This window comes from Staphylococcus cornubiensis (genome assembly GCF_900183575.1).
Taxonomy (GTDB): domain Bacteria; phylum Bacillota; class Bacilli; order Staphylococcales; family Staphylococcaceae; genus Staphylococcus; species Staphylococcus cornubiensis.
Genome location: NZ_FXUZ01000006.1, coordinates 1 through 57,671, shown reverse-complemented (window position 1 = coordinate 57,671; position 57,671 = coordinate 1). Strand labels below are relative to the sequence as shown.

The 57,671-nt window shown below is 36.7% G+C and carries 46 protein-coding genes, 1 pseudogene and 1 riboswitch (1 of these 48 running past the window's edge); of the genes and pseudogenes, 13 read left to right on the top strand and 34 right to left on the bottom strand.

Going from position 1 to position 57,671, the window contains the following annotated elements; genetic code table 11:
• Together thiC and cls are read right to left on the bottom strand one after the other, a co-directional pair.
• Window positions 1-56: the start of a phosphomethylpyrimidine synthase ThiC gene (thiC, locus tag CCE82_RS08155; RefSeq protein ID WP_086428909.1), read on the bottom strand. 1,681 nt of this gene lie to the left of the window's left edge; 56 of the gene's 1,737 nt are visible here — the first part of the coding sequence; its start codon is at window positions 54-56; its stop codon lies off the left edge, out of view.
• A gap of 196 nt (window positions 57-252) precedes the next feature.
• Window positions 253-356: riboswitch (TPP riboswitch) on the bottom strand.
• A 194-nt stretch (window positions 357-550) separates the two neighbouring features.
• Complete coding sequence (gene cls, locus CCE82_RS08150) at window positions 551-2,041, bottom strand: cardiolipin synthase (protein ID WP_086428908.1); 1,491 nt, start codon at window positions 2,039-2,041, stop codon at window positions 551-553.
• A gap of 171 nt (window positions 2,042-2,212) precedes the next feature.
• Between cls and CCE82_RS08145 the strand changes: the two genes are divergently transcribed.
• Both CCE82_RS08145 and CCE82_RS08140 read left to right on the top strand, forming a co-directional pair.
• Complete coding sequence (locus CCE82_RS08145; protein ID WP_086428907.1) at window positions 2,213-3,061, top strand: alpha/beta hydrolase; 849 nt, start codon at window positions 2,213-2,215, stop codon at window positions 3,059-3,061.
• 191 nt (window positions 3,062-3,252) lie between these two features.
• Window positions 3,253-4,200 (top strand): nucleoside hydrolase, encoded by a 948-nt coding sequence (locus tag CCE82_RS08140; protein WP_086428906.1) that lies wholly within the window; start codon window positions 3,253-3,255, stop codon window positions 4,198-4,200.
• Between the two features lie 418 nt (window positions 4,201-4,618).
• Here CCE82_RS08140 and CCE82_RS08135 read toward each other — a convergent pair whose 3' ends face one another.
• The 5 genes from CCE82_RS08135 to CCE82_RS08115 form a co-directional block, all read right to left on the bottom strand.
• Entirely contained in the window at window positions 4,619-7,597 is a 2,979-nt protein-coding gene (locus CCE82_RS08135) for a glycoside hydrolase family 2 TIM barrel-domain containing protein (RefSeq protein WP_086428905.1), read from the bottom strand.
• A gap of 27 nt (window positions 7,598-7,624) precedes the next feature.
• The gene (gene melB / locus CCE82_RS08130; RefSeq protein WP_086428904.1) at window positions 7,625-9,004 is read right to left on the bottom strand and encodes a melibiose:sodium transporter MelB; all 1,380 of its coding nucleotides are present in this window, start codon (window positions 9,002-9,004) and stop codon (window positions 7,625-7,627) included.
• A 366-nt stretch (window positions 9,005-9,370) separates the two neighbouring features.
• On the bottom strand, window positions 9,371-10,027 hold the full coding sequence (locus CCE82_RS08125) for a restriction endonuclease (protein WP_086428903.1): 657 nt from the start codon (window positions 10,025-10,027) through the stop codon (window positions 9,371-9,373).
• The gene (locus CCE82_RS08120; protein ID WP_240507193.1) at window positions 10,009-10,293 is read right to left on the bottom strand and encodes a hypothetical protein; all 285 of its coding nucleotides are present in this window, start codon (window positions 10,291-10,293) and stop codon (window positions 10,009-10,011) included. Before CCE82_RS08120 ends, CCE82_RS08125 begins: the two co-directional genes overlap by 19 nt.
• 10 nt (window positions 10,294-10,303) lie before the next feature.
• The gene (locus CCE82_RS08115) at window positions 10,304-11,353 is read right to left on the bottom strand and encodes a hypothetical protein (protein ID WP_086428902.1); all 1,050 of its coding nucleotides are present in this window, start codon (window positions 11,351-11,353) and stop codon (window positions 10,304-10,306) included.
• A gap of 478 nt (window positions 11,354-11,831) precedes the next feature.
• On the opposite strand from CCE82_RS08115, the gene CCE82_RS08110 reads away from it, so the two are divergent.
• Window positions 11,832-13,022 (top strand): YbfB/YjiJ family MFS transporter, encoded by a 1,191-nt coding sequence (locus tag CCE82_RS08110; RefSeq protein ID WP_086428901.1) that lies wholly within the window; start codon window positions 11,832-11,834, stop codon window positions 13,020-13,022.
• Window positions 13,023-13,395: 373 nt separating this feature from the next.
• On the opposite strand, the gene CCE82_RS08105 is transcribed toward CCE82_RS08110, so the two are convergent.
• Together CCE82_RS08105 and galU are read right to left on the bottom strand one after the other, a co-directional pair.
• On the bottom strand, window positions 13,396-14,703 hold the full coding sequence (locus CCE82_RS08105) for an anaerobic C4-dicarboxylate transporter family protein (RefSeq protein WP_086428900.1): 1,308 nt from the start codon (window positions 14,701-14,703) through the stop codon (window positions 13,396-13,398).
• Between the two features lie 193 nt (window positions 14,704-14,896).
• Entirely contained in the window at window positions 14,897-15,757 is an 861-nt protein-coding gene (galU, locus tag CCE82_RS08100) for a UTP--glucose-1-phosphate uridylyltransferase GalU (RefSeq protein WP_086428899.1), read from the bottom strand.
• Window positions 15,758-15,980: 223 nt separating this feature from the next.
• Here galU and CCE82_RS08095 point away from each other — a divergent pair, with 223 nt between their 5' ends.
• The 4 genes from CCE82_RS08095 to CCE82_RS08080 all read left to right on the top strand — a co-directional run bounded on the left by CCE82_RS08095 (window position 15,981) and on the right by CCE82_RS08080 (window position 20,600).
• Window positions 15,981-17,174, top strand: a complete 1,194-nt coding sequence (locus CCE82_RS08095; protein ID WP_086428898.1) for an MFS transporter — start codon at window positions 15,981-15,983, stop codon at window positions 17,172-17,174.
• A gap of 177 nt (window positions 17,175-17,351) precedes the next feature.
• Window positions 17,352-18,311, top strand: coding sequence for an extracellular solute-binding protein (locus CCE82_RS08090; protein WP_420822112.1), 960 nt, complete (start codon window positions 17,352-17,354; stop codon window positions 18,309-18,311).
• Window positions 18,308-19,861, top strand: a complete 1,554-nt coding sequence (locus CCE82_RS08085; protein ID WP_086428896.1) for a sensor histidine kinase — start codon at window positions 18,308-18,310, stop codon at window positions 19,859-19,861. The genes CCE82_RS08090 and CCE82_RS08085 overlap by 4 nt, the downstream gene beginning before the upstream one ends.
• The gene (locus CCE82_RS08080) at window positions 19,854-20,600 is read left to right on the top strand and encodes a response regulator transcription factor (protein ID WP_086428895.1); all 747 of its coding nucleotides are present in this window, start codon (window positions 19,854-19,856) and stop codon (window positions 20,598-20,600) included. The genes CCE82_RS08085 and CCE82_RS08080 overlap by 8 nt, the downstream gene beginning before the upstream one ends.
• Before the next feature lie 632 nt (window positions 20,601-21,232).
• On the opposite strand, the gene uhpT is transcribed toward CCE82_RS08080, so the two are convergent.
• Window positions 21,233-22,612 carry a hexose-6-phosphate:phosphate antiporter gene (gene uhpT, locus CCE82_RS08075; RefSeq protein ID WP_086428894.1) on the bottom strand — a complete coding sequence of 460 codons (1,380 nt, stop codon included), beginning with the start codon at window positions 22,610-22,612 and terminating at the stop codon, window positions 21,233-21,235.
• 268 nt (window positions 22,613-22,880) lie between these two features.
• Between uhpT and CCE82_RS08070 the strand changes: the two genes are divergently transcribed.
• The gene (locus tag CCE82_RS08070) at window positions 22,881-23,816 is read left to right on the top strand and encodes a ketopantoate reductase family protein (protein ID WP_086428893.1); all 936 of its coding nucleotides are present in this window, start codon (window positions 22,881-22,883) and stop codon (window positions 23,814-23,816) included.
• A gap of 495 nt (window positions 23,817-24,311) precedes the next feature.
• Entirely contained in the window at window positions 24,312-24,998 is a 687-nt protein-coding gene (locus CCE82_RS08065) for an acetolactate decarboxylase (RefSeq protein ID WP_086428892.1), read from the top strand.
• Window positions 24,999-25,301: 303 nt separating this feature from the next.
• Here the strand turns inward: CCE82_RS08065 and CCE82_RS08060 are convergent, their stop codons facing one another.
• The 9 genes from CCE82_RS08060 to CCE82_RS08020 are packed head-to-tail and all read right to left on the bottom strand — an operon-like array spanning window position 25,302 to window position 35,910.
• Entirely contained in the window at window positions 25,302-26,141 is an 840-nt protein-coding gene (locus CCE82_RS08060) for a class II fructose-bisphosphate aldolase (protein ID WP_086428891.1), read from the bottom strand.
• A 12-nt stretch (window positions 26,142-26,153) separates the two neighbouring features.
• Window positions 26,154-27,155, bottom strand: coding sequence for an inositol 2-dehydrogenase (gene iolG / locus CCE82_RS08055; RefSeq protein ID WP_086428890.1), 1,002 nt, complete (start codon window positions 27,153-27,155; stop codon window positions 26,154-26,156).
• Entirely contained in the window at window positions 27,156-28,760 is a 1,605-nt protein-coding gene (locus CCE82_RS08050) for a solute:sodium symporter family transporter (RefSeq protein ID WP_086428889.1), read from the bottom strand.
• Between the two features lie 45 nt (window positions 28,761-28,805).
• Window positions 28,806-29,687: a myo-inosose-2 dehydratase gene (gene iolE, locus CCE82_RS08045; RefSeq protein ID WP_086428888.1), complete on the bottom strand. Its 882-nt coding sequence runs from the start codon at window positions 29,685-29,687 to the stop codon at window positions 28,806-28,808.
• Between the two features lie 10 nt (window positions 29,688-29,697).
• A complete protein-coding gene (locus CCE82_RS08040) occupies window positions 29,698-30,717 on the bottom strand; it encodes a Gfo/Idh/MocA family protein (RefSeq protein ID WP_086428887.1) in 1,020 nt (339 codons plus the stop codon).
• Between the two features lie 13 nt (window positions 30,718-30,730).
• On the bottom strand, window positions 30,731-32,644 hold the full coding sequence (iolD, locus tag CCE82_RS08035; protein ID WP_086428886.1) for a 3D-(3,5/4)-trihydroxycyclohexane-1,2-dione acylhydrolase (decyclizing): 1,914 nt from the start codon (window positions 32,642-32,644) through the stop codon (window positions 30,731-30,733).
• Window positions 32,645-32,654: 10 nt separating this feature from the next.
• Window positions 32,655-33,617, bottom strand: coding sequence for a 5-dehydro-2-deoxygluconokinase (gene iolC, locus CCE82_RS08030; RefSeq protein ID WP_086428885.1), 963 nt, complete (start codon window positions 33,615-33,617; stop codon window positions 32,655-32,657).
• 12 nt (window positions 33,618-33,629) lie between these two features.
• The gene (iolB, locus tag CCE82_RS08025) at window positions 33,630-34,442 is read right to left on the bottom strand and encodes a 5-deoxy-glucuronate isomerase (RefSeq protein WP_086428884.1); all 813 of its coding nucleotides are present in this window, start codon (window positions 34,440-34,442) and stop codon (window positions 33,630-33,632) included.
• Window positions 34,443-34,455: 13 nt separating this feature from the next.
• Window positions 34,456-35,910: a CoA-acylating methylmalonate-semialdehyde dehydrogenase gene (locus tag CCE82_RS08020; RefSeq protein ID WP_086428883.1), complete on the bottom strand. Its 1,455-nt coding sequence runs from the start codon at window positions 35,908-35,910 to the stop codon at window positions 34,456-34,458.
• A gap of 202 nt (window positions 35,911-36,112) precedes the next feature.
• Here CCE82_RS08020 and CCE82_RS08015 point away from each other — a divergent pair, with 202 nt between their 5' ends.
• The 3 genes from CCE82_RS08015 to CCE82_RS08005 all read left to right on the top strand — a co-directional run bounded on the left by CCE82_RS08015 (window position 36,113) and on the right by CCE82_RS08005 (window position 39,380).
• Window positions 36,113-36,871 carry a DeoR/GlpR family DNA-binding transcription regulator gene (locus tag CCE82_RS08015; RefSeq protein ID WP_086428882.1) on the top strand — a complete coding sequence of 253 codons (759 nt, stop codon included), beginning with the start codon at window positions 36,113-36,115 and terminating at the stop codon, window positions 36,869-36,871.
• A gap of 331 nt (window positions 36,872-37,202) precedes the next feature.
• Window positions 37,203-38,093, top strand: coding sequence for a fructose bisphosphate aldolase (locus tag CCE82_RS08010; protein WP_086428881.1), 891 nt, complete (start codon window positions 37,203-37,205; stop codon window positions 38,091-38,093).
• A 297-nt stretch (window positions 38,094-38,390) separates the two neighbouring features.
• Window positions 38,391-39,380, top strand: a complete 990-nt coding sequence (locus CCE82_RS08005; protein WP_086428880.1) for a M23 family metallopeptidase — start codon at window positions 38,391-38,393, stop codon at window positions 39,378-39,380.
• A gap of 93 nt (window positions 39,381-39,473) precedes the next feature.
• Here CCE82_RS08005 and adcA read toward each other — a convergent pair whose 3' ends face one another.
• From adcA to nrdD, 3 genes are all read right to left on the bottom strand, one after another.
• Complete coding sequence (gene adcA / locus CCE82_RS08000) at window positions 39,474-41,072, bottom strand: zinc ABC transporter substrate-binding lipoprotein AdcA (protein ID WP_086428879.1); 1,599 nt, start codon at window positions 41,070-41,072, stop codon at window positions 39,474-39,476.
• 194 nt (window positions 41,073-41,266) lie between these two features.
• Window positions 41,267-41,806, bottom strand: coding sequence for an anaerobic ribonucleoside-triphosphate reductase activating protein (gene nrdG, locus CCE82_RS07995; protein ID WP_086428878.1), 540 nt, complete (start codon window positions 41,804-41,806; stop codon window positions 41,267-41,269).
• Window positions 41,803-43,620 (bottom strand): anaerobic ribonucleoside-triphosphate reductase, encoded by a 1,818-nt coding sequence (gene nrdD, locus CCE82_RS07990; protein WP_420822111.1) that lies wholly within the window; start codon window positions 43,618-43,620, stop codon window positions 41,803-41,805. Before nrdD ends, nrdG begins: the two co-directional genes overlap by 4 nt.
• A 504-nt stretch (window positions 43,621-44,124) precedes the next feature.
• Between nrdD and CCE82_RS12880 the strand changes: the two genes are divergently transcribed.
• Complete coding sequence (locus CCE82_RS12880; protein ID WP_119184404.1) at window positions 44,125-44,238, top strand: type I toxin-antitoxin system Fst family toxin; 114 nt, start codon at window positions 44,125-44,127, stop codon at window positions 44,236-44,238.
• A 130-nt stretch (window positions 44,239-44,368) separates the two neighbouring features.
• Here CCE82_RS12880 and CCE82_RS07985 read toward each other — a convergent pair whose 3' ends face one another.
• From CCE82_RS07985 to CCE82_RS13165, 12 genes and pseudogenes are all read right to left on the bottom strand, one after another.
• On the bottom strand, window positions 44,369-45,730 hold the full coding sequence (locus tag CCE82_RS07985; RefSeq protein WP_086428876.1) for a PTS ascorbate transporter subunit IIC: 1,362 nt from the start codon (window positions 45,728-45,730) through the stop codon (window positions 44,369-44,371).
• Between the two features lie 17 nt (window positions 45,731-45,747).
• Window positions 45,748-46,032, bottom strand: coding sequence for a PTS sugar transporter subunit IIB (locus CCE82_RS07980; protein ID WP_086428875.1), 285 nt, complete (start codon window positions 46,030-46,032; stop codon window positions 45,748-45,750).
• Window positions 46,029-46,478, bottom strand: coding sequence for a PTS sugar transporter subunit IIA (locus tag CCE82_RS07975; protein WP_086428874.1), 450 nt, complete (start codon window positions 46,476-46,478; stop codon window positions 46,029-46,031). Before CCE82_RS07975 ends, CCE82_RS07980 begins: the two co-directional genes overlap by 4 nt.
• 12 nt (window positions 46,479-46,490) lie before the next feature.
• Window positions 46,491-48,425, bottom strand: coding sequence for a BglG family transcription antiterminator (locus CCE82_RS07970; protein WP_086428873.1), 1,935 nt, complete (start codon window positions 48,423-48,425; stop codon window positions 46,491-46,493).
• Between the two features lie 593 nt (window positions 48,426-49,018).
• A complete protein-coding gene (locus tag CCE82_RS07965) occupies window positions 49,019-50,053 on the bottom strand; it encodes a sensor histidine kinase (protein WP_086428872.1) in 1,035 nt (344 codons plus the stop codon).
• Window positions 50,054-50,740 carry a response regulator transcription factor gene (locus CCE82_RS07960; protein WP_086428871.1) on the bottom strand — a complete coding sequence of 229 codons (687 nt, stop codon included), beginning with the start codon at window positions 50,738-50,740 and terminating at the stop codon, window positions 50,054-50,056.
• Complete coding sequence (locus tag CCE82_RS07955) at window positions 50,718-51,176, bottom strand: DoxX family membrane protein (RefSeq protein WP_019169240.1); 459 nt, start codon at window positions 51,174-51,176, stop codon at window positions 50,718-50,720. Before CCE82_RS07955 ends, CCE82_RS07960 begins: the two co-directional genes overlap by 23 nt.
• Window positions 51,177-51,215: 39 nt before the next feature.
• Window positions 51,216-51,671, bottom strand: a complete 456-nt coding sequence (locus tag CCE82_RS07950) for a DM13 domain-containing protein (protein ID WP_086428870.1) — start codon at window positions 51,669-51,671, stop codon at window positions 51,216-51,218.
• A gap of 240 nt (window positions 51,672-51,911) precedes the next feature.
• Complete coding sequence (locus CCE82_RS07945; protein ID WP_086428869.1) at window positions 51,912-52,478, bottom strand: TetR/AcrR family transcriptional regulator; 567 nt, start codon at window positions 52,476-52,478, stop codon at window positions 51,912-51,914.
• A gap of 126 nt (window positions 52,479-52,604) precedes the next feature.
• Entirely contained in the window at window positions 52,605-53,540 is a 936-nt protein-coding gene (locus CCE82_RS07940; RefSeq protein ID WP_086428868.1) for a glycine betaine ABC transporter substrate-binding protein, read from the bottom strand.
• 13 nt (window positions 53,541-53,553) lie between these two features.
• Complete coding sequence (locus CCE82_RS07935) at window positions 53,554-56,001, bottom strand: MMPL family transporter (RefSeq protein ID WP_086428867.1); 2,448 nt, start codon at window positions 55,999-56,001, stop codon at window positions 53,554-53,556.
• Window positions 56,002-57,489: 1,488 nt separating this feature from the next.
• Window positions 57,490-57,671, bottom strand: a pseudogene (locus CCE82_RS13165) (IS110 family RNA-guided transposase); the annotation flags it as partial.

Below are 57,671 nucleotides of genomic sequence, written 5' to 3'. Positions count from 1 at the left end.
TAAATTCGTTGACTTGCTGGAAAGTTTTTCTTCAATTCAATTTGTTCTTGTTTCATTCAATTAACCCCCTCTAACTTCACTAAGAGGCATTAACAGCACTGAAAATGATAGGCAAAATAAAAACGCACTCAGAATAATTCTAAAGTGCGTACGAAAACGAACGAATATGTTAAAATGTGTCAAAAGTAAACCGAAATGATGTATCTTGCATCACAACATCAATTCAGCCTTCAAATGAACACAGGTTTGTCATGAAGGTTTCGTTTGCTTCCCTACGCTAGTATGATCTAGATCAGGTTCAAAGGGTTGAGGCGTTAACCTCTTTCAGCGCATTAATGGCACCCCTAGCAAGTTCCAATTTTAAGTTTTACAACAATATCGTATCACTAAAATTGTAAAATAACAATTCCTATCATGAAATTTATTCAATTTTTTAAACTTGTATCATTTTGAACATTTTAAGTGTTGTAGAAATCTTTCTTACAATGCCCCTCAAAGAAACCCAACGCCATGAGGGCAACTGTAGTATCAGATGCAAATAAAGAAAAAATTACAAAATAGGTGACAACAACTTCGCGATGGATTGTTTGAATTTCACCCAATTCGAGCGCTCTGCATAACGTTCTGGTGTCAGTTTTTTCGATACTTTAAGGTCTTCTTTAAACGCTTCGATTAATTTTTGCGCAATCTCTTCGTTATACACAATCGCATTGACTTCAAAGTTTAATTTAAAGCTCCGTTCATCCATATTAGCAGAACCGACTGATGCGACTTCCCCATCGATGACCATCATTTTAGAATGAATAAAGCCATTCTCATACGTATAAACGTTAACACCATCTTTCATGAGGAGTGCCACTGTCGTTAACGTCGCCCAATGGACAAAAGGTTGGTCCGGTTTATTCGGCACAATCAGATGAATATCCACACCTGCTTTAGCGGCAATACGTAAGGCGTTCACATAACCGAGATCTGGCACGAAATAAGGCGAATGCATGTAAATGGTAGACTTCGCATTCATAATCATTTTCAAATAGGCAAATTCAAGTTGTGGCCACTCTCTGTCCGGTCCGCTCAAACCGAGTTGCAATGCGACGTTACCATCTTTACGCGCATTTTCTGGGAAATAACGTGAGATATATTTCAATTGTTGATCTTCTTCTACTTGTGAATTCCAATCGTGAATAAAGCTCAATTGTAATGCATCTACCCCATCACCTTGAATACGTAGATGGGTATCTCGCCAGTAGCCCATTTTCTTATCTAAACCGAGATATTCATCGCCAACATTAAAACCACCAACGTAACCAATATCACCATCAATCACCACATTTTTACGGTGATTCCGGTTGTTTACTCGGAAATTAATAAATGGGATGATTTTCGCATGGAAAAAGGCTTCCACTTCGACACCCGCTTCAACTAATCCTTTTAATTTAGACTTTCTCAGTTGTTTAGAACCAACTGCATCATAAAGCAACTTCACTTCGAGGCCTTCTCTAGCTTTATCTTTCAAAATATTAAGTATTTCAGTTCCTAATCCATCCATATTTAAAATATAAAACTCCATATGAATGTATTTTTGAGCTTTTCTTAAATCTTGTTTCATTTGGTTAAATAATTCATGGCCATCTGTAAAAATGGAGACATGATTGTTTTCACTTAAAAAGCTTGCTTCGCGTGTTAACATCATTTCAACCAAATCTGATTGCTTTTCTACTACAGGATTGTTTGTACTGAATTGCTTGGTTTTAAAGTGTTCTTTTTGATTTTTAACACGTGTCCGCGCATCTTCTACCTCTTTACTTTCATCATAGCGGGTTTGTTTCATTTTGACAGCGCGGCCAAAGAAAAGGTACAGCAAGAAGCCTAATGTTGGCATAATAAAGAGTAACAGCAACCAAGCCCATGTAGACGTCGCATCTCGGCGGTCTCTTTCCATAAAAATAATCACAAACGCAAGTACAATATTGATTAAGAAAAAGACACCTAAAAAGATACGATAAATCATATTCACGCTTGGATCGAATATGAGTTGCATAGCGATAACCTCCTTTACACATATTTTAATCATATACCCCGTTGATGCAACATGAAAGCAGCTTAGCACACATTCAATCATCACTATATCACTCTTAATTTTATCTTCATATTCTTTCACGTTTTTATTTTTTTAGTATACACTGTAATTATAAAATAAGGAGGTTTTTCAATGAATTATATCAAGTATATTTCTTCGCAAGACGGCACGCAGCTTTACACGAAAATCAATACCGCCGATGAATTATTCTCTTTTGGTGATGAAACAATTAATGTCATTATTGTGCATGGTTTAGCTGAACATCTCGATCGTTACGATGAATTGACTGATTATTTGGTCAACTATGATTATAATGTCATTCGCTATGATCAACGCGGTCATGGGCGTTCTGAAGGACCAAGAGCTTATTATGACAACAAAGACCAAATTATTGAAGATTTAACTGCCGTTGTGGACTATGTGAAAGCGCATTTTGAAGGTAAAGTATTCTTAATTGGTCATAGTATGGGTGGTTTCACGGTCTCTATGTTTGGTACCCGCTTCCCTGGTCGTGTGGACGGTATCATTACTTCTGGTGCAGTGACACGTGACAATAACCAATTATTTGCAGAAGCATATGGCGAACGTAAAATTCCAGCCGACACGTATTTTCCAAATGAAATGAGCGATGGCTTATGTTCAGATCCACGTGTCGTTGAAAATTATCAACGTGACGCCCTTGTTTTAAAAGAAATTTCAATGGGATTAACCTATGCGATTATTGATGGCATCATTGAGTTAAAATCTAAACCTAATGACTTTGTAGATGATATCCTCATTATGCATGGCACAGCAGATGGTCTCGTCAACCCTCAAGATGCTTTACAATTTTATTCTGAAATTGCATCAGAACATAAATCATTACGTCTTTATGATGGTTTAGAACATGAACTTTTCAATGAATCTCATTACAATAACGTCATTTTTGAAGATGTCGCAAGCTGGATAACAGAAGTGACAGCACGTAAAAATCAATTTTAAACATTAATATAGTATGAAGATGGTTGAGATAGATGCATTGAATACATGATGCCCTCTATTCAATCATCTTTTTTCTATATTTTCGACATTCAATTGAACTTATGCGATAGAGTCTTGCGCATCTGTACGCGACATTGTACATTTTAACCAGAGCGCATTGGGTGTCTCAATTTAAATTTAAGGAGAATGATATGAAATCTGTTTATTTTAACCACGATGGTGGTGTCGATGATTTAATTTCGTTATTTTTACTTTTACATATGGATGATGTGCAACTCATTGGTGTAAGTGCAATAGGTGCTGACAGTTATGTAGAACCTGCAGAAAGTGCATCACGTAAAATTATTAACCGTTTTTCAAAATATCCACTAGATGTGGCAGCTTCAGAAGAGCGCGGTAAAAATCCGTTTCCAAAAGATTGGCGCATGCATGCCTTTTTCATGGATGCATTACCAATTTTAAATGAACGTGTACCGGTACAATCTCGTTTGAGAGACGTCCATGCTTACGAAGATATTATTGAACGTGTGGAAAAGGCTGAGCAACCGGTTACTCTACTATTCACAGGACCTTTAACAGACTTAGCGAAAGCGTTAGAAGTAGCACCACATATTACACAAAACATTGAACGTTTGGTATGGATGGGAGGTACATTTTTAGAGCGTGGTAATGTAGAGGAACCAGAACATGATGGTACAGCAGAGTGGAATGCGTTCTGGGATCCTGAAGCAGTAGAAACGGTCTTCAACAGCGATATTGCGATTGATATGGTCGCGTTGGAAAGTACGAACCAAGTGCCATTAACATTAGATGTGCGTCAAATGTGGGCAGATGAACGCCACTATCCGGGTGTGGACTTTTTAGGTGTAAGTTATGCTGCTGTTCCACCACTGACACATTTCCAAACGAACTCGACTTACTTTTTATGGGATGTGCTGACGACAGCTTATATCGGTAAACCTGAACTTGTTAAAAAGGAAAAAGTGAAGGCCTCTGTGTATACGAAAGGACCAAGTCAAGGACGTACATATATTGATGAGGCACATGGACGTGAAATTCAAGTGATTAATCATGTCGAACGTGACGCCTTTTTCCAATATATTACGGATTTAGCGAAAAAAGTCGGTACAGATTCGTAATTCATAAATTAGGAAGAGACTGGCATTAAAGTTTTCCCAGTCTCTATCCTTTTATGTACATATATCGATTAATGATGATAAAACAACCAAAAATGAGAATGAATGGTACATAATAATTGAACGTTATGGGGTTCCATTTCATAAACTTGCCCTAAGTGACTGCATTTGATGTAAGATTGCCCAAAAGGCTGAGACTCTTGAGGGATCAGCTGGTCCGGAGAATCCACTAACGCCTCAACAAGTGTAACAGTTTAATCAAGCGTTAGTCAGTCGAAGGACCAGCCCCTAAGAACGCGAAGCCATAAGGGCAATCAAATACCACAAATCATAGGGAAGGCAAGTTAAACAAAATAATAAATCAATAGCATCAAAATTTCTTGTGTCCCATCCCCTAACTTTTTTATTTTGCTGTTGAAATTTACTTATAAAACTTGAGTTTAAAGTCAAAATGATACTGTTCTTGTAATAAACGATATGACTCCGGTAATTCCGGACCACAACTATTCGTACCGATACCGCTTTGTGCCGTATCAATATGCAAATAGCTCACGCCTGTTTCTTCTAGTTCATCGTCGTGATTCGCTTCGGTCAACATCTCATCAGAATAAGGTTTTGCGTTCATACTGAATGGCGTATCCGACCATACGGCACATGTATAGTTGTCACCACGTAACCCTACATAGGTCGTATCGATATGGGCACCGACCTCTTGAGGAAAGACTGGATGTTCATATTGATCGCGAACCGTCGTATGAAAAACACCTAAATAACTGGCTTCTTGCTTATCTGAATAGCTTTCAAATGGTCCTTGTCCGTAATACGTCAATGCTTGGAAGCGGTCCGGCAAACTGAATGTTATACCTAACCTTGGTAAGCTCGGCATGCGCACGTCTTTTTTCAATTGATGTGCCACATGGATCGTACCGTCTTCGTATACCGTCCATGTCACTGTCCCTTCAACTAAACGCGGACGTGAGTCTTCCACCATACTCATATCAAATGCGATAATCACATAACCGTTTTGCTGTTGCACATTCGTATTGTACACTTTCAGATAAGCTGTATCATATTTCGCTGTACGCCATCCTTCTTGAATTTGGATATCATTGTCTGTCGGTGCACGCCAAATGTTGAGCTGACCGCCCTCTTTAAGCAATGTTGTATGTTGATGAACGACTTGTTGTAAACCTCCTGTATGCTTATCAAATGTATAGCACCATTTTCCGCGTTTCACTTGAACAGTCGTTTCCGTCTCATTCAAATACAATGGAACTTCCGTTGTTTCCGGTACAAAATGCGCACTTGTCATACGTTGAAAGACGATTTGATCATGACCTAAACGTTCACCTGGTGTCAGTAATGGATGATCTGCTTTTAAAACATATGCAATCGTACATATGCTCAAGTCTGCAAAGTCATGGTTAAGACATGTCGCGATATCGATATGACCATGTGCGTGTGGTGCAATATCAGGTGCATCAACCGTGAACGTCTCCGTGTCACCCGTCACCGCGGTCACTGTTATTTCGAGCGTAATATAGTCTTTAATATTCGTAAAGTCCAATTTATTTTTAAACGTTAAACGTGTCCCTTCATGTGCTACACAAACGAGTGGACGTTGCACTTGTTGAAATTCGTAATATCCTGCATGAGGTTTACGGTCAGGACTCACGATACCGTCAACACAAAAATGACCATCATGCACCTTTTCACCAAAGTCGCCGCCGTAACGATACATTGGACGTCCGTCTTTCATGCCTACTTGTACAGCATGGTCACACCATTCCCACACGAAACCACCAATAAAGCTGTCATAACGTTCAATCAAGTCATGATACGTTTTCAATCCACCCGGTGAGTTGCCCATCGCATGTGCGTATTCACATAAAACGAAAGGCTTATCCAAATTCGGTTTCGTTAAATAACGCGTTTCAATCTCTTCGGGTGACGGATACATCCGTGAAATCATATCTAGATTCGAACAATCATGATGGAATGCTGCGTAATGTGCCCCTTCATAATGGAGCGGGCGTGATGCATCCAACGCCTTCGCATGCGCGAGACCTCGTTCCATATTACAACCATATCCGGACTCATTCCCCATAGACCATGTAATAATCGAACTAAAATTTTTAAACGGTACGATTGATGCATCGATGCGATCAACAACAACTTGTTCATAACGCGGATTATCCATGATTAGGTTGAAGTCATCTAAATTTTCATCGCCATACAGAAGCACAACACCATGCGTTTCTAAATCCGCTTCACTCATCACATAAAAGCCATATTGATCGGTTAATTCGTAAAAACGTGGACTTTTCGGATAATGCGCCGTACGAATCGCATTGAAGTTTGCCTTTTTCATTAATGTTAAATCTTTAATCAACTGTGCTTCCGACACCGTGTAGCCTGTTTGTGGGTGACTATCGTGATAATTGACCCCACGCAACTTCACAGATTGCCCATTAATCCAAAGTTGTTGCTGCTCGATTTTCACTTCTCGAATACCGACACGTTGCACGATAAATTCTCCGTTTGCTTCAATGATGAGTGTATACAAATCAGGATGTTCAGCACTCCAAAGTTGGGGTTCAGGCACATGAATACGCGTTGTTATGTCCTTAAGCGTCCCTTCAGTGATTAAACGTTGATCTGGATTACGTAATTGATAATATAGTGGCACACCCTCCGACACATCTTGTACAGTGACATCGATATAACCGTCACCATTCCCCACTGTCGTATGAATTTGATAATCGTGCAAACGTTGTCGCTGACGTCCGACAATGTATACATCACGATAAATGCCCGAATGACGGAACATATCTTGGTCTTCAAAATACGTGGCATCAGAATATTTCAATACAAGCACAGCGATATGGTTGTCACCTTCCGTCACGAGATGCGTAATATCAAACTGAGATAATGCATGAGAAATTTGTGCATAACCGACAAACTCGCCATTCATCCAAATGTAGTGCGCACCACTCACACCTTCAAACGTCAAATGATAATCCAGTCCCTCTTGATACTTTTTAATCGTAAAGGTCTTTTCGTAATAACCACACGAAGATGCATCCGGCACATAAGGTAAATCAAATGGAATCGGAAATTGCACATTACAATATTGTAGTTGATCATAACCTTGTAATTGCCACACACTCGGCACTGTGATTCGGTCTTTTTGCGCATATGCTGCACGCTGGTGAAACTGATCGAGTGACGCAAAATATTGAAAATCCCAGTCGCCATTCAGTGATGTCACACGGTTCATCTGATGACGTAGTGGGTGTGTTTGATATTCCTCTAAACTGGTGTAAGGCAGCTGATATGCAGTTCGCGGTAACATGTTCACGTGTTGTATGTTGACATTCGTATGAAAATTAAGTTCCATAAAAAGAACCTCCTCATTGGTTAAATCTTACTCGTTTGAAGTGGATGTTTGTTCTCTTTGACGCTTAAAAGTCAACGTCCGTTCGATGTCTCTCAAATAATCACCTTTAAGATGAAACGCTTTATGATATAACAATACACTGATTAACACTAAAACAATAGGTGCTACAATCACCATCATACGTAAACCATTTTGTGTAGCGAGACTTTGTGTTTCATTCGGCACAAAACCTAAAATGGATAAACCTAAACCGACAATTAATGCAGAAATGGCCTGTGAAGTTTTCGTCAAAAATGTATTCGTCGATGTAATAATACTTTCATTACGGTGGCCAAACTTCACTTCGCCATAGTCAATCACATCCGCAATCGCAATTGTTGTCATTCCAATCATAAATCCCGTACCTATTCTTAAAGTAATCGCACCAATTATCACCCAAATCACAGTTTTAGGAGCCATCCAACCGAACAAAAGGATGATTGTTAAACCACCGACAATCGCGATAATCGCACTATTAAATGCAATTTGACGGCCCACTTGTCGAATCCATACCGGCAGTAATAATAAGCCTGCCATTTCAGCTAAAATCATCGCATTAAAATATGAAAAAAAGTGCGGCATTGCAACAACATATTTAAAATAGTAGATGATTGTTCCATTGAGCGTTTGCACACAGAGATTAAATGTCAATAGCACGCCCATCATCGCGAGTAGCTCTTTATTTTGAAATAAAATCCGCTTCACATCGCGAAAACGTACTTTGATGCCTTCTTGTTGTTCCATCGCACGATCTTCCGGTACGACAATGACCGTCACTGCAATCGTCACAATAAAGACCACACTACACAGTACGGCAAATGTAAAAATCCCAGTTGATGCATTGCCATTCCCTAACTGTTCAATGAAATATAAACCAAATGTCCCTACCGTAAATGCCGCAAGACTTGCAAAAAAGCGCGGAATCACGGATAAAGCTTCCCGCTCTTTTGCTTGATGCGTCAAATTCGGCAACCAAGACCAGTACGGAATGTCCATCATCGTATACGTCATCCCCCACAAGATATACATCACTGAAATATAAACGTACATCCCTATACCGGGTAAATCAAAATGGGTGAATAATAAAACTGTCACGACGGCATTGATTGCTGTACCGATAACAAGCCATGTTTTAAACTTGCCGAAGCGGTTATGCGTGTTGTCGACAATCATACCCATAAACGGGTCGTTAATTGCATCCCATATTCTCGCGATAAAAAAGAGTACACCTACAAAAGCTGGGGAAAGACCGACAATATCGGTAATGTAATACATGAGGTAAAGGCTGACGATATTAAAAATGGCATCCTTGCCAATTGCGCCAAAGCCAAATGATAGTTTTTGTATTTGTGATAATTGTTGTTTCAAACGCTGACACCTTCTTTTTCTCTATTTAAAAGCGCTTTCATATGTGTTTAAGATAGCACGTTTGATGAAGGTGCAAAATTGTTCAATGGTGATGATTTTTGTCATAATGTTTCCTGTTTGTGAAATTTAGCGAAACATTTTGTTGTATTCGTTAGTTTTATCATTATTGTCTTAAACGCGTAATTAATCGGGAAAGTAAAATAATAAATTCAACATCTTAATATCAATTAGCATTCTTAAAATTTCAGAACTACTAAATTTCATAAAAAAAAGACTAGAAACTTTAAGTAAAAGCATTTCTAGCCTATAAACTATTTTCTATTAACTTAAGCCATAAAATTAACCGTATGTCTTCTCACTAAATCGTTACAACTTTCCTTCTAAATCATGATGTGTTATATACTTTTCAATATTAAAATCTTCCTCAATTTCTATAACTTTTTCTTTTAATATCGTAAATAGACTTTTATTTTTTAACTTTAACAAATCATCAAATGTTAAAGATAATATCTTAGTTCCATGAATTAATGCAATTTTTTTACAAAGTCCAGATCCATCACGCCATGATTGTCCGGTTATGCCATTCGGGGAAACTAAAATACCAATATCTTTTTTTGAAGTCACTAGCAAAGAAAAAAATTTCCCTATATGCTCTACGCCTACTTTTTTTCGTAAATAATTCTTGCATTCAAAAAACAATGTTAGATTTTCATCAAATTGATAATATTTTGCTACTTCTTGAGCTGGCAATGTAAACTCTGCTCTTATATCAATCTCATTAGTGTGAGTTCTAATATTATTCATACATCTAAAAATGTTAGTACAGTTCAAAATGTAATTGATAAACTCTTCAAAATAGTCTCCCTTTTCCTTTGTTGTCTGAAAATCATCTCGATTTAAAACTTGAATATATTCTTGTAGCCTATTAAACTCTTCATCAGAAAGAAGATAATTTTCTTCAATCATTTCAATATCTGAGTTTCTTAATACATCTTTAAAGATATTTAGTTTTTGATTTGACATTTTGCCACCTCATAAACAGGCACATAATTTTCAGAACTTAATTCAATCTCTTGGTCACTTTCTTCATCATAGTATGTGGTTGGCAAATCTTTTAATTTGTACACTGTATCTCTCGTTTCATTATTAATCCTAACCTGAAACCTTAATCTGACTATATCTCTTTTATTCAATCTATCCATAATATCCACTATATCTCCAGTACTTACATCAAATCTTCTATTGTAGGCTCCTGGATATATTCTTTTACCTGGCACAATATTTTTCATTAAACTCTCTTCAAGTTTTTGAGGGAGCGGATGTATCTGTTTCACTTCTTGTAACACTTCGCTGATGATATTCTGATAAGATTTTTTGCAAGACATAGTCCATCCCCTCCCTTCTTTTTTCATGATAATAGTAGTTGAGTAAAGTATAATCTCTGCCAGTATAACTTTCAAACAAAAACTTGATAGATATATTATTTGTTTTATTAATTAAAGATACCCACGGCAAATCTGATTCTTCTTCAAGTTCTGTAATATAGTCAGTTAATATTTTTAAACCTTCTTGCGAGTTTTCGAATAGGTTTTTATTTGACTCTATAATTTCTTTAATCTCTCCTAAAATAGGTAAAATAATAGTCGTCGAACTGGCTGTTTCTAATGTAGCTCTTGCTCCTTTTGTTGTGTTCATTAACTGGGCACTAATTAAAAAATCAGACGTATCTTCTTTGCGCATTTTTTCTATTGTAAAATTTAAATTAACAGGTAAGCATTTTATGAGTAATTTTCGGGAGATCCAGTTTATTATTTCATCAATGACATTTAAATAGTAATTCGTGCTATCTTTTCTGTAATAATTAGGTATATTATCTATAGAAACCTCAAAATACCCTTCATTACCTAAACTATGATATTTAACAATTGCTGATTGTACTCTTTCTTTTGTTACTGCCTTATTATCTTTTAGTGTAATTCCAACCCGTTTAAAATTTAAAATAAAGTATTTATCCTCTTCATTGTAATAACCGAAATAGTCGTTAGAACCTATTTTCAAATTCTCATTATTCTTGAGTACTTTAAGTAAGTCCATCACATCTGTACTCATAATTTTAAATATGGCTGAATACTTATAACTTTGTGCATATTCCATTTTTCTATATGCCGATAACAACATCTCAAATTCATTTTCAATTAAATCATTGATAATTTCGCTTTCATCTTTCATTTGTAACTGTTTAATCGCATCATTATCAATCATATTTGTATACTGATTAATAAGTAACTCTTTTTTACCTTTTGAAAATTCTTCTATTGTCCCCTTTAAAATACTGCCATCCATTTTCATCTTAAATACCCCTTTAACATTTTCTACAATTTTACTACACCTCAATTGCAATAGGTATAATCGAAAAAATTTAAAACTTATTTCACGTACATTATTTTTAATGCTAAATATACTTTATTATAAAAATCTTACAAAATTGATTAACTAGGTCAGTTCACCTCACCTATCATTTTCTGCATTAATGAAATTTAAACAAACTGTGCAAATGTACAATGGATTTTATATTTTGTAAATCATATTAATTTAAAAAAGTATTTTAAGTAAACGCTATCATAGCGATATATTTTTGTGAGTAAACATAGAAAAGTTCTCATATGTCGCACCACACTAGCCATCTCATTAAAAGTATTTTTCTATTTAAAAGTGTTGTCAATCATAATTTTCTTTGAATTTATTTATAATGAATAGAGTTTGATATATTCATATGCATAAAATTCGCGTATAATAGGAACATCTTTACGATTCAGGGGGGATCCATTTGAGAGAAATAAAAGATCTCAGAACACATGGTTATCGCCAGTTATTATTAGGAATGATGTCACTGTTCATCGTCATTGCATTAGGTCGATTTGCGTATACACCCATTTTGCCTTTTATGCAGTTAGATACAGGATTGAATAATAAAAGTGTCGGTTTACTTGCGACTTATAATTATTTAGGTTATTTAATTGGTGCGATATTGCCTATTTTTTATATCATGAAGCACAAAGTTTTTGATTTAAAATGCTACTTATTCATCAATGTTGCGACAATGATTTTATTCGGACTAACAGATCACTTTGTCATTTGGTCGTTTCTCCGTTTACTGAATGGTGTGACGAGTGGTGCTGTATTTGTACTTGCGTCTAACATAGTACTTGAGGCTTTACACTTAGCACGCCGCGAAGGTATTTCTGGCCTACTTTATAGCGCTGTCGGTATGGGACTATTTTCGAGCAGTTTGTTTATTTTTCTTTATACTGATGTGACGAATTGGCGTGAAACGTGGATTTGGTTAGGTGCAGCGTCATTCATTCTAACGCTCATCGTTATCTTACGTTTACGTGAAAATCCAACTGTCCACCACACAGAATCCCATGAAGAAGCCACGCATACAAAAGTGATCAGTTATTCTAAAAAGTTCTACATTCCTTTTATGATCGCTTATTTTTGTGAAGGTGCTGGCTACATTATTACTGGTACATTTCTCGTCGCGATTGTTAAAACAATGCCAGAGTTATCCGAATATGCGGCACTCAGTTGGATGTTTGTCGGATTAGGCGCGATTCCAGCAACCGTATTATGGTCACTCATTGCACAGAAAATTGGCATTTGTCCTTCCATCATACTCGCCTTTTTATTACAAATCGTAGCGGTACTGATGCCGATCTATACAGTCAATGCTTTTGCGATTGCAGCGAGTTCCATGATTTTTGGCGCGACATTTTTAGGACTGACGACGCTCTTTATGTCCAAGTCGCACCAGATTACATTTGAGACTAAAGGTAAAAACTTAGTTGCTTTTATGACATTCATTTATAGTGTCGGACAAATGATTGCCCCATACATTTCAGGTATTTTAATCGAACGCACGCATAGCTACAACGATGCACTTATGTTTGCTGCAGCGATTTTATTGATCGGTATATTGAGTAGTCTGTATAGCAAACGCTATGCGCATCCGATGTAACATAGATCTATCATTCAAAAAAACACCCTCAACCTTTTTTATTGAAGGCTTGGGGGTGTTTATATATATCGCACGTGGTGACTGATAAAGCCTCGCACGGTTCAAATTTAATATGCTATCACTTAAAAGTAAGAATGCTATCGTGTGTGAATGTATCATTGATTAATATGCGTATTTCTGTTGCGATATTAGGAAGTTGATGATTAAAATTGCAAAAACCGTGCAAGTCCCCTAAGGCATCAGCTGACCTCGAAAAGCCACTTACGCTTCCTTTTTGTAACAATTTTATCAAACGTATGTTAGTTGAGAGATTAGCGCCTTATAAAGCCTCGCACGGTTTAGCAATCAAAAGTATTAGCTATAAGTCACGTCATTACACACCTAAAATCGACTTAATCGTTAAACCAATCACTACTGTTGTCGCGATTAAGAAAAATCCTGGAACCAAGAAGCTCGTTATCTTGGTCGACCGTGTTTCATCAACATCCACCGCAAATAAAATCGTCGGCTGTGCAGGAATGACAAAGTTGACGTTTAACGTTTGTACAATCGCAATGAAGAACATCGGTGGAATACCTAAACTCAATACAATTGGCACCATAATTGAAGCTGTTGCAGATTGCGAAATGACAATCATCGCGACGAGTCCAACTAAAATAATGATGAGCCACGGTGCTTGTGCAATTAATTCACCAATGCCTTCTTCCATCATGGCACGGTTTGATGGTGCACTGAAAATCGTTGCCCCTAACCAACCTGGTCCTAATACCGCAAAAATCGCGCCAATCGCTGCCTGTGTAATATGTGTTGTCAATATTTGGTTCGGTTGGACTTTAACGAGTAACAAGTTGATCATAGCACTCATATACATAAACAGTTGTACTAAATCTGTCATTTGAAGTTGAACCACTCTACCATCGATGCGGAATTCCGGACCGACTTCTGGAAAAATACCAAAGAGTAAAATACAACCTACCGCAATGATAAAGGCAAATACGCCCAATTTCACACGTGTATCATATTTTTTCGTCGTTTCCTTTTCATCAATCGCCATTTTTTGGAGCATCGTTTGTGCCTGTTGTTCATCGATTTTTGTACGACCAACAAAAGTGTTAAAACAACTTAGCACCAACATACTCAACAAGGCAGTCGGTAATACGATAGAGAGGTATTGCCCCATTGAAATGCCTAAACCTGCAAATTCTGAAATCATATACGCAGTCGCTGAAGCTGCCGGACTACAAAGTAACGCAATGTTCGCTGTTAACACTGAAGCCGTTAAAGCTTTTTTAGGTTGAATACGTGCTTTTAATGCAGTTTTCGCAATAATCGGTTCTAATGATAATGCGATATTCGTTGTACCAATTCCGAAAACAAATACAAATACAATCATTGGTGCGATAAAAATGATCGATTTCGGAAAGCGTTCAATCATTTTTGAAGCGAGATGAACTAAGTAATCAATCCCACCTGTTGCTTGTAATGTCCCACCCGCAATACCGATTGATAAAATAATCAATACTGCTGTCACTGGCGCTGATCCCGGTGGCAAACCAAAACCGAAAATCATCACGAGTTGGGCTACAAGTGCAAAAATCCCGCAACCGAGTGCCCCAGCAGTGCGTAGGCCTAATACAATTGCGAGAATCATTATTAAGATTTCTATCGTAAAAAGAAGCATTTTTTCTCTTCCTCTTTTCTAAATTTTCATGTGAACATTCTAACATAGTAACGTTATCACTTTAATACGTAAAACTACAAATTCATGTCTAAAATAGAACAATTGCATCATATTAAAGTCTCATATGAAAACAACACGATAGTCACTTTGAATTATTTTTGCATTATTACAATTTGTGTTTATTTTGTCGTCATTACAATTCTTTTAAAAAGGCACGGATTTCATCAGCCATTTCTGCATCGCGTAAAGCAAATTGAATGGTTGTTTTGACGAAACCTACTTTTTCACCTACATCAAATCGTTCACCCTCAAAACGATAAGCAAATACTTGTTGTGATTGATTCAAACGCTCAATCGCATCCGTCAGTTGAATCTCACCACCCGCGCCTTCTTCTTGATTTTCTAAATAATCGAAAATGTCAGGTGTCAGCACGTAACGGCCCATAATAGCCAAATTAGATGGCGCTGTACCAAATGCAGGCTTTTCTACAAATTGCGTCACTTCATATAAACGATCTTGTTGATTTTTCGGATCAACAATACCGTAACGATGCGTCTCATGTTCAGGCACTTCTTGGACACCGATGACAGATTTGCCTGTTTGTTCATATTCTTCCATGAGCTGTTGAATCGCTGGGGTCTCTGATTCGACAATATCATCACCGAGTAATACGGCAAAAGGTTCGTCTCCGATAAATTGTTTTGCCGTCCAAATCGCATGCCCTAACCCTTTTTGTTCTTTTTGACGGACGTAAAACATATTCGCAAGTTGTGTCGCATGCTGCACCTTTTCCAACAAATCATCTTTACCTTTTTCCGCTAAATTCATTTCGAGCTCGATTTGATTGTCAAAATGATCTTCAATCGCACGTTTATGTTTCCCTGTCACGATAATAATATCTTCAATGCCCGCACGCACCGCTTCTTCAACGATATATTGAATTGTCGGTTTATCTAAAATCGGCAACATCTCTTTCGGCATTGCTTTCGTCGCAGGTAAAAAACGCGTACCTAAACCTGCTGCGGGAATCACTGCTTTCGTTATTTTCTTCATTGTGCGTTCCACCTTACTTTTCTATTTATTTAACACAAAATCAAACTCTACACAGCTTGATGTTTCTATATCATTAAGTCAATGTCGTTATTAGTTTATCATGTCTTTTTTAATAATCATAACGTCCAATGAAATGATTACAAAATTTTATTTCCGAATTTTCTGAATTTAATATTCCTTTTTACCTTCTTTTGCTATATGCTATTGAAAAGGAGGATTTGTTATGCACAATATGATTAAGTTACTTTGCTTCGACACGCTTTCCACTTTTATGTCCTCAATTTTTTCATTTGCATGTAGCTTTTATATTTTGACATTAACCGGTTCTGGCTCCTTGTTCGGAACGTATTTGGGGGCTATTGCGATTATCGAGATACTGGCATTGCCTTTGATCGGCACGTTCATCGACAGAGTGGCTCACAAAAAACTTCTTATGATAGGACAAAGCATCAGTACTGGCATCCTATTATTATTTGCATTTGTCTTTACTGAAAATATACCGATGATTTTTGTCACAATGATCGTGCTTGTCTTCGTCGATATCATTGTGTCATCGATTGTAAGTTCTAATTTGAAACTTATCTCTGGTGACTATTTGGAAAAATTGGTTTCTTATCGTCAAATCGTTACTTCTGCATCTGGTATTTTGTCACCTATTTTGGGTGGATTACTCGTAGCAATGCTGTCAATTAAAAATATCGCGCTCATTAATTCGGCGACTGAGTTTTTATGTTTAATACTGTTGTCACTCCTCACATTTAAACAGGCTGACGTTGTGCAACAGCAACAAACTTTCTCTCAAAATTTTATGGACGGTCTGAAATACATTGCACGTTTTAACAATTTGAAAGCGATAACTGTAACAGCAGCATTCGTCAATTTTCTCGTCACTTCTATTATGATTGGTGTCCCTTTTATGATTTTGCAGCAATTGCACTTATCGTCTAAACATCTCGGCTTGTTCGAAAGTATTTTCAGTGGTTCATTATTAGTCAGTGGTCTCATTTTCTCTATTTTTACGCTTAAAAACCATTATAAACGCTATATTAGTACATCGATAACCATACTTGCTTTTGCATTGATGACATACGGTCTTGCACCTTTATTTCAAAAAATGCCATTGCTCAGTTTCGGTATCATTGCATTCGTCACTATTGTCACTGGCTTTGCCGTCAACCTTAATAACATTCCGCTTCAAATTCTATTACAAAAGGAAGTGGATGAACGCTATAAAACTAGAGTTTTCGCATTATTAGGAAGTCTATCCATGGGGTTGAGACCCGCCGCGCTAGTGTTTTTCGGCTTCGTCATGCCGCTACATACTACGATAGTATTTGTGATCTCTGGCATTGTATTATTATCAGTCTTACTTTATTTTCGAAAGCATTATAGCGAAAATGCCACTATATTTGAATAACTCACATCACAGTCTCCTTGAGTCAAAACAATGACATGAGGAGGCCTTTTTTAATGACAGCGTGACTCTGAAATTCTTTGAGTGCAAATCATAAGAAAGTCATAATATTAATTTTTTTCTCTACAAATTTAATAAATATTGGTAAGATAAATACAATACATGAGATAGGAAAGGGTTATAAGAATGAAAAAATGGTTATGTGGTCTGCTCATCATACTCCTCTTTGGTTGTCAACAAGATACGTCTAACGCTGACGATACATTAACCATTTATTCACCTTATCCGAAACGCTTAATTCAACCTATACTCAAAGACTTTGAACACCAAGAAAATGTAAAAGTGACTGTGATTGAAGATTCGACACAAGTTTTATTATCGAAAATTCATCACACTTCAAAAGCAGCACGCGGAGATGTTTTTGTAGGGGGTGTATTAAGTGAAACGATTGAACACCCAGAAGATTTTGTACCTTATACAGGCGTTGACCATTCGCAGTTTCGCATTTCGTTGTCAGATGAGCCACTCGTGACACCGTTTATGTTAATGCCGACTGTCATCGTTGTGAATACTGACTTACAAGGCGACATCACTATCAATGGCTATATGGACTTGATGCAACCCGCGCTCGATCAAAAGGTTGCCTATTCAAACCCTAAGACGACAACAACAGGGTATCAACATATGCGTGGCTTGTACCACATTCACAATCGTGTTGCAGAGATACATCAATTCCAACAACATGCCGTCCAACTTGCTAAATCATCTGATGTTATCGCACAAGTCGCTAAAGGGCATTATTTTGCTGGACTCAGTTACGAACAAGATGCGCGAACTTGGCTTCAAAAAGGGTACCCATTAAAAGTCATCTATCCGGTTGAAGGCACCGTGCTCAATGTAGATGGTATTGCGTTAGTCAATAACCAACACCCTCACCCGAAAAGAACTGCACTTGTCAATTATTTAACAAGCTATACAGTACAACAACGGTTAGCCCAGCAAGACGGGGTAAAACCGATACGTCGTGATGTCTCAGAAATTAAAGAACCCGGAATCGCTCAATTAAGAGATATTCCAGTCATCCCTGAAACTGCATTGCCACATGAAACTCATCAAAAATTTTTGGAGCGTGTAGAATGAAAACGTATCAACCTTATCGTTATCAATTGCGTCGTTCGCTTTTTATTTCGACAATTTTGCCTGTTTTTCTTGTGATTTTACTTGGACTGGTCAGTTTTTACACTTTATACATTTGGGTGGAGCATCATCATATTCAGCAACATATGAACGAGGCTGAGCATGATTTAACCCATACTGAAAATCAAATTAAAACAACACTTCAAACTGAGAAGCCGAGGTTGCAACAATTAGACTTATCCAATAAAGCTGACGTGACGACGTTCAAACGTTTATTGCTTGAACTTGTACACCAACAGCCTGGTACAGTTTATTATGTTGTCGATAATAACGAAACACCAATTACGAATAATTATGAACATAAAGACGTCCACCAGTTATATTTAATGCATCGACAACAAATACAGCTGTTGCACGAAAAAGTCACGTTATCGTTTTATTTCGCTCAAACACCACATATGGAAGAAATCCACGATCGTTATGGGCATACGACTTTAATTTTAGATCGCTTTGATAATATTTTATATTCGAACTCTGAACATTTTCATGTCGATGATACTTTTCCGCCCCCACCATTCGGCTTTATATCTGAACGGATGAAACTGAATGACAAAGGCGAGCAAATCATTCAATTTAAAGATATGCATGACACGTTAGAAGACGGTCTTAAACTATTGGCCATTATTAGTATTGCTTTCGTACTACTTATGATTTTCGGTTTTATGAATGCTCATCGAATGGCCAGGCGGCAAACACGTGATATCGAACTCATGATAAATCGAATTAATCAGGCACAACGTCGTGAACTGGGCGCTTATGAACCTTTAGGCCAACCGAGTGAACTTGAAGATATCAACACGTATATTTATGAATTAGTCGAATCTAACGAAACATTGATTCATTCAATTGAGCAAACTGAACAGCAATTGCGAAAAATACAATTAAAGGAAATCGAGCGTCAATTTCAACCGCATTTTCTGTTTAATACGATGCAAACAATACAATATTTAATTACATTGTCGCCACGCCAAGCACAAAAAGTCGTGCAACAACTTTCACAAATGTTGCGTTATACGTTACGCGTCAAAACCGACAAAGTACCATTGAAAGAGGAACTCGCTTACATTCAAAAGTATGTCGCCATTCAAAACATCCGCTTCGACAATAGCATTACGTTAAAGATAGAGATGGATCAACGCCTTGAAAGTTATCCAATTCGTAAAATGATGATTCATCCTTTAATTGAAAATGCGATTAAACATGGGCGCGAATCAGAGCCACTCATCATCACGATACGTATCACACAAACAGCAAAGTGCTTACGTATTTTCGTACATGATAACGGTCTAGGAATGACTGCCGAACGTCGCGCACATGTCCGACAAATGTTGCAAGAAAATGTGTTTGATACGTCACATTTAGGGCTGAATCACCTTAACCATAAAGTGCAAATTCAGTATGGGGCACGCGCAAGATTGAGAATTTTTTCAGCATATCAACAAGGGACGCTCATTGCATTTCAACTACCAAGAGAGGAGCATCATGATGTATAAAGTTGTCATTTGTGATGATGAACGCATTATTCGCGAAGGACTAAAACAAGCGATCTCGTGGGAAGACTATCATTTTAATGAAGTATGGCTCGCCAAAGATGGTATCGAAGCATTATCTCTCATTCGTGAACATCAACCTGACCTTGTAATTACAGACATTCGCATGCCACGGATGGATGGGGTTGAATTGTTAGAAGCGATTGCAGACTTGCCATGTCAAAAAATCATCTTATCGAGTTATGATGATTTTGAATATATGCAAGCAGGAATTCATCACCACGTCTTAGATTATTTACTGAAGCCGATTGATCCGGATCAGCTACATCAACGTTTAGCACAATTTGTTCCGCCTGCACACGCACAAAAAGCATCACTTACAACGGCGATACCTGTATTTCAACCATTGATGAAATTAGAGTATCCCGATTATTACGTCAATCATGTCGTGCAACATATCCATCAACATTACGATCAAAAGTGGCAGAGCACTGCGCTAGCGACTGAGCTCGGCGTAAGTGAATCGTATTTAATGCGTATTTTTAAAACACACGTCGGTATTACGATGTTGGATTATTTAAATCGTTATCGCATTTATCAAGCGATGTCGTTGTTACAAAGTGGGGATAAGCATTATGAGATTGCGCATAAAGTAGGCTTTTCTGATTATAAGAGTTTTAGTTATCATTTTAAAAAGTATTTAAAAATGTCACCGCGCGAATACATGAGTTCAAAACAGTAGTTACTATTAAAGTTAAAAGGCATCATTGCGTTTTCAATTTTATCCTCGCTAGCATGGGCGGCGGTACAACTTCAAGAAAACGCAAAAAGGGGACTGAGAAATTAAGCTTTCTCCGTCCCCACCTTTTATGGATATATTACAATTAGTGATGATAAGACAGTCAAAAAAGAGGATGAATGGGCCGTAAAAATTGGACGCTACGGGGTTGTCTCCATTTCATCAACTTGCCCTAAGTGACTGCATTTGATGTAAGATTGCCCAGAAGGCTGAGACTCCCGAGGGAATTAGTGAATATTGCTAGCAGTCACTTCTTTACTCTGATAGTGGCTGCTGTTTATCGCAGTAGCTGTCTGACTTCTCAATGCGTGTGCTTTTGAGAAGTCTAGTCAGCCTTAGCGGGGGCAGTACTACGAAATCTTTGTTTTACATGAGATTTCTGTACTGCTCCCAAAATCCGCCAACGCTACATGTATGTCATCGTTTAATCAAGCGATGGCTAGTTGAGACAAGTCCCCTGGGAACGCGAAGCCATCAGGGTAATCAAATATCACAAATCTTAGGCAGGGCAAGTTAAACAAAATACTGCATACATAGCATCAAAAACATAATCTCCCAGCCCACTCAAATAGATGTTATAGATTTAAACTTCTAATTTTCTTTTCTTCAAAATAAGCAACGATACCAAGTAAAATGATGCCTATAAAGAGTGCGGCATAAAATACGATAAAGACATCCGTCCAACCGCTTAATGTATACCCGAAAACTGTTAACCCATTGCGCTGAGGGTCTGCAATCGCTGCAAGTCCTACTTTCGCCATGGAATCACCAAATAAATATGCAAAAGATCCCGTCATACCATTAGCGACACTAATCGCATTTTTCGGTACAAAACCTGTTAATGCGACACCGATTAATAATTGAGGACCAAAAATAAGTGCGCCAAGTGCTAATAATGAAACGTTAACCATCGTTACACTCGTTGCATTTGTGTAAAAATGAACAACGAATACAATTAAAAACATACACCCTATTGCCACTACTGCGCGACGTCCTTTAAGTAAATCAGAGACGTAACCCCATAATAAACTTGCTATTAATGCACCAATTTCAAAGTAAAAGATCGTATTTACCGCGTCTGCCTTATCAAAGTGTAAGTATTCAGATACGTATAACGGTGCCCAGTTATCAATACCAATTCGCACAATGTAAACAAAAACGTTAGAGACACACAAAATCCAAATGACTGGATTCTTTAAAATATACTTTTTGAAAATCTGCCATTTCGTCATATCTTGCGCGTCTATGTTTTCTTGTTCAACTGGCTCTTCCCATATTTCTTCTGCACGATTCCAACCGAGCTCTTCTGGATCGTCCTTACCGATAAACAATGTCACAATCCCGATAATTAACGCAATGACTGCTGGGAAGATGAACATCCCGATCACGCTACCATGGAAAAAGACATTTGCACCCCACAATGCAAGACCCCCTGCAATCGCACCACCAATATTATGTGATGTATTCCAAAAACCTAAATAGCGGCCTCGCTTCGTACGTGGTGCCCAACGTGAAATTGTCGAATAACTTGCTGGTCCACCGACTGATTGGAAAATACCGTTTAAGCCCCATAATACAATTAATAAGCCCATCACAGAACCAAAATAACTTAAAATAAAGCCCATAATCAGTACAACAATAGCTGATAAAACGAGCAAGAATGAAATAATTTTTTTCGTATTACGACCATCTACAAAATAACCGAGTAATGTTTTCCCTAAACCATATGTAATACTAAATGCCAAACCGATATACCCTAGCTGTAACGTTGTCAACCCGATTTCTTCTTTAAGCAAAGGTTGTGCAGCTTTAAAGTTGTTACGAATCAAGTACATCGCCATATACGCAAAAAACACAACTAAAAAGGCTTGCAAGAAATAACGTAGCCATAATTTACGTTGCGTTGCGAGCGGTATCCCTTTGTTAGGAATTTTTTGAATGTCGAAAAAGTTCATGTCGTTCACCTCTGTCTTCATTTAGCTACACTATAGCACCGTATGTAAGCGCTTAATATCCTAAAAATTATCGTTTTATCCGAATTTCTGAACAAAGGCGATGGATTCAACAATTTAAGCAACACATTTAACTTGATTGTTGCCTATTTTAACTTTTAATTCACTTATGCCGTCATATTACATTGTTGTAAATATATTTCTGTTGACGGATACAAAAATGAAAATTACACTTTAGTTGTAACCATTTTTTATAAGGAGGAATAATTTTATGCAAAAAATTGCTATTGCTGGCGCGGGCGCTATGGGTGGACGTATCGGAAGCCAAATTAAAGAAGCAGGTTATGATGTAACATTGATTGATATGTGGGAAGACCATGTCAATACAATCAATGAAAAAGGTCTTGAAATTCAAACAGAGACAGATACTTATACAATTGAGATTCCTGCAGTTTTGCCACATCAAGTGAACGAAACATTTGATTTAGTCATTATTTTAACTAAGTCGATGCAATCTGAAGACATGTTACGTACACTCTATGACAATAAAGCCATTAATGAAGATACCGCATTATTGTCTATGATGAATGGTTTAGGGCATGACGAACGCCTTTCAAATATCGCACCAAAAACACAAATCTTCTTAGCTGTGACAATGTGGACTGCTGGTTTACGTGGACCAGGTCAATTATTATTAGAAGGCCAAGGATCAATCGAATTCCAACGTGCGGATGGTCATGCAGATGAACGCACAGAACGCATTAACAAAGTGTTCAACGATGCAAAGTTAAATGCTACAATTAGCGATAACGTATTTAAATCTATTTGGAGTAAAGCAACCCTTAACAGTGTTTTAAATCCACTTTGTACTATTCTAGACAAAACAATTAATGAGTTTAGTCAATATGACAAAGCACGTGACATTGTGAAGCCTCTTATTGCTGAGATTGTCGCAGTTGCAGATGCGCGTGGTGTATCATTAAGTGCGGATGCGTTGCTAGAAAAAATTGAAGCTGCTTATCCAAACGAAGCACAAGGTTTACATTACCCTTCAATGCACCAAGATTTATACAACGGACGTTATACTGAAGTGGACTACCTCAACGGACAAATCGCGAAGTATGGTCGTGAGTTAGGCATTGCTACACCAAACAACGAAATGTTAACACATTTGATTCACGAATTAGAAATGAAACATGTCAAATAATCTTTAAACTTTATAACAAGTTAAATGAGGCAAGTATGTTGGCCAAAGATTGTATTTTTTTACCCTAATAGGTCAACATTCTTGCCTTTTATATGTTTTTCAAATATTTTTTACTTTGGCGAATTTGCAAATTTGATACAACCTACGATGAATAAAAACACACGTCGACATATCCTCCTTTTTCCTCATTACGCACCAACTCTCGTGACAAAGTGTATAGAAATATATATAACGAGTTCATTTTTTGACATAAAATAGCGTGATTATAGACATAATGTCCTATTAACAAAAATTTTATGTTATTTTTTCAGAAAATTATGTTGATTTTTTCACTTCACGCGTTTATACTTTTTACATAGCAAGCAACAAAATATATTTTAAAACATTATTCGTTAACGAAGCGCTTTGCTATCTTTGGCAATGGCTGTATAACATTAAAATGGAACGCCTATAGTATTTCATATTGTATAAAGACATGAAAAGGAGGCTGATCCAATGAAAGAATATCGTCATTACATTCATCAAGTAGGCACGATGAAAAGCTTGTTAGAAGGACACCTAGAGAGTGAAGTCACTATTGCTGAACTGTTACGTTATGGTGATTATGGCTTCGGAACATTAAATCATGCAGATGGCGATTTTGTGATTATTGATGGTCAGCCCGTTCATATGAATCAGTTCAGTGAGCATCATGGTTTAAATGGTAGAGAGAAAGTACCTTATGGCGCAGTTTATCGCTATCATGCTCAATTGACTTTTAACATCACAGACATGCACCATACTTATGTATTTGAACGAATTAAACAAAAGTTTGAAAGCAATCAATTGTTTTCTATGACGACGATACAAGGGCGCTTTAGTGACTTACATCTGAGTATTTACGAAAAACAAAAAGTTACCGCATCATCGTCAAAAAGAACACATCCTACTGCTTTAACTCAAGTCGAACGTACAATCAATGAAATCGAAGGCACCCTTTTAGTTTTGTTTACACCCCATGAAATGAGCGGCATTCATCCTCCTGGGTTTAGCGCCTATTTCGTTTCAGAATATCATCATATTGTTGGAAAAGTGATGAGCTTCAACGTCATAGCGGCGCGTGCAGCATTCCAAAGTTTTGACGGATTTTCATTAATCTGTCCAACAGTTGAACCTTTGTTTATTCAATATTTCCCTGAATAGACAATCACCAAGAGTTTGACACCATACAGTGTGACGACGTAAGCGAGTTAATGAGGATAAGTTGCCACCATAATCGATGCAGTGAAAGTATTCAAAAATTAATTCCATCATCTATGTCAGTTTACTTATCTTAAATTAAATGAAGTGTACAGTTTTAGACGTCGACCCTGTAACTGCTACTGTATCCATACCATTTCCAACAAGGTATGATGCAGTGGTAGTTTTTTATGAAAAAGACTGTGTAATTTAATATCAAAATAGCGATGACAACCAGTATGATTTACAAGTTATCATCGCTTATTTTTATGCTTTATTTGCAGAACCACATTTATCAATAATATTCTCTACAGTACTTTGGATTGTCTTGATTGTAGGAGAAAGTATTGCTTTAGGATTAAAGACTTCTTTATCTTCATTAAGTATTGCGCGTAATTTTGAGCTCCACTCAAGATTGATTTCTGTATTAAAATTAATCTTACTATGCCCATACTGAATTGCTTTTCTTAAATCATTATCAGATAGTCCAGAAGCACCATGTAGTACAAGTGGCATTTCTAATTTCTTGTTAAGCTCTTGCATTACATCAAAACCTAATTGTGGTTTACCTTTATATCTTCCATGAACTGATCCGAGAGCCGGAGCCAGACTGTCAATATGCGTTTGTCTCACAATTTCTAGACACTCTGCTATTGAAGCATAGGCAATTTGATGTACCATTTCATCTTCATTACCCCCAATGGCTCCAATTTCACCTTCCGTATTGAGACCTCTTTCATGTGCATATTTAACCACTTTATTAGTGTTAGAAATATTATCATTTAACGGTAATTGCGAACCATCATACATGATAGAATCATAACCTGCATCGATAGCTTGATAGCAGGATTCTACTGAGCTCCCGTGATCTAAATGTACAAAATAGGGTATCGTAATATTTAAACTCTTAGCCTTTAGACGAATCAATTGATTAATAAAATCATAACCACCTAAAAAGTCAATAATTTTATCGGTCGTTCCAAGTATGATAGGTGATTGCTTTTTTTCAGCTGCTAAAAGAATCCCTTCAACCCAAATTAATCCATTAACATTGATTTGAGGAACTGCATAATGTGCTTTATAGGCTTTAGTTAATGCCTCTTTCATATAAGTCCCCCTTTATGAATTGATTTTTACTGGTACACCTTTAATTAATGATTCTTTACATTTTTCAGCAATTTCTTGTGCTTTTAATCCATCCATAATTGAACATGAAACATTTTCATCATTCAAAATCGACTCTATAAAAGCATTCATTTCGATTTCATATGCTTTTTTATAACGTTCTAAAAAGAAGAAAGGCGGATTATCTTGTTTGATACCATCTGCATAAGCAAATGTGAGTGTATTCGTATTTTCATTTCCAGCAGTGATTGAACCTTTATCCCCCAGAACTTCTATACGTTGATCATAACCATAAACGCTTCTTCGACAATTTTCTATAACACATAAAGCACCATTTTCAAAAGTAAGTGTAACGATAGCTGTATCGATATCACCAATTTCTTTAAGTTCTGGATTTACAAGTGCAGCCCCTTTGGCATAAACTTCTACAACTTCTGATTGCATAAGATAACGTGCCATATCAAAATCATGAATAGACATATCCATAAATAGTCCACCTGAATGTTTAACATATTCAATTGGTGGTGGTGCAGGGTCTCTTGATGTAATTCTTAAAGATTGAATTTCCCCAAGTGAACGATCCTTTAAAGCTTTTTGAAGTGTTGAGAAGTTTCGATCAAACCGTCTATTGAAGCCCATCTGTAACTTAACTCCTGCTTTTTCAACACACTTAACTGCTTCTAATGATTCAGATAAAGTTAGGCTGATTGGCTTTTCACAGAAGATGTGCTTCCCTTTTTCACAAGCTGCTTTAATAATATCTACATGTGTATCTGTAGGGGAACAAATAATGACAGCATCAACTTCAGGGTCATTCAAAATATCTTCGTGCTGTTTTGTACTTTTTTCTATACCTTGCTGTTCAATCCAATCTTTGAGTTGTTCACAGTTGATATCCGATACCCATTTGATTCTAATATTCGGATGTTTTCTAAGATAATCGATGTGGAGTTGTCCAATTCTTCCTGCACCGATAACGCCTATTGTTAATTTCATTTAGTTTCCTCCTATTCCTGCTAATACAAGTGGTGAAAAGATTGTATAAGTCACAATTACAATAATGATAATAATGACGCCAACAACATAACGATGTTTCCATGGTGTAATGTCTACTTTTGCGTAATTGGCATCAAAATCAAACGCATTAGAAGGTTTAATTTTGTTAAAGATTAATAAAATCAATAAATCTATAAAGAATAGTACGCTTAATACGTATAAGAAATGAATGTCAGTCAACAATACTTTTGAAAGCGCATACATTGCGATGTGGAAAATAAACATCACTTTGGCACCTTGGTGAGAAGTGCGTTTAGCAAAGAAACCGACTAGAATTAAAACCAATAAAGGCATGTTGTAAACACCGTTAAATTCTTGTACAACAGCGTATAAGCCTTGCGGGAAAAGAGAAATCATCGGTGCAAGAATAACAACAATAATCCCTACTACAACAGTCATAATGCGGCCGACTCTAGAAACTTTCTCGTTAGACGCTTCTTTATTGATAACTGATTTGTAAAAGTCTAATGAGAATAGTGTTGCTGTACTATTTAACGATCCAACAAATGAACTTAAAATTGCACCAAAAATTACTGCTCCAAATAATCCATATGCCCACTCAGGTAAAACTTCATTAACTAACATAGGATATGCATTATCAGGATTGTCGACTTGACTGCCTAACATATTGAAAGCGAGTATTCCTGGAAAAACTAGGAATAACGCACCAAAAATTTTAAACATACCGACATACATTGCGCCTTTTTGAGCCTCTTTTAAGCTTTGACCTGCAAGTGCCTTTTGAACAATCATCTGGTTTGTACACCAGAAGAATAAGTTATTAAAGAACATTCCAAAGAATAAAGTAGGCCAAGGAACAATTTTTGAATCAATAGCACCAATTGAGTTCAATTTTTCAGGTGTATTTTGAACCACTTTATCAAAACCTTGTAAAAAGCTACCGTCTCCAAAAATAATCAGTCCTAAGATAGGTATTGAAAGACCTCCAATAAGCAGTCCGACTCCATAAATCGAGTCACTATGGGCACTCAATGATAGTCCGCCAATAAATAAGTATATAATTCCGACAACACCAATAATTGTAGAGATTAAAATAACGGCTGTTGTGTTGCTAATATTTAAAATGCCACTTACATTAAAAATTTTATTGAATACTAGCGCACCTGAATAAAGTACAACAGGTAAAAATGAAACGACATAAGTAAATATAAATAACATTGATACTAATTTTTTAGTAAACGAATCATAGCGTAATTCAACAAAATCAGATATCGTGTCAATGCCATACCTGAAATATTTAGGTAAGAATACCCATGCTAAAATAACAATAGCTATAGCTGAAGTAACTTCCCATGCCATTACTTCCATCCCAGCTGTAAAACTTTGACCGTTCTGACCAACAATTTGCTCAGTAGATAAGTTTGTCATAATGATAGTTGAAGCAATGGTAAATGCAGTTAAGCTTCTCCCACCCATAAAGAAACCATCAGTATTTTTAGTGTCTATTTTTCTACTTCTTAAAAAGGCATAAAAACCAACTAAAGTAATCACTAAAACAAAAGAAATAATTGAAAATAAACCCATATTTTCCACCCCTTAGAAGCATGTAGCTCCCTAAATATTCAATTTTTATATCGCATTGATATACTCTTTCGCCTTTTTCGCATACAAGAATGGATTAGCAACTGCAGGATCTTGTTCAGCTTCTACTACAATCCATCCAGAATAGTTCGATTCATAAATCATTTCCAAAATCGGTTTAAAATCAATATCACCGTCTCCTGGAACTGTAAATGCACCTTGTTTTACCGCTTCTAAAAATGAAAGATTCTCATTCTTAACTCTCTCAACAATCGGTCCACGCGTGTCTTTAAAATGAATATGATGGATTCTCTCCTTAAATAAATGAAAGATTTCCATAATATCTTCACCAGAAAAATGTAAATGCCCTGTATCATATAACAAAGAAACAAACTTTGGATCAGTTAATTCCATTAATTTCTTTATTTCTTCTGTTGTTTGCACTCCTGTTCCCATATGATGGTGATAAACAATTTTCATGTCATTATCTCGGGCAATTGATCCTAAACGATGCAAACCATCAACTAGCCTTTCCCATTCAATATCATTAAAAATAGGTTTAGATAAAAACAATGGACAAGTGATATCACCTTGGATACTTTTACCTTGCTCTGAGACAACAATGACTCTTGCACCCAATGCTTTTAAAAAGTTCATATGCTTAATAAAAGCTTTTTCGGTTTCTTCGTAAGGTTTTGTAGTCAAATATAAACTTAACCACGCACTTGCTACCGATAGATTTCTTGGCTTTAAATAAGTTTTTAACACTTCTGCATCTTTTGGGTATTTATTACCGATTTCTGTGCCTTCATATCCAGCAAGCGCCATTTCGCTAATACATTGTTCAAAAGAATTTTCTTTCCCTAATTCTGGTAAGTCATCATTTGTCCATGCAATCGGTGCACATGCATATTTAATAAATTGTGTCACTTCTCTCACCTCATAGATAAATTACTTTCTTCTCATCAAATGACTTTTGCATTGCAATTGCTACTTCAGTACTTTTTAATCCGTCTAACCCTGTAACAATGGAATTTTTATCACCTATAATTGCATCAACAAACGCTTGTATTTCAGTGATAAACGCTTCTCTAAAGCGCTCAGGAAAATGATGAGAAGTTGGTCGTACGACACCATTTTGGTCATAAAGTGTAACTAAGTTTTTTTCCGGCGCATTGCCAATTCTTAACATGCCTTTAGTCCCAATCAGTTCAGTTTCAACGTGATAGCCATGCATTGCATTTCTACCTGCTAACAGATATGCAATGACTTCATTTTCTAATTCAGCAAGACAAGCACCTGTTTCAATTTCTGAATACTCTGATAATTTAGGTGCGGCAATATTATTTCCTAATGCATATACAGACTTAAATTCTGAATTAGAAAACCATCTAATTAAATCGATATCATGAATAGACATATCAAGGAAAATACCACCACTAGCTGCATTACTCACAAATGAGATAAACGACTCAAGGCCAGAATTAGGATCGATACCATAACATCTTATAGAGGTTAAATCTCCTAATTCGCCGCTTTCAATCAACGCTTTCGCATATTGGTAAGATGCATCAAACCTTCTCATAAAACCTAATTGAAATACTAAATCTTGTTTTTCTTCAATCTTTTGAACTACATTTTCAATACTTCTCATTTCTAGTCCAATCGGTTTTTCAGAAAATACATGCAATCCTTTATCTAATGCCTGAGTAATTTGCACTGTATGAAATCCACTTGGTGAAACAATAATGACTGCATCTAAATCTTCATTATTTATCATATCTGTATACGAATCATAGCAATGAGGTACCTCAAGAACATTTCGTGCAAAATCCAACTCTTCTTGTACAATTGAAGCTACAGCCCATAATTCAGCATTCGGGATATGATTCACAACATTTTGAGCGTGTACTCTTCCTAAACGTCCCAAACCAACTTGTCCAATTTTAATTGTTGTCATACCGTATCCTCCATCAGTATTTCTTAGCTTTCATCATTTTCTTTCTCTTTTCTTCAAATGCTTTTAAAATTTTTGGATTTTCACTTACCTCAGATACGCCAACATTCCAAAATGATTGATAACCTTTAGTCATCGTTTTAGGTAACGTTTTAATTTCAAATAACGTACTATTATTTTGTGATGCCGCTTCTTTTATCGCACTTTCTAATCCATTTAAATGATTCACTTTATAACCTTTTGCACCATATCCTTCTGCTACTTTTTGATAATCAATATTTAAGACGTCACCATTTGGCATCGAAAATTCAGTACAGAAGCTTTCGCCACCGTTACCCATTTGTAAATTATTAATGCAGGCAAATCCGCTATTATCAAATAGCACTACATTAATCTTTTGGTGGTATTGCAATGCAATTACAAGTTCAGAATGCAACATTAAAAAGCTGCCATCACCAACAAATGCATAAACTTCTTTTTCCGGTTCAGCTAATTTAGCTCCTAATGCACCAGCAATTTCGTAACCCATAGTTGAGTAACCATATTCCATATGATAAGTATTAAACTTCTGAGACTCCCATAACCTTTCCAAATCTCCAGGTAATGATCCTGCAGCAGCAACAATAATTGCATCTTCTTTGATTAAATGATTTAAGTGTATAAGTGCATTTGTTTGTGGAAGTTGAGTATTTAATTGAGATACATACTTTTGAAATTTTTCTTCTTCAAACGCATCTTCTATCTCAGGTTGATACTTATCATGATTTATATCTATACTTGCTAGACGTTGACGCTCTTTTTGCCAACTCATTTTTAACCTTTCAATTTCATTGGCATTATCATGGGATATCCTTTTTAATCCCTCGGCCAACCTTTCGAGCGCACATTTTGCATCACCTAAAACATCTATACCATCTAATTTCAATGCATCACTACGATTAACATTAATATTGATAAACGATGCATTTTCAAAATCAAAAGCTGTTTTCGAACCTGTAGTAAAATCTGAATATCTCGTACCTATACCTATAACAACATCGGCATCCTTAGCAAATTCGTTTGCTGCTAAATTACCAGTAACACCAACACCGCCTAAGTTGAATTTAAAATTCGCCTCTACTGTTGACTTGCCGGCTTGTGTTTCAACAATTCCAATATGATGTTTTTCACTTAACTGTTTAACAATTTCTTGAGCTTCAGAATACTTTGCTCCTCCACCGACAACGAATAAAGGCTTTTCAGCATCATTAATCAACTTGATTGCTTTTTCAACTGAACGTTCGCTAGGCGCTAAACGATCCATATAATGCACTCTCTTTTTAAAAAATGAAACTGGAAAATCATATGACTCACCTTGTACATCTTGACTTAATGCAATGGTTACTGGCCCAGCAGTAGCAGGATTCGTCATGACTTCAAAAGCTCTTAAAAGTGCACTCATAATTTGTTCTGGACGTGTAATACGATCAAAGTACCTTGATACAGGTTTTAAGGCATCATTTGTTGTTACCCCAATACTATACGGCTGCTCTATTTGTTGAAGTACAGGGTCTGGTTGTCTCGTCGCAAAAGTATCTCCAGGCAAAAATAATATAGGTATATGATTCGCTAAAGCTGTCCCTGCAGCAGTCACCAAATTGGCTGAACCCGGACCAACAGAAGTTGTGACAGCATAAATCTTTCTTCTTAGCTTTTGTTTACTAAAAGCTGTTGCAATATGTGCCATTCCCTGTTCATTTTTCCCTTGCATAATATTTAAATTATCTTGATATTGATACAACGCTTCTCCAAGACCTAATACATTACCATGGCCAAAAATATTGATAACACCTTCTACAAACCGAGATTCTTTGCCATCTACTGATATATATTGCTGTGTTAAAAATTTAACAATTGCTTCACCTGTTGTAAGTTGAATTGTGTTCGACATCTTAACACTCCTAACTTTGCTCTTGAATAAGCGCTTCTATTTTCTCAATTGTTGGCATCGCTTCACTTGAACTGTGACTACTCACCACTATTGCTGCAGAGGCCGCACCATACTGTAAAGCGGTCTGAATATCTTGTGTCTTAATTAATCCATATAAAAATGCTGCTGCATAAGAATCTCCAGCTCCAAAAGTTTTTAGAACATTAGCTTTATATGCTTGACCTGTATAGTATTCACCCGTACTTGTATAAGCATTAGAACCTTGTACCCCATGTTTAATTACAACCAATTCAGCCTTGCTATTCTTAAAAATTGTCTCGCTAATTTCGGCATCTGATAAAGGTTGAAATGCATTTATTTTGTCAAATTCATCGCGAGTACCAATGACGATATCCACTTGATGAACAAATAATTCATAATAAAGTGATGTTTCTTCTTCATTTCTCCATGAATAAGGTCTATAATCTAACTCAAAAATCGTCTTCACTTGATATTTTTTAGCGATAAGTAAAGATTTAATAACAGCTTCACGTGAAGGAGACTGTGATAAAGCAACACCAGAAATCAATAAATATTGGCTATTTTTAATATAATTTTCATCGACATTTTCTGGTTTCAAGTTAAGGTCTGCTACATTTTCTCTATACATCAAGATATTGGACTCTTCAGGGCTCAATATTTCAGTGAATGTCAATCCGGATTTATGTCCGTCCTTATCAATAGAAATTTGTGACGTGTCTACCCCAACTTCTTGTAGATAATTAGTAATAAAACGCCCATGCTGATCATCTGACACGTTGGCAATTAATCCTACGTTGAGACCTAACTTTGATGCGCCTATGACAATGTTTGTTGGAGAACCTCCTACATACTTGCTAAAGGTTTTTGTTTCTTCCATTGGTCTATTGATTTCAACAGAATTGAGATCAATGGCAGCACGACCAATCGCAACAATATGCTTCTTCTCGCTCATGTTACTTTCCTCCTAATCTCTATCGATAATCCATTCATGTTCTTTTGCATTATTAAACTTCCAAACTTTCGTAGGACCCGCCATTACATTCAAGTAATAACTGTCATATCCATCAGGCACACCTACCGGATGATAACCTTTGGGAACCACTACTAAATCTCTGTTTTCAACGGTCATTGTTTCATCTATACTTCTGTCATCGGTATAGACACGTTGGAATACAAATCCTTGTTTAGGATTCATTTCGTGATAATAAACCTCTTCAAGAAGTGATTCATGTGGCAAATTATCAATATCATGTTTATGTGGTGGGTAACTCGACCAATTTCCTTGATTCGTATACACCTCAACAACTAATAAGTTCTCACTTGCTTCATGAGAGTCAGGTAAAATGTTGTGAACATGTCTTTGATTGGCATATTTACCACGATCTTCTACAGTATTATCTTCTGCTTTAATTAATTGTGTCGGTCTTTGTACACTACATTTTGAAAAGCATAATATGATTGTTGCATGATCAATCGCTGTGATTGACACACTTCTTTCACTTGAGGCATAAACACTATCAGTCGGTACTTTATCGAAAGCAGAATCTCTGCGCCCTAAATTCTCGAAATTTTGATTATCAACTTTAATATTCGCTTTTCCTGTATGAACAACGACACAGACTTCAAGCTGATGGGTTTCAAAAAGATACTCCGTTCCTGCTGAAATATCAATCACTTCAAATCCAATGTACGCTAAACCTAAATCATCCATTTTATATTGGTGAATGAACGATATTCCGCCATCTGTCTGTTTTGCCTTTTTTAGTAAGTAAGACATTGATGCGCCTCCTTTAGAATCTTGGTTCACCATTTCGTGCTGTAACAACTTTTCGATGTGTATAGAATTCAACACTATCTTTACCATTACAATGCAATGAGCCAAAGAATGAAGATTTCCAACCAGAGAAAGGGAAAATTGCCATAGGCGCAGGAACGCCTAAATTGATTCCTAACATTCCTGCATCAATATTTTCTCTAAAATATCTGATTGAAGAAGCACTATCTGTAAATAGGCATGCACCATTAGCAAATTCAGATTGATTTGCTAATTGGATTCCTTCTTTTAAAGACTTAACTTTAACAAGTGACAGAACAGGAGCGAATATTTCATCTTTCCAAATCGTCATATCTGTTGTAATATTTTCAAAAATAGTAGGTTTAACAAAATAACCCTCTTCTTTGTTATTTTCTCTACCATCTAATATAAGCGTAGCCCCTTCTTCAACCCCTATATCTACATACTTTAATGTTCTAACTTTATTTTCTTCTCTAATGACAGGACCTAAAAATACGTTATCTTCAATACCATTACCTATAACAATATCTTTAGCCGCCTGTACAAGCTTTTCTTTAAACGTGTCATAAACACCTTCTTGTACTGCTACAACTGCCGCTGCCATACATCTTTCACCTGCAGAACCGAAAGCTGCACCAATAACATCTTTAACGGCGCTATCGATATCTGCGTCATCTAGAATAATCGTATGGTTTTTAGCACCTGTTAAACACTGAACTCTTTTTAAGTTTTTCGTACCTTTTCTATATACAATTTCACCAACAGTTTTTGATCCAACAAACGATATCGCTTTAATATTATCGTTTTCACAAATGCCGTTCACAACATCCACTGTGCCATGTACAACATTGAATACACCATCAGGTAAGCCCGCTTCTTCTAATAATTCAACCAACTTATTGACTAACAAGGGTGTTCGTTCAGAAGGTTTAATAATAAATGTATTCCCTAAAGCAATAGCCATTGGAAACATCCAACAAGGCACCATCATTGGAAAATTAAACGGTGTGATACCGCCTACAACACCTACTGGATATTTATAGCTTGTTCCTTCAATATTTGTAGCAATACTTGATAATGAATCCCCCATCATTAAAGTTGGTGCTGCACATGCAAATTCAACATTTTCAATACCACGTTGTACTTCTCCAAGTGCTTCTTGAGTGTTTTTACCATTTTCCTTAGTGATGATATTCGCTAATAACGCTTTATTTTCAATGAGAAGCTGTTGAAACTTGAATAAAATACGTGCCCTTTTAGGAACAGCGACCTCTTTCCATTTCAAAAATGCTTCTTGTGCAACTTTTGCTGCTTCATCTAACTCTTCTCTAGTTGAAATAGGTACGTAAGCAATAACTTCTTTTGTTGCCGGATTAAGTACTTCAATCTTCTCTTCGGATTTTGATTCGACCCACTTGCCACCAATATAATTTTTTAAAAGTTCAGCCATAAACTTTACCTCCTTCATTGGTAAGCGCTTACATCTCAGCGCAAAAATTAAGTATATGAGCAACTTTTGATTATATGTTGGTCATATATTGATTTTAATTCTATATTAGTCATAATTATCTGTCAACTTATTGGTTAACTTTTGTTTACAGATTGTTATTCTTTCAATTTTTGGGTATATTCATATTAATGGAGGAATTGTTATGAAAGCCAAACGTATTTTTGAAATTGAACATTTCATACACGATAGAAATGCCGTTACTCTAGAGGAACTCAGTAAACATTTTAATGTTTCAATTAACACAATTAGACGAGATATAAATCAATTGGCAAAAATGAATAAAGTTAAGAAGGTTTATGGTGGTGTCGAATCTTTAAATATCTCTTACTCAAGTGCAACAGACTTTAATGATCGTAATATTGAACATTCAGAAGAAAAAAAGTATGTAGGAAAATTAGCAGCACAAAAACTAGTTGCTGGTGATGTTATTTATATTGATACTGGTACGACTACAATGCATATTCTTGATTATGTCGATAAGAGTTTACCATTAACGGTTATTACTAACAGTCTAGATGTTATTAATAAGGCCTCGCAATTTGATAATATTGATCTGTTTATTATAGGTGAGCAATTTAAAAAAACAACTCGATCTTTTATAGGTGTCGATAGCCACTCTTTATTAAATAAGATTAATATCCAAAAAGCTTTTATGGCAGCAACAGGTATCAATGTAACAAATGGACTTAGTAATTCAGAGGTAGAAGAAAACTATATCAAGCAAGTTGTAATGAAGAAAAGTAAACAAAAATTTGTTTGTGTAGATTCCAGTAAGATGAATAAAAGTACTCTATTAACTTATGCACCATTAGAAAGTGTTCATGCAATCATTACAGACCAACCATTACCCGAGAATATTTCTGACTTCGTGAAAAAACATGACATCGAGGTTAATTATTAGTTTTATTCAAGACTATCAATGATAAGCGGGATTGAAATTTATAAGCGCTCTACTACTAGATTTCATTCTCCTGCTTTTCAATGATGGCTATAAAACTTTCTACCAATTCCACACATTTTAAAACACTTTTCACCTCTCTATAAAAATCACTTCACTTCCTGTCACCACGTTAAGAAATGTTCACTTTATAGACACAATATGATAATGCCTTTCATTACGCTTGTTTATCACGATTTTTTCAATTTTTAGGCTTTCCGTTTTATTTGAATCTATCATTATAATTCGTCATACTAGACGTATAATAATATAGTTTTGAGGAGTGAAAGTCACTATGAATCAAGAACAATTTGATAAAATTAAAAATGGAAATGGCTTTATCGCAGCCCTAGACCAAAGTGGTGGTAGTACACCTAAAGCGTTACTTGGCTACGGTATTTCAGAAGATCAATACACAAATGACGACGAAATGTTCCAACTCGTTCATGACATGCGTACGCGTATTGTAACTTCTCCATCATTTTCTGCAGATAAAGTGCTTGGCGCGATTTTATTCGAACAAACAATGGATCGTGAAGTTGAAGGCAAGCACACTGGCGAATATTTAGCTGAAAAAGGTATTGTGCCTTTCTTAAAAGTAGATAAAGGCTTAGAAGATAAAGAAAACGGTGTCCAACTCATGAAACCTATTCCTGAGTTAGATAGTTTATTAGACCGTGCAAACGAACATAAAATTTTCGGTACAAAAATGCGTTCTAACATTTTAGAATTCAATAAAGAAGGTATCGATGCAGTGGTTGAACAACAATTCGACATTGCGCGTCAAATCATCGCAAAAGGCCTTGTACCTATTATCGAGCCAGAAGTGAATATTGATGCAGAACAAAAAGCTGAAATTGAAGCATATTTAGCCGAATCAATTCAAAAACATCTAGACAAACTTGGTTCTGAAGACTATGTTATGTTAAAAATTACAATTCCAACTCAAAAAAATCAATACCAATCATTAATCAACCATCCAAATGTCGTACGTGTTGTTGCATTATCAGGTGGTTACAGCCTTGAAAAAGCCAATGAATTCTTAAAAACAAATCACGGCTTAATCGCAAGTTTCTCACGTGCATTAATTAATGACTTACGCGTGAGCCAATCTGACGAAGAATTTGATCGTTTATTAGGTCAAACGATTGATGCGATTTACGATGCGTCAGTCAACAAAATCTAAGTCGTATGACACGCTAATTTTTAATTATTAAAATCAAAGTATGGATAGCGCTTATTTTACTTACATTGTGAAATCAAGACGTTATCCATACTTTTTATTATTTTACAAACAGACTACAATTCAATATATTCCAAAATTCATTTTTTAACCTTTCACGCCTTCTCCCATCATCTTTTTGGTATATTACATCATTTTTGAAAGATTACTACCGTGTTAAATTCATTTTACACCTCTTCCTTTCATTTTTAGAATCTGATACAGTTACTTGCAGATCAATTACAGGAGGATGTTTTTAAGATGAAAAAATGGATAAGCATTTCTACTTTGGCAATTTCAGCAGGTATTTTGGGAGCTGCGGGTCACACTGCAGATGCTGCTGAACAACCACAAACTAAGCAAGCTGTACCATCTCAATCAACGCAAGACATTTTCTCATATGGTTATATCACTGAAGATGCACAAGGTAACTTCCATCATACACTCGATGGCAAATGGGACCAAAGCATGTTTGACAATAAAGCATACTATTTCACACGTATCGATCACGCGGGACATATTCACTACTATTATTTCCCAATTCAATACATTCAACAAGGGGCATACGATGACAATGATTACACGCCTAGTCAAAGTCATGACAGTGTACAACAACATGGCTATGCACCTCAAAACAATACAAATCAAGCAGCGCCATATTCATATCATCAACAACCTAACTTAGCTTCTAACTCAAACAATCAGGCGACAAGCGGACAAAACGATGCTACTTCATCACAACGAGTAAACGGTACATCTCAGTCAAATTCATCTCAATCACCACAACAAGTCCAAGCACCTCAAATCGAGCAGACGTCACAATCCGCTTCATCACAACAAAGTTCAGGCCGTGCAGAATCTGCTGACTGGTTAACAAGCCATCAACAATTACAACCATACGGTCAATATCACGGTGGTGGCGCGCACTATGGTGTCGACTATGCGATGGATGAAAATACACCTGTTTACTCATTAACAGATGGTAAAGTGATTCAAAGTGGTTGGAGCAATTATGGTGGCGGCAACCAAGTCACAATTCAAGAAGCTAACAGTAATAAATATCAATGGTATATGCATATGAATCAACTTAACGTTAAAGCGGGCGATCAAGTCAAAGCCGGCGACCAAATTGGTTTGTCTGGTAGTACAGGTAACTCAACAGCACCTCACCTCCACTTCCAACGTATGGATGGCGGCATTGGTAATCAATATGCAGTAGATCCAACAAGCTACCTTAACCAAAAATCATAAAATGTAATAATATTGGAGAAACCGTTCAAACCACCTCAAAACGCAAAAAACCGGAAGAGATACATGTCTCGTCCGGTTTTTTGATTAGGCATATTAATGCGCTAACATTTCATCTTTTACTTCTTCTTTTGAAAGATGAGCTGGATAGTACGTTGGCCAGTTTTCTAATTCTTTCAATACTTTGTCACGGTCATTTCCTGTAAAGATATGGAAATGTCCTGTTTTCGTAGGTGCAATATTATGATCGCTAAATTGTACATATTTCGGTAAACCTTCTGATGCGTCACCTTCAAGTTTGAATGTATAACGGACGCCACGATTGCCACCATCATATTTCAAAATGTCTTTACCATCATAAGTGTACGTACCTGTCATAGACTTACCATTTTTCGTAAACGTAATTTGATTGTCTGTAATTTTAATCTTTTCTACATCCGTTTTGTAACCTTTGTCATAATAAGCTTTGTATTCTTTTGCAGATTTGTCACCTTTGTCTTCTGCTTTATGTTCGAACACTTCATCCAGTGTGCCGTCTTTCAATAATGGGTAAACAGATTGCCATTCACCAGCATAATCTGATAATTCACGGTCTTTCACTTGGTCATCTTTGAAGTAGCCGTCTTGGATTGCTTTGCTGTGTTTGTTCGCCGCTTTATCATCTTCAACTTTAATTTTGTCGTTGAGTGCTTTTTCGATGCTTTTCACATTCTCTTTCATTAATGATTGATATGTGGCATCTTTCGCTTGGTCTTTTGATACAGCTTCCATATTATTGAATTTCAATGGTTGTGCATCTGTTTCTTTACGAATCGTATCTGTCACTTTATTTGCGACGTTTTCTTCATAAAGAATATATTTTGCGCCCGTATCATTAATTTCTTTCACAATTTCAGTCAGTTCTTTTTGTGATGGGTCTTCAGCGTTTAAGCTTTGAATCCCTTTTTGAACGAAACCATAACGGTCAGCTAAGTAACCTAATGATTCATGTGAAATAAATACCGCATGACCTTGGTGATCTTTTGTCACATCTTTTAAATCTTTATCAATGCTATCTAAGTCTTTTAATACTTTGTCTGCATTTTTTTCATATTCTGCTTTATGTTTTGGATCACGTTTACTTAAGTCATCACGAATTGCTGTAACGAACTTTTTGTCCATTTGCGGGTCTAACCATACATGTGGGTCATAACCGCCATGATGGTGGTGCTCATGTTCTTCATGTGCTTCTCCATGCTCGTGTCCCTCTTCACCATGTTCGTCATGGTCACCGTGCTCATCATGGTCGCCATGCTCTTCATGTTCACCATGTTCATGTTGATCTGTTAATAATGTTGCTTTATCTAAACTACCTTCTAATGATAGCTTATGATCATCTTTTTTAATCGCGCCTGCTACTTTTTTCGCTACAGGATCTAAATCATCGCCAGTGTAAATGAACAAATCTGATTTGCTCGCATCGATAATATCTTTTTGTGTAGGTTCAAAACTATGTAAGTCTGCCCCTGTAGGATAAATCGAATTGACTTCTACATGTTCGCCACCAATTTGTTTCACAAAAGATTGTAGTGGGAACACTGTCGTTGTCACTTTAAGCTGATCTTTTGATGCTTTGTCGTCCCCATCTTGGCCACATGCCGCGAGAATAGTTCCTGATAAAAGTACTGTCGCCAATACTTTAAAACCTTTTTTCATAATGCGGTCTCCTCCCAACCAAACAGTAATGATTTCGATTTAAAATTATACGCTAATCTTGTAAGAAGTGCAATAACTATTTTAGGATATTGTTTACAGTAAAAAAGCCTACCTAAAAAGATAGACTTTCATTTTCAAACATAGTGTTAAATTTTTCTCATCATTTTATAACCATTTGCTCGGTCATACACGACTTATTCAATATAAATCGACTGACTCAATTGTGCAGTGTTCAACCACTTTTGGACATCAATGACACGTTGATTGAGCGAACCTTTGTAAGGCAAGTTCGGTCGATACAATGATTTGACAAACATTCCATCGACAATGACGTCTGCTTGTTTCATTACTGCTGTTCGCTTGTCGTTCGCACGCCATAAATATTCGAATAAATAGCCCGTCCATATCCACAGTGACTTTTTCCGACCGTACCGTGCACGAAATGCTTGGACAAGTGGGGCTACTACCTTTAAATTACTAAAGGGTTCCCCACCTAAAATGCTCAATCCAGCAATATATTCCGGCGCACAAGCTTCGAGCACCTCATCAATTACCGTATCTGTCATTTCCTCACCATAACGAAAATGCTGAGCTGCTTTGTTATAACAACCTTCGCATTTAAACGGACAGCCAGAGACATACACGCTACATCTGACGCCTTCACCATCGACGAAACTTTGGTATTCAATTTTTGCGATGTAGCCAGCACCAGTCGTCACTTGTGGCATACTCATGACTGGCGTACCTTCAGATGTTTGACTCGTGCACACATTTCTTTATGGCGTCCTTCAATTGTTGGTCGTTGCACAGGATTACCGAGATACCCACAAGTCCGTTTGACCACATCAACCGTTTCTGGGTTTTGATTGCCACACTCCGGACAGCGATAACCTGTTTCCGTTGTATCGAAATCACCTTCAAAACCACAATCATAACAACGATCAATCGGAATATTCGTACCGAGATAGCTCACTCGGTCATAAGCATAATCCCAAACTGTTTCGAGTGCTTTAATATTATGATCTAACTTTGGATACTCACAATAATGAATATAGCCCCCCGATGCCAAATAAGGGTAGTCTTTTTCAAAATCTAACTTTTCAAAAGGTGTGACATCTTTACGCACATCATAATGGAAAGAATTTTGATAGTATCCTTTATCGGTAATATCCGGAATGTCACCAAATGCTTCACGATCTAAGCGACAAAAACGGTCTGTCAACGATTCACTTGGCGTACTATAAATGCTAAACCAAATATCATATTGCGCTGTCCATTCATGTTGGTAATTTTTCATTTGTCTTAATATATTTAACGTAAAATCTTTCGCCTCAGGGTTCGTTTCCCAATTCGGTCCAAAAAAGACGGTCGCCGCTTCGTATAATCCGATATACCCCATAGAAATAGTGGCACGCTGTTGATTGAAGAATGTATCAACAGGATCCTCTTCATTAACGCGATATTTAAAAGCACCACGTTTATATAAAATGGGCGCATTATTCGGTACGGCTTCTTTCACACGTTCAATACGATAAACGAGCGCATCATGTAACACTTGCATACGTTCATCAAACAAATCCCAAAAACGTGTCATATCTCCCGCTGATTCGATTGCAATACGTGGAATATTCAGTGTCACAACACCTAAATTACAACGTCCATTATTTTCAAACTCACCTTGCGCATTTTGCCAAGCAGGTAAAAATGAACGACATCCCATCGGTGCTTTAAAATCTCCTAAAAGTTCCACTGTTTTGTCATAATTTAAAATATCCGGATACATGCGCTTCATCGCACATTGTAACGCTAACTGTTTAATATCATAATTCGGATCTTCTGGTGCAAAATTTGTCCCTTTTTTAATTGAGAATACAAGTTTTGGAAAAATGGCTGTAATACGGTCTTTACCGAGCCCTTTAATACGTGTTTTTAAAATCGCTGTCTGCACTTTGCGACTAAGTTCGTCCTCCCCAAGACCAAATCCTAGTGTGACGAAAGGTGTCTGACCGTTCGATGTGTATAACGTATTAATTTCATATTCTAAGCTTTCTACCGCATCAGCAATATCTTGCGTCACACGTTTATCCACATAGGCATCAATTTGGTCATCCTTAACAAACTCACGAGCAACTTCTCGATGCTTTTCTTCATTAAAATGTGCGTAATGGCTCAACAATTCGTCAACACGGTCAATCGTACAACCACCATACTGACTGCTCGACACATTGGCAATAATTTGAACTAACTGAGCAGCGGCTGTTTGAATCGACTTTGGAGAGGTCACTTGTGCGTTACCAATTTGAAAACCATTGGCCATCATTCCTTCCGCATCGATTAAGCAACAATTTGTTAAAGGTTGAAATGGATGATAATCTAAATCATGAAAATGAATTTCACCTTTTTGATGTGCCATCGCAACGTGTGGTGGCAACAAGTGTTGTAACGCGTAAGACTTTGAAACGACACCTGCCGTCAAATCACGCATCGTTGAAAAAGTTTCACTGTCTTTATTTGCATTTTCATTTACAATCGTCGGATCTTTTGTCATTAAACCAGTTAATTGCTTTTCAAGTTGTGTCAAAATATCACTCTTTTCTATATGTAGTGTCTATAATTAATCATAAACACTATATGTAGTGTTTTTCAAATGATATCTGAATCATTAACCGATTTGTCATTTCTTTTTTAACATTATGTGAACAAAGTATTGTGAGATAGAAGGTGTCAAAAATAACTTCCTCGTGCCATTGATTTGGGTAATATCATATAAGAAGGCTGGAAAACATAACTCGATTGATAAACACTGAGTTCACTTCGATATACTTCAAAATCATCATTACAAAGCTTTTAAAAGTGGGGTAAACCAGTGGTAAATCATTAAAAAATAACATGATGTGACATTGATTTTTAAGAAAAAGATATTCATTATGTGACAGAAAATCAATAAATAATGTATAACATATTATAACTTTATTTTTATATTCGTTTTGTAATATAATAGGGTATCGCCTATCCTTAGGTGTCATCTTGACATGAAGGGAGGTGTAGGAAGATGTGCGAGTTTTTAGCTCAATATACACTCACTGTCCTCAGTGGGTGCACCGTTGCTTTATTTGCCTATTGGCTACGAAATAAAGGTAACGGGAATAAAAATAGGCGATCGTAGCCACACCATTAAAAACCCCCTCACTGGACAAGAGTGAGGGGGTTTGGTGTAGTACTTAATGTACGAGTTTTATGACATCATTATAGCGTCTCTTTAAGAAAAGTGCAAGTTTATTCTAAAGCAAGACTTATTAAGACTTTGTTGCTTCTGATGTTGTTCGACCGCGTTTTTGTAACACCATCGCGATGATTGCTGTTGCAACAATTCCGATGACCAGACCTATCATGCCTAAGTATTTAACGATATTACCAAACACAATACCGACAACTAAAAAGTCAGTATCTGAGAAGGTTGTTGAAGCGAGTCCCAAATCTCCTAAGAATGGCAAGAAAAGTAACGGTAAAAACGTAATCAGTAGACCATTTAAAGCCGAACCCGCAATCGCCCCTTTAATGCCACCACGTGCGTTACCAAATACACCTGATGTTGCACCTAAGAAGAAATGTGGCACGACGCCTGGTAAAATGACCACGCCACCAATTAAAAACATTACAAACATGCCAAGGACACCTGTTAAAAAGCTGACGAAGAAACCAATCAACACTGCATTTTGCGCATACGGGAAAACAATCGGACAATCCAGTGCTGGCTTCGAATGTGGGACCAACTTTTCTGAAATGCCTTTAAATGCAGGCACAATTTCAGCTAAAATCAAACGCACACCTGTCAAAATGATGAATACACCTGCCGCAAAGGTAACGCCTTGAATGAGTGAGAAGACGATGAAGTTTTGGTCTTTGCTTATTTCATCATGTACATAGCCGACACCAGCAAATAAACTTGCAATCAAATAAAGCAAGATCATCGTTAATGAAATGCTGATTGTACTTTCACGTAAAAAACTTAACCCTTTAGGAAACTTAATTTCTTCAGTCGATTTAGAACGGCCTTTAAACAATTTCCCGACTTCACCAGCTGCCCAATAACTCACAGTTCCAAAATGCCCTAATGCGACTTGATCATTCCCTGTTATCTTTCGCATTGTTGGTTGTGCCAACGCCGGAAACACCGCCATAATCAAACCTAAAATCAATGCACCTAACACTACTGTGAGCACACCTTTAATATGACCTACTGTTAAAATGATAGCTAAAAACGCTGCCATATAAAATGTATGATGACCTGTTAAGAAAATAAACTTTAAATTCGACACACGCGCAATTAAAATGTTGACTAACATCCCAAACACCATAATGAGTGCTGCTGTTGTTCCATATTTTTCTAAAGCGATCGAAATAATCGCTTCATTGTTCGGAACGACACCTTGTACTCCGAATGCATGTTGAAAAATTTTACCGAATGGTTCCAATGATTGCACAACGACACCGGCACCTGCACTTAACACTAAAAATCCTAAGATCGTTTTAATTGTCCCAGATGTCACGACTGATACTGGCTTTTTCTGTACAACCAAGCCGATTAAAGCAATTAAAGCAACGAGTATTGCAGGTTGACTCAGCACATCGACGATTAAATCAAGTATAGATTGCATAGACAACACTCCTTATTTTAAATCATTTCTAACGTCTCGAATTTATCTGTTAACTTTCTTTCCAACTCTTCCTTATCTAAAATATTATCTAAAATAAGGACATCCCCGAGTCGTGCCGCATTTTCTTCTAAATCTCGTCCACAAATAAACAAATCTGCCATTTCAGGACTTGCTGACATAATGTCACTATGTTCAACATCGACATTTTGTTTTAATGTCAGCTGTTTCAACACTTCTTGGACATTCATTTCTACCATAAAACTACTGCCTAAACCGTGACCACATACCACTAAAATTTTCATTTTGCCTCAACCCCTTTTATAATTGCTAATATTTCAGCCTCATCATGACTTTGAATTAAACTTTCAACTGTTTCAATATCGCCTAAAACCCGTGCTAGACTTTGTAAAATATCCAAATGTGAATGGGTGTCTACTGCACTAAATACAAAAACTAAACTGGCGTAATGACTCTTATCAGCAAAATTAATATGCTGATTCAATTTCAACAAACTGACGCCGACTTTGTTCACATTGCCATTGGGTCTTGCATGTGCAATCGCAATCTCAGGTGCAATCACGATATAAGGTCCGTAACGGTACACACTGTCTATCATTGCATCGACATAACTTTCACTAAAGTATGCTTGATCAAGGAGTGGTTGTGACGCCTCTTTAATCGCTTCCTCCCAAGAAACAACACATTCTTTAACACTTATCTTATCTTCTGTCAGCATTTCTAAAGACATATTCGGCCTCCTTTACAAACACGTTAATTTATTTTTTAATCCCGTTAAATCTCCATGTAAGAGTTGGCCGCGCAAGGTGTCATCCATTAAAATATCGCTTAGTTCTTTCAAAGCAGTTAAATGTTTCTGTGGTTCATCCGTCGCTAAGCCAATCATCAGCTTGACTGGATCAAAACGTTCATGATCAAAATAGACACCCTGTTCAAAATAAAACAATGTCATGCCTACCCCATTTAACGCATGTTCTGTACTGCCATGAAGTAACGCTATATGTGGGCTGATCACCATATACGCCCCAAACTCATCCAACTTATTCATAATTTCTTTTTTGTATTGTGCATTGATCATGCCCGCTTGTTCTAACGGACGCATGACTTCTGCTATTGCCTCATTTCGCGACATTTTTCGCTCTATTGTCGCCATATATTCCGGCTTCATGACTTGTTTCAACTGCAAGCCTTGACGTGTTAAATGATGTGCAATACGTTCTCGTTCTTTATTAATGATATGATTTAATTTCTCTCTATCTTTCTCATCTAAAAACGGTGTCACTTTCACACATTTAATCGCTTCCAATTCAATCGGCACAGTCGTAATCACATAATCCACATACCGTTGCTTCAACTTGGATTCATCAATTTGATATAACGAATAAGCATCTAAAATATCAAACTCTGGATATATTTTTCGCAATTTTTCCTTTAATAATTGTGAAGTTCCAATACCAGAACCACACAATAATACAATTTTGATTTTTCGACCTTTATGCTGTGTTAATCTTTCTATCGCTGAAGCCACGTGAAGTGTCAAGTAAGCGATTTCATCATCGGTAAAATCAACATGATACAATTCTTCAAAAATCCAAATATTATCGGTAATCACTTCAGTTATTGCCATGTACTGTGCATAAATATCTTGCTTAATAGGATTTTGTTGAACGAAACGATACGTTAAACGGTTTAATGCGGGGGCTAAATGAAGATATAGATTATTGAGCAATTTCGTATCTTTAATCAAATCGATGCCTAAGCTTGCACTCATTCTTTCCACAAATTGATGAATGAGTATTTTAAGCTCCTCAGTCCCGACATGATCATTATCAACCTTTAACTTTTTAGCTCCCAATAAATGTAATGCGATGAACATTGTTTCAGACGTCGGAAAATCAATGTCATAATGACGTTCGACTTCCACTTGAATCGCTTGAGCAATCTGAAATGCATCCGTCTCCATGAGTGCTGTGAGTGCTTCTACAGGTGGTTCAATAGTAAAATGCTTTTTAACACGCTGTATGGCAATCAACAAATGAATGACCAATCCATCAATCGCAATTTGAAAGAGAGGATATTGCTTGTTTTCTAACGTATTGAGTACAATTTGACGCATCCATTGCATATCTTCATCCTCAAATAACGTCTTACGTACTAATTCATTCGTTGACTTTACATATTCATGGATGACCAGACCATAAGCTTTTCGATAGCTCACCTCGTCCCCATTGATGACAAACCCTTTATTTTTCACATATTGCAAAGTTAACATTTGGTCTTGAAGCCACTCTGTCACATCTTTCAAATCATCTACAATCGTACGTCTAGAAACATTGACTAAAGCAGATAACATTCTCGAATTGACAGGTGCCTTCGCTTCAAACAGATGTAGCAAAATCTGCAAATGTCGCTCACTTTTCGTAAAATGCACGTCTGGAAAAGTTGCTTTATTCATCTGCTGAATCGCACTAAAATCTTCACAGTCAATTTTAATTCCGTTACTCTTACTCCTTTGAATTTGTAAATGCAATGATTCCTTCATAAACTCAATGTACTCAATATCGTATTGAATGGTTCTTTCGGAGCGCTCAAATTCATTCGCCAATTCAGCAATGGAAACGAAACTTTTAGCTTTGATGACTTTGTCTAAAATTTCATATTGTCTGTTCGTTAGCAACGTTCAACCTCCTATGTCATTATTGTAATCGTTCAAGAAGTGTTATAGATGTGCAATTCACTTCAGTTTTCAAAACGAAATTTTGCATATGTAGCTAGAAGGAATGCTTTAGTTTCATGACACATCAACCTCCACACTACACTGCAGTTGTATTCATTAAAACCTTAAACGATTCATAATCAAAGACATTTCAAAAACATAAAAACATAATTAAAATGGAAATGAAGAAATTTGAACATATAGGAAATTGAAATAAAGAAAGCAAATACCAAGAAGCAACAACACTTAAAATAAAGATATAAAGTGAAAAAACATCATAAGAGAGATGTGCATTTGCAACATAAAGATGCTGCTGAGTTGAAGGAAAAGTGGGGAGCATTGAAATTTAGGTCCCCCATTCATGATAAGCCGTGTGTAAATTAAAATCAGAATTACCTACTTTATCTCAATCTCTTTTTGAGCGTTCCAATATCACCTTGCCCCCCTAAAAACACTCAAAAAAGACGCTAGGACTATATCCTAACGCCTGTTTTATCTATTAATAATTTATGAAAGGTTTGAGAAGTACTGAGTTTGAGAATTATTATCTATACTTAATATACTTTTGGAGGGAAGCGTAATGTGATTGTCGTACCTTGGCCATATGTGCTGCTCACTTCGATATGCCCACCGATTTGATGTGCTAAAGTTTGGGCAATATATAGACCAAGACCGGAACCACCTGTATCTTTATGTCGAGAACTTTCTACACGAAAAGTTCGTTCAAATATGTTTTTAATATCAGATTCCATAATACCCATACCTTGATCAATGACGGAGATGGCAATTTCGTCATTATCTTCTAAGACCTTCACGGCTAAGGGCGAACCGTGGTCGGAAAATTTAAGCGCGTTGTCGATGAAGTTCATGAGGATACGTTCTATCGCGCGTTGGTCTTGAATGAAAGGTTTGATATTTGGTTCTATTTCTACATCAAGCTGTCTATTTTCATGGTGTAATTTTTGTGAATATATTTCAAATATTGGGATAAGCAATTGATCCATGTGAATGAGCGTCTCTTCGCTTTCTTGGTGGTTGACTGTGATGACGTCCGTCAGATCATCAAACATTCTCGATAATCGATCAGACTGGCTAATGAGAATACTGTATGCTTTTTGCGTATCACATTCACTATGAATAATGCCGTCTCGCAATCCTTCTGAATAGGATTTAATACTTGCTAAAGGTGTTTTTAAATCATGCGCAAGATTTTGGACTAAATTCATCTTTTCTTCTTGCTCTTCTTTAATGAGATTCATCTGCTCTTGAATCTTGTCGACCATTTGATCAAAAGACTCACTCAATTGTTGTATTTCTTTAGGGGCATGTATCTTCGTCTTTTCTGTTTCAAATTGGCCATTCGCTATTTTTTGAGTTTTTTCGTTTAATTTTTCTATCTTTTTGATCATGGGGACTGTGAAAAAGATACCGATAATCAGTGTCATCATACCGGAAAGAAACGAACATAACGTCAAAAGAATTGTCAGTGGTCCGTCAAACCACATCAATTTGTATAGCGTGTAAAATAAAAATGTCGTTGTGATAATTGTAACGATAAACGAATATATGAGTTGCTTACGTATCGTCATTTAAAATTGCCTCTGAAATTTATAGCCAAGCCCCCATACCGTTGCAATGATATAGTCGTCATAGCCATATTTTTCTAATTTTTCGCGTATACGGTGGACATGAACATTTAACGTATTCATGTCTTCGTAATACTCGTAACCCCAAACTTGTTCTAACAAATCTGTTTTTGACAAAGCGACAGATTCATTATTCGCAAAGTGCCATAACAATTCGAACTCTTTGATGCGAAAAGGGATCACTTCCCCTTCTAATTCTGCGGTTTTGTTTAAGTTATTCAATACGAGTCTACCACAACGAATCGTTTCTTGTGTGGAAGGACTTGTGACGTTGACACGATGTAATAGATTTTTAACACGTATGACTAACTCTCGGGGACTGAAGGGTTTCTTGACGTAATCATCTGCCCCTAACATTAAACCGAATATGGTGTCTTGTTCGCTTGTTTTCGCTGTTAAATAAACATATGGGATATCGAGTCCTCTATTTTTCATCTCGCGGACCACTTCGTAACCATTGACTTCTGGCATCATAATATCAATTACCATGACATCAATATTTCTATCTAAAATATCGAGTGCCTCTGCGCCGTTTGAAGCCGTAGTTACTTGGTAACCTTCGTATTCAAAATAGGTTTTACATATTTCTCTGATGTCTTGCTCGTCATCAACTATGAGTATGTGCGCCATGTTCATCATTCCTTATGTTTTTACGTTTGATGAAATGATTTAAACTTATTGCTGCTAATGTCTCTCTATTCATTAATAAAATGACGAAGAACAACAATTGCAGTGGGTATGTAAAAATCATATCAGCTAAAATATAATTTAACATAATGAACACGCCAAAGAAACTCGCAGTATAAGACATAACGCCTAAGATGAGACCTAAACCAATTGCAATCTCGCCAATTTGGACCATCCATTTGAAAATTTCCAGATGATTTGCAACTGCAAACTCAAAAAATGTCTTATACCATTGTGGGGAATCTTGGTTGTCGCGAATGACTGAAACGAGTCCATCAATCGCAAAGCCACCTGTCAATTTTTCAAATCCTTGCATCAGTATATAAAAGCCTGAACCTAAGCGAATAAGGAGAATTAAGACTTTATAAGCGATCGCCATATGTCACACTCCTTTCTTCGTGATGTTTTCTCTCGTTGATTATTTAAGTGCTGCTGATCCAAAAATAACGTGTGCTTTGTCACAGTAGATTGTTACTGTGTCATAGTCTGCTGCGTTTACGTCTTTAAGGTCGAAAGTTTGTGTTGCTTCATCATATTTGACTTCATCTAACTTAACGCCTTTTTTGATGTCGTTACCTTTTGTTAAGTAAACGTGTAAGTCTGGACCTTTTGATGATTCGTAGTCTGTTAACATTAACTTACCATCTTTAATCTCAGCGTTACCTTTTACTTTTTCATTGTTTTCGCCTTTGAATGTGCCTTTTTTCATCACTTTTGCGTTATCTGATGCTTTAGACTCATCCTGTTTGTTGTCTTTCATAGATGTTTCAGCTTTGTTATCTTCTTTAGCTTTATCCATGTTGTCGTTACCACAAGCACCAAGCAAGAATGTTGTCGCTAACGCACCTGAAACTAATGCCATTTTCATGTTCATAACAAATTCCTTCTTTCCATTTGGGATTACATGTATCATGATAAAGCCTTAAAGATGCAATTGACATAAACTAGGTATTAATAATTCTTAACTAAATATTAACATCCGCTTATTAATCGTTTTATATTTAAATAAATACTATAGATTGTATCAGTTTTGATTAAATGCTTAAAAATTCACTTTCCTCCAATAAAAAAGACTGATGAAACGTTGCTTTCCGTCCATCAGTCTCATTGATTTCTATTGATTTGCACTGCTATCGACCATAAAAATAATTTCTAATGACGCTGCCATCTCTTCTACATCGATTGGATAATCATTTTCTAACCACCGCTTCAACACTTCTATTAATCCACTACTATAAAAGTCACTAATCACCACAGGATGTTGCGCTTTTCTAATTTGACGTATAATTGGATCGTTGTTTTCCACATTTTGTTGAGCATCATCTTGCATCATGCGACTCACAAGTTTGACCAAATCACCAAAAATGTCTACGCGATTGTCTGTCGTTACAATATTTTTGAACAACTTTTTGTTTTCATCCATAAATTTCAACATATTATAAAAGAAAGGTCCTTGTGTTTTACTATGCGCATAATTATCCACTCTGTTAGAAATTTCAAGACTCACGTAATAGAGTAAGTCATATTTATCTTCAAAATAGCGATAAAACGTACTTCGATTAATTTCTGCAAGGTCGCATATCATTTGTATCGTAATCGCATTAAACTGTTTTTCTTTCAATAATTCGAGCATTGTCGCAATAATGTGTTGTCGCATTCGTTTTTGGGTGGCAGAATACATCCGAAATCACGCCTCTTTCTCTTCACTAGTATACGGATGTAATTTATCACATATCACGTAACCCTTTCCACCATTCTGAATACCGCATGTGTGAAGTGTTAGTGATATTTTGCTCGCCCAACTATTTTATTTGTTGCCGTTAATACCACTCATCCAGTCGTCTACTTGACGGTCGTGGTCATCAACATAATCTTGTGCGACTTGTTCTGCATTTTTCTTATCGATAAAAATTTGCTTCATCAAGTCATCTTCATCTTTTTTATCCCAATCTTTCGCAATACGTGTCGCAATCGTGTATGCAGCTGGGTGCTCATCTTTAAAGTCTTTATTGAACACTAAGTCGATATGTTTCTTTTCATTACCATAAGCTTTATTCGGATCATCCAACATTTTCATTTCAAATGTATCGAATAACCAATGCGGCTGCCAACCTGTAATGATAATCGGTTCTTGTTTTTTATACTTTTCTTCAAGTGTTTTTAACATTTCTTCATCAGATGCTTCTTCTAATTGCCAATCGTCTAAGTCATAATCATCAAGTACGGCTTTCGTTTGTTTCATCACACCATTACGAGGATCTGTGCCTTGAATTTTATGACTTACTTCTTTTGCCATATCTGCTTCATCGTCAAGTTTAGCAATACTATCAATCGACATGTATTTCGGTACGGCAAGACCTACAGGTGCATTGTCAATTAAATGTTCCTCGTCATAAATTGTTAAATCCTTACCGTATTTTTGCATATAGCTGTCGTCCACATCTGGAAAACGACCGCTCGCATGAAACGCATCTGAATTTTGTGCAACAGATGCATACATTGGACCACTTGACGGTACAGGTGTCGTAATGACGTCGTAACCCGCTTCTTTCAATACTTCTGCAATGACAAGTGAACGCGCAGTCGAACCATCACTCGTATATGGGATTTCGATTTCTTTGCCTCCCATTTCCATCGCCTTTTGATCTGAGTCGGACTCACTTTGGCCACATGCAGACAATACAATGGTCATGATGAAAATGAAAGCTATCCCTATCCATCGCACACTTCTTCTTTTAAACATAGACGGCCCTCCTTTAGTCTCTATCGTCATTCGTTTCGTTCGGGTGCTGTTTTGCCATGTGCATCTGATGGCGTTGATACGCTGAACGATTATGTTTTTCTGCATATTCAACTAATGCATGGTACAAGAAATCAGGGTCTTGATGTTCATGCGCAAGTTCTCTGTAAAGTTGTAGTAATGCCGTTACATGATCTTGATCTTCTTCTGTCATCGGTGCAGGTTGGACGTCTGGCATTGTTGTACGCTGTGTCACTTCATCCATTTCGTTATATGAGCGGTGTGGTACTTCATGTTCCTGTGACACTCGCTCTTGTTGTAATGATTGTTGTAACGCAGTCCCTTCTACATCGACATTTGGCAAGATGCGATCCAACCATTTCGGCATATACCATGACGCACGACCGAATAATTTCGTTAAGGCTGGAATGAGTGTCATTCTTACGACAAACGCGTCAAATAACACACCAAATCCGAGTGACATTCCCATAGATTTAATCGCCATATCATCTTGGAATGCAAATGCGATAAACACACTGAACATAATTAATGCTGCGGCAACGATGACTGGGCCACTTTCTTTAATACCTACTTTAATTGAATGTGTATTATCTTTCGTTCTCACATACTCTTCATGAATTCGAGACATTAGGAAGATCTCATAATCAATTGCTAAGCCGAACAAGAGACCAATCGTAATCACCGGTAAGAATGCAAGTAACGGACCTGTCTGACTCACACCAAATAATTGATTTAAGAAACCATCTTGCATGACAAACGTCGTAAAACCTAACGTTGCCGCTAATGATAAGACAAAGCCCCCTACAGCCTTCAATGGAATTAAAAGTGAACGGAAAACAATTGTTAGTAAAATAAATGCTAAGACGACGATAGAACCCGCGAATACAGGAATGGCGTCATTTAATTTTTGAGACATATCGATGTTAATCACACTTTGACCTGAAATTTCTGTATCAAAATGGTATCGATCTTTCGCTACATCACTATAATCACGTAAATCATATACGAGGTCATTCGTTGATACTGTATTAGGTCCCTCTTTAGGAATAATAGATAACAATGCATAACGGTGATTGTCGTTCAATTGAGGTGGACTCACCGTTTCGACATTATCCAATTTTTCAATATCACGTTTCACTTGATTGAGGTCATTTTTAATATTGTCTTCACTGCCATCATCTTTCGTATTGACTAACATGACAATTTGCCCATTATAACCTTCACCAAATTCATCTGATACCAATTCATACGCACGGTGCTGAGATGAATCTAGCGGCTGTGTACTATCATCTGGCATACCTAGACGCATGTGAAAGACCGGTAATATTGCCAATCCTAAAATCACAATACTTAAAATCGTCGCAAGTACAGGCTTTCCGACTACAAAATTAGACCAAAATGTATCTGGCTTTTCTGAGACACTTTGTTGAGAACGTACTTTTATCTTCTTATGGAAAATACTCATCAATGCAGGAAGTAATGTCAGTGCACTGATCACAGCAAGTAAGACACTCACCGCTGATGCAAAGCCCATCACTGAAAGGAAATCAATCCCTACAAGTGACAACCCACACACTGCGATGATAACCGTAATTCCAGCAAAGATGACCGCGCTGCCTGCAGTACCTACCGCAAGACCTACAGCTTTCGTATGACTAGGCTCCGTTTTACGTATTTCCCGATAACGGAATAAGATGAAGAGTGCATAGTCAATCCCTACCGCTAAACCAATCATTACCGCTAACGTTAAAGTAATATTAGGAATATCAAAGACAAATGTAAGAAGCGAAATGATACCCACACCTGTCCCTAAACCGATGAGTGCACTAATAATCGGTAAACCGGCCGCTACCACACTACCGAAAGTAATTAATAGTACGATAAACGCCACTACAATCCCAATCAATTCAGAGGCGCCACCCACTTCAGGATTCGCAGCCATCCGATCTGTCGTTTCAGTTTGGATGTTATGTTTATCTTTCAAATCATCTAACTCTTGATTAATGATTTGTTTAGAATGCGCTTTTAAATCCGTTTGCGGTACAACATAATTGATATCCGCAATGGCAGTATTACTTTCATCATTGATTTGTTTCGTTTCATACGGACTCGACACATGTTGAATTTCATCGTCTTGGTGTTCAATATTTGTCAAAGCTTTTTCAATATCTGCCTTAAGCCCTTTCTCATTAATGCCATCATCTTTATCTGTGTGAAAGACAATTCGCATCGATGCCTTTTCACTATCTTGATGAAAAGCTTCGTTAATTTTATCATTCGTATCTAACGACTTCAGACCATTCATCGTTAGATCGCTTTGAAATTTAGGGGCATTGATAAGAATGGGTGTCATAATAATGACGAGCGCAATCAGCCAACCTAAAATTCCTAACCATTTATGTTCAGCAATCCACTTACCGAACTTGTACAACCATTTCGACACGATTTTTCCCCCTTAAGACATTTTGATTCAGTATAATGAACACTTTACATCGCAAGTCGACTTGTTCCAACCAACAATGCCTTCCAAGCGTTGAAAATTGCAACATATCATCAAAATTGTCGCTTATATATATCGACGTGTTTTACCCTTTTATTACTCATCCTTAAACAAGCATGCACCTCAAGGCATCCAAACACTTGTCTATACATATATTTGAAGAATATTTTTAGGTTTGCCTAACATTTTTATTTACAAAACCTATCCGATGTGCTATCTTAAAATTGTTCAATCCGATAAACGTCTATCACATGTCATTCTCTGTAATGGCTTTGCTTTTTCGTAGCGATTCATCTGGTCTCAAAGGCATAACTTGAGCCCTATGCGTACACTGTGATGACCGCATGAACGATATGAATGAGCCTCTGATATTATCGTTTTATCATTGAACAATTCAATTAAGGCAACGTCGCATTAGCCCTGCACAACCTGTCTTAATTGATGGTGGGAACACGTAATGTTACATGATATTTGTTATTGTGCGCACACTGATATCCATGTTTGCATTACAAAGTAACAATGCTGATACCTATCTCAACATTGTTCGCATTTCAATCAAATCCGTTACTTGAAGCCAAGGGTCAAGAATCATACACATATCAGTCATTCCTAAAAAGACTACAGTAAGCAAGCATTCATATTTCCCTTAGTAAGTAAAAGCCAAGTTGAACGATCTCAGCATAGTTGATAGCAGATTGTTGCAACGGAAATGTTTATCCTCCATAACTAAAGTAAGATTGAACAGCAGGTATGAATCCTATTGAACAGTTGAAGGCACGCCTATGTTATCCCTCTAGTACATAGGGTGAACCGATATCGACTGTAACATGTTGACATATGCCATGATATTAATTAGCCCTTGATATCGTGACATGCATTGGGTAGTTACGTTATACCCCTAAAATTGCGTAACGCCTCCAAAAATTACAACTTGATTCTATAGTTAAGGTTGTTGGTATAGTGATACACTCCCTTTCATCTATAGCAACAAACTGACATCTTGTATCATTTTTACAACTCTAGATAATTAAAAAAATCATCTTAAAATCTTAAAACCTTTAGCCCCCTGATGTGCTTCATCTCACATCAGGGGCATTTTTTATGGTGTGGTGCATTGTTATTTCATGGATGAGGTTTTGAAGCATTTGGTGTGACATGAGTTTTCTGGTTTGAATATTTGATGGTACAGATGTTTTTTAAACGTTGGCTACGCCCACCATGCTCCCTTTCTTACTGTTTTGCAAGTGTTTTTTTAGTATTTTGGCATCGCTGAACTACACCTAGCTGATTTTAAAATTTTTTTCTAGGTGTTATACTGAATATGTAGGAAAAATTTGAGTTGTTTAGTCATAACGAGTATGACTAAGGTAGAATTTTCCTGTGTATATAACTCAAGATGTGCATAGTGCTTGGCTAATGGAAGTGGTTATCCTAGTTAGCCTTTAAATGGCTTGTAGCACGTTCATAATCATATCTTGAGTTTGTAGCGTTTAAGTAATGAATAACTTTAATGAGCTTGTTCACACAAGCAATCATGGCCACTTTATGATGTTTATTGTAAGGTGGCTTTTTTAATTTATAGTAATAATCGCAAATATGATTTTGCTGACGGT

Bases quoted from the DNA above. Each gene is read 5' to 3' on its own strand.
- cls (WP_086428908.1), bottom strand. From the start codon at position 2,041: ATGCAACTCATATTCGATCCAAGCGTGAATATGATTTATCGTATCTTT.
- CCE82_RS08145 (WP_086428907.1), top strand. From the start codon at position 2,213: ATGAATTATATCAAGTATATTTCTTCGCAAGACGGCACGCAGCTTTAC.
- CCE82_RS08140 (WP_086428906.1), top strand. From the start codon at position 3,253: ATGAAATCTGTTTATTTTAACCACGATGGTGGTGTCGATGATTTAATT.
- CCE82_RS08135 (WP_086428905.1), bottom strand. From the start codon at position 7,597: ATGGAACTTAATTTTCATACGAATGTCAACATACAACACGTGAACATG.
- CCE82_RS08125 (WP_086428903.1), bottom strand. From the start codon at position 10,027: ATGTCAAATCAAAAACTAAATATCTTTAAAGATGTATTAAGAAACTCA.
- CCE82_RS08120 (WP_240507193.1), bottom strand. From the start codon at position 10,293: ATGAAAAATATTGTGCCAGGTAAAAGAATATATCCAGGAGCCTACAAT.
- CCE82_RS08115 (WP_086428902.1), bottom strand. From the start codon at position 11,353: ATGAAAATGGATGGCAGTATTTTAAAGGGGACAATAGAAGAATTTTCA.
- CCE82_RS08105 (WP_086428900.1), bottom strand. From the start codon at position 14,703: ATGCTTCTTTTTACGATAGAAATCTTAATAATGATTCTCGCAATTGTA.
- galU (WP_086428899.1), bottom strand. From the start codon at position 15,757: ATGAAGAAAATAACGAAAGCAGTGATTCCCGCAGCAGGTTTAGGTACG.
- CCE82_RS08095 (WP_086428898.1), top strand. From the start codon at position 15,981: ATGCACAATATGATTAAGTTACTTTGCTTCGACACGCTTTCCACTTTT.
- CCE82_RS08085 (WP_086428896.1), top strand. From the start codon at position 18,308: ATGAAAACGTATCAACCTTATCGTTATCAATTGCGTCGTTCGCTTTTT.
- CCE82_RS08080 (WP_086428895.1), top strand. From the start codon at position 19,854: ATGTATAAAGTTGTCATTTGTGATGATGAACGCATTATTCGCGAAGGA.
- uhpT (WP_086428894.1), bottom strand. From the start codon at position 22,612: ATGAACTTTTTCGACATTCAAAAAATTCCTAACAAAGGGATACCGCTC.
- CCE82_RS08070 (WP_086428893.1), top strand. From the start codon at position 22,881: ATGCAAAAAATTGCTATTGCTGGCGCGGGCGCTATGGGTGGACGTATC.
- CCE82_RS08065 (WP_086428892.1), top strand. From the start codon at position 24,312: ATGAAAGAATATCGTCATTACATTCATCAAGTAGGCACGATGAAAAGC.
- CCE82_RS08060 (WP_086428891.1), bottom strand. From the start codon at position 26,141: ATGAAAGAGGCATTAACTAAAGCCTATAAAGCACATTATGCAGTTCCT.
- iolG (WP_086428890.1), bottom strand. From the start codon at position 27,155: ATGAAATTAACAATAGGCGTTATCGGTGCAGGAAGAATTGGACAACTC.
- CCE82_RS08050 (WP_086428889.1), bottom strand. From the start codon at position 28,760: ATGGGTTTATTTTCAATTATTTCTTTTGTTTTAGTGATTACTTTAGTT.
- CCE82_RS08040 (WP_086428887.1), bottom strand. From the start codon at position 30,717: ATGACAACAATTAAAATTGGACAAGTTGGTTTGGGACGTTTAGGAAGA.
- iolD (WP_086428886.1), bottom strand. From the start codon at position 32,644: ATGTCGAACACAATTCAACTTACAACAGGTGAAGCAATTGTTAAATTT.
- iolC (WP_086428885.1), bottom strand. From the start codon at position 33,617: ATGAGCGAGAAGAAGCATATTGTTGCGATTGGTCGTGCTGCCATTGAT.
- iolB (WP_086428884.1), bottom strand. From the start codon at position 34,442: ATGTCTTACTTACTAAAAAAGGCAAAACAGACAGATGGCGGAATATCG.
- CCE82_RS08020 (WP_086428883.1), bottom strand. From the start codon at position 35,910: ATGGCTGAACTTTTAAAAAATTATATTGGTGGCAAGTGGGTCGAATCA.
- CCE82_RS08015 (WP_086428882.1), top strand. From the start codon at position 36,113: ATGAAAGCCAAACGTATTTTTGAAATTGAACATTTCATACACGATAGA.
- CCE82_RS08010 (WP_086428881.1), top strand. From the start codon at position 37,203: ATGAATCAAGAACAATTTGATAAAATTAAAAATGGAAATGGCTTTATC.
- CCE82_RS08005 (WP_086428880.1), top strand. From the start codon at position 38,391: ATGAAAAAATGGATAAGCATTTCTACTTTGGCAATTTCAGCAGGTATT.
- adcA (WP_086428879.1), bottom strand. From the start codon at position 41,072: ATGAAAAAAGGTTTTAAAGTATTGGCGACAGTACTTTTATCAGGAACT.
- nrdG (WP_086428878.1), bottom strand. From the start codon at position 41,806: ATGAGTATGCCACAAGTGACGACTGGTGCTGGCTACATCGCAAAAATT.
- nrdD (WP_420822111.1), bottom strand. From the start codon at position 43,620: ATGACAAAAGATCCGACGATTGTAAATGAAAATGCAAATAAAGACAGT.
- CCE82_RS12880 (WP_119184404.1), top strand. From the start codon at position 44,125: ATGTGCGAGTTTTTAGCTCAATATACACTCACTGTCCTCAGTGGGTGC.
- CCE82_RS07985 (WP_086428876.1), bottom strand. From the start codon at position 45,730: ATGCAATCTATACTTGATTTAATCGTCGATGTGCTGAGTCAACCTGCA.
- CCE82_RS07980 (WP_086428875.1), bottom strand. From the start codon at position 46,032: ATGAAAATTTTAGTGGTATGTGGTCACGGTTTAGGCAGTAGTTTTATG.
- CCE82_RS07975 (WP_086428874.1), bottom strand. From the start codon at position 46,478: ATGTCTTTAGAAATGCTGACAGAAGATAAGATAAGTGTTAAAGAATGT.
- CCE82_RS07965 (WP_086428872.1), bottom strand. From the start codon at position 50,053: ATGACGATACGTAAGCAACTCATATATTCGTTTATCGTTACAATTATC.
- CCE82_RS07960 (WP_086428871.1), bottom strand. From the start codon at position 50,740: ATGGCGCACATACTCATAGTTGATGACGAGCAAGACATCAGAGAAATA.
- CCE82_RS07955 (WP_019169240.1), bottom strand. From the start codon at position 51,176: ATGGCGATCGCTTATAAAGTCTTAATTCTCCTTATTCGCTTAGGTTCA.
- CCE82_RS07950 (WP_086428870.1), bottom strand. From the start codon at position 51,671: ATGAACATGAAAATGGCATTAGTTTCAGGTGCGTTAGCGACAACATTC.
- CCE82_RS07945 (WP_086428869.1), bottom strand. From the start codon at position 52,478: ATGTATTCTGCCACCCAAAAACGAATGCGACAACACATTATTGCGACA.
- CCE82_RS07940 (WP_086428868.1), bottom strand. From the start codon at position 53,540: ATGTTTAAAAGAAGAAGTGTGCGATGGATAGGGATAGCTTTCATTTTC.